Origin of the sequence: Pseudarthrobacter sp. C1 (genome assembly GCF_034720455.1) — a bacterium.
Classification (GTDB): Bacteria; Actinomycetota; Actinomycetes; order Actinomycetales; family Micrococcaceae; genus Arthrobacter.
This window is the reverse complement of the sequence record NZ_JAYESK010000005.1, coordinates 228,041-285,711: the sequence shown is the minus strand read 5'-3', so window position 1 is coordinate 285,711 and position 57,671 is coordinate 228,041. Positions and strand designations below refer to the sequence as shown.

The window sequence follows — 57,671 nt, the reverse complement described above, 5'->3', positions numbered from 1 at the left end:
GGCGCTCTTGGGAATGGAATCCATGGTGAGGGCCTGGTCCGAGGTGATGACCTTGCCGCCGATTTCCAGGCCCGGGAGGGTGCGGGAGTAGGAGCCGGTGGCCAGGACGATGTTCTTGCCCTTGTAGGCCGTGCCGTTAACCACCACCGTGTCGGTGCCCTGGAGCTTGCCTTCACCCTCGATGACGGTGATGCCCTTGGACTTGATGAGGCCCTGGAGGCCCTTGTACTTGCCGGCGATGATGCCGTCCTTGTACGCGTTGACGGCGTTGATGTCGATGCCGTCGAGGGTGACGTTCACGCCGTACTTTGCGGAGTCCCGGGCGTGGTCGGCCAGCTCCGCGGAGTGCAGGAGGGCCTTGGTGGGGATGCAGCCGTTGTGGAGGCAGGTGCCGCCCAGCTTGGCTTTCTCCACGAGGCCGACGGTGAGGCCAAGCTGTACTGCCCGGAGCGCGGCGGCGTATCCGCCGCTGCCGCCACCGAGTACCAGGATGTCGAATTCTTGCGCAGTTGCCTGATCGGCCACTTAGACGCTCCCTCGCGTGAACGATGACGCGGTCCTGCGCATCATCTGGTCTTGGAACCTGCACTGCTGTGATTATTCCAGCAGGCGAATTCTCTTGCATTTGTGACTACCGTGGTTCACCTTAGCGAACCACTTATCCATGCTCCACCCTGGCACCGCGATTGTGGAGCGCTTGTGTCGAGTGTCACGCGGCTTTGTGGCATAGGGATCACCGGTCCCGCAAAGCCGCGTGCCAGCCCGCTGCGGGCCGCCGGATGTCAGGCGGCAGCAGCCAGGACGTCCTCCACATAGGCCACCAGGGTCCGGACCGTGCAGCCCGTTCCCTGCTTGTGGGTGTAGCCATAGGGGCTCCCGTTGTTGAAGGACGGCCCGGCGATGTCGATATGGGCCCAGGGGATCTGCTCCCCGTCCTTGCCCTTACCCACGAATTCACGGAGGAAAACAGCTGCGGTCATCATGCCGCCATGGCGTTCGCCGATGTTCGCGAGGTCGGCGACCTGTGAGTCAAGGCTGGGACGCAGTTCCTCGGGAAGCGGCATCGGCCACACGAGCTCTCCGGCCCGGTCCGCTGCGGCCTTGAGCGGGCCGGTCACGCTGTCCGATCCCATGACACCCGCTGTCCGGTTTCCCAGGGCGATCAGCTGCGCCCCGGTGAGGGTTGCGACGTCGATGATGGCGTCCGGGTACTCGGCGCTGGCAGCGACGATGCCGTCGGCCATCACCAGCCTGCCCTCGGCATCGGTGTTCAGGACCTCAACGGTCTTTCCGCCGAACATCGTCAGGACATCGGCCGGACGTGAAGCGGCGCCGGAGGGCATGTTCTCGGCGATGCAGAGCCAGGCGGTTGCCTTCACCGGCAGGCCAAGTCCCGCCAGGGCCAGGACAGTGTTAAGGACGACGGCGGCGCCCGCCATGTCGCTCTTCATGTCACCCATGCCGAGGGCCGGCTTGATGGAGATTCCGCCAGTGTCAAAGGTGATGCCCTTGCCGACGAGCGCGATCTTTGACGTTGCCTTGGCGGGAGAGTATTCCACCTTGACCAGGCGCGGCTGGCGGGCGGAGCCCTTGCCCACGCCCATGATGCCGCCGAAGCCTTCCTTCTCGAGGCGCTTCTCGTCCCACACGGTGACCTTCACGGGCAGGCCCTTGGCCAGCTCCTTCGCGGCCTCGGCGAAGGACTCGGGGTAGAGGTGGCTGGGCGGCTGGTTCACCAGCGAACGGGTGGCGTTGACCGCCCTGCCGATCAGTGCAGCCCTTTTAAGGACAGGGGCAAGTTCCTTCTGGTCGGTCAGGTCAGTGAAAATGACCGCATTGCGGACAGGATCCTTCAGGCCTTCCCTGGAGGTGCGGAACTCGGTGAAGGAATAGGCCCCCAGGGCGGCACCTTCGGCCACGGCTGCGACGTCGGCGGCGGTCGCCGTCGGGAACGCCAAGGCAACCGTGGCGAAACCGGCGAGTTGGCGGATGGCGGAACCGGCCGCCCTGCGCAGTGCTTCCCCGGCCAGGGGCTGCGCAGCCGATACCTTGCCCACGCCGGCTAAAACCAGGACACCCGCGCCGGTCTCGGGGAGGCCCGGCAGGCGCACCAGCTGATCAGCCGCGCCCGTGACGCCGAGCGCCTTAAGGGAATCGGCCAGCGCCTCGGCGGACCTTGCCGTCAGCGGGTTCTCCAGGAGGACGGGACCGTCTGCACCCTGCCCCACGCCTATGACCACGGCGTCGCTGGGGCTCTTCTTCAGGTCCCGCGAGAGGGTACTAAGGTTGATTTCAGTATTCTTGACCACGGGGTCAGTCCTCGATTCTCGAAAGATGTTCGGGCAGGGGAGCATGTTCGGCGCTCTGCCATGGTTCCCCGGGTACGGCCGTTCGGAACGCAGCCCGGGAGTTGCAGGCCCGTCTGGCAGGCCAGTTCCGATCGTAGCCCGTGGCCGCAGCGCGCGGGGTATTTCGTGAGAGGTGCGCCACACCGGGCGCCGGAATGCGAGGCCGTCCCGGGGCGTTGTAAAAAAAGAATGTCCACCCGCACCTATGAAAGGAACATGCCGTGCTTGAACGGATTTCCGGCTCCCTGCTGGACCCCGGTGCGCTCTATGCGAGCAACATTGAGCTGTTCCACAGCCCCGGGCTCCGCGGGCTGAACCTGGTGATGGGCTTCACCGGATTCGCCGATGCCGGCCACGTGGTGAAGCAGATCAATGCGGAGCTGCTGGATTCCCTTGACGCCGAGCCGGTGGCGGTTTTCGACGCCGACCAGCTGATCGACTACCGCTCACGCAGGCCGCACCTGACCTTCGTGGAGGACCACCTCCAGGACTACCAGGAACCGAAGCTGGCCCTGTACCGCCTGGTGGACGGGCTCGGAAAGCCTTTCCTCCTGCTGGCAGGCTTCGAACCGGACCTGCAGTGGGAACGCTTTGCCCGCGCCGTGGTGGGCATCGTGGAGCAACTGGACGTCAACCTGGTTACCTGGATCCACTCCATTCCAATGCCGGTTCCGCACACCCGCCCGGTGGGCGTCACGGTGCACGGCAACCGGCCGGAGCTGATCGAGGGCATCTCGGTGTGGAAGCCCACCGTGGAGGTTCCCGCAGCTGTGGGCCACATCCTGGAACTCCGCCTGGTGGAGGCAGGACGCAATGTTGCCGGTTATGTCATCCACGTGCCCCACTACCTGGCCGAGGCCGAATACCCCACGGCAGCCGTCGCCGGCCTTGAATACCTGGGGGCGGCCACCTCGCTGATGCTGCCCTCGGACAGGCTCCGCGAAGCCGGCCGCGAGGTCAGCCGCCAGATTGCCGAACAGATTGACGCCTCCGAGGAAGTCCAGCAGGTGGTGTCGCGGCTGGAGACCCGCTACGACGAGAAGGCCGAGGGCACGGTCCGCCGATCGCTCCTCGCCGACGAGAATGACGAGCTGCCCAACGCCGACGTCCTGGGCGCCGCGGTGGAAGCGTACCTGGCGCGGGAGAACCCGGGGCAATAAAGGCCTGCAGCGTTGTCCCCGGGCATAATGAAGTGGTGACTGCACCCCGCGCCTGGCTTATCTGGACCATCGGAATCTTTGGGTACCTGGTAGCCGTGGCGCAGCGCACGTCCTTTGGCGTGGTGGGGCTGGAAGCCACTGAGCGGTTCCATGCCAGCGCGTCGGCGATCTCGTTCTTCACTGTCCTCCAGCTCCTTGTCTACGCCGGACTCCAGATCCCGGTTGGCCTGCTGGTGGACAGGTTCGGCTCGCGCGCCATGATCGCCGGCGGCGCCGCCCTGATGGGCCTGGGCCAGCTCCAACTCGCTTTTGCCGACACAATTCCCGGGGGAGTGGCCGGCCGCGTGCTGGTGGGCGCCGGGGACGCCATGACCTTCATCTCCGTGATCCGGCTGATTCCCCTGTGGTTCGCTCCAGCCCGGGTGCCCCTGGTGACCCAGCTGACGGGCATGTCCGGCCAGCTGGGCCAGCTGTTCAGCGTCATCCCGTTCGCCTTCGTCCTCCATCTCTCAGGCTGGACCACCGCGTTCCTGATGCTGGCAGGCCTGTCCGCGCTCGCCGTCGTCCTGGTCCTGCTGCTCCTGCAGGACGCCCCGCCGGGCACGGAACGGCCGCACGCGAAACAGGGCCTGCGGGCAACCGGCGCCTCCCTGGCCCGGGCCTGGCGCCAGCCGGGGACACGGCTGGGGTTGTGGAGCCACTTCACCATCCAGTTCAGCGGCACGGTGTTTGCCATGACCTGGGGCTACCCCTTCCTCATTTCCGGCCAGGGACTGGATGCCGGAACAGTTGCCGCCCTTATGGCGCTGTACGTCGCCGCCGCAATGGCGGTAGGGCCGTTCATCGGACGCTTCGTTTCAAGGCATCCGCTGCGGCGTTCCACCATGGTCCTGCTGATTGCCGGCGCTACAGCGGGGGCATGGGCTGCCGTCCTGCTGACTCCCGGACAGGCCCCCCTCTGGCTGCTGGCCGGCCTTGTCGTGGTGCTCGCCGTCGGCGGCCCCGGCTCGATGATCGGCTTCGACTTCGCACGGACGTTCAATCCGGCGCACCGGATCGGAACGGCGACGGGCATCGTCAACGTAGGCGGGTTCATCGCAGCCCTTGTCGCGATCTTCCTGATCGGGCTGCTGCTGGACGTCCTGTATGCCAGCGGTTTCTCCAACGGCGTCCTGTACGGGCTGGATCCGTTCCGTATTGCCCTGAGCGTCCAGTTCCTGCTGATCGGATCCGGTGCGGCTGCGATGCTGGTATGCCGGCGCAAGGTGCGGCGCCAAATGGCCGCGCAGGGCGTTATTGTTCCACCCCTGCGCAGCGCCCTTGCCCGCCAGCGGCGGGAAAACCTCGCGCGGCGCCGGCAGCCGACGCCTACGGACGGCGCCGACTAGTCCTGCACAGCGCAGGGTTCCCCACATAGCCGGACCAGGTCCTTACCCGGTGCAGGCGGTCCATGAAGGCTGGAGGCATGACACCTCCAGAACACCTGACAATCCGCAGCCCGGAAGACGTCCTGGGCTTCATTCCCCACTCGCTGGGCTACTGGCCGTCCGCAAGCCTGGTTGCCATGACATTGCAGGGCAAACGGCTGGGCGCCACGCTCCGTCTGGATCTGCCCGGCCCGGACGTCCTGGCGCAGCCCGCCGCCTTTGCCCGGACGGTCTGCACCTACCTTGAAGCGGACCGTAATGCCGACGGGTCGCTGCTGGCACTGTTCACCAACAATGGCTGGCTGGCAGGGCCGGACCGCTATGGCAGCCTGCTCGGGGGGCTGCAATGGGCGCTGGCCGGAGCAGGGATGCCGGTCCGGGATGCCTGGTATGTCGGCAGCGAGTATTGGCGGGACGCGTTGTGTGCTGATCCTGCGTGCTGCCCTTTTCCCGGACGTCCGGTGCAGGAGATCCGGGACAGCACCCTGAACGCAGAAATGGTGTACCGCGGAAGCAGCGTGGGCCCGGCGCCGCAGGAACAGGCGGCCGCGGTCCTGCCTGGTTCCAGCCTCCATTTTGCTGCTGTCCGGGAGGCCGAAGAGGCGTGGTTGGCACAACTGGACCTGCGCCGCGGAAGCAGGCCGCAGTTTGACGCTGTCCTGGAGGTCTGGGCGGCCCTGCTTAACCGTCCGCCGGGTGAACCGTGGCTGCCCGAGGCTGAACGCGACGGCTTCCTGCGGGCAACCCTGCTGGTACCGCGATGGCGGGACGCCGTCCTGATGATGGCTGCCGCCGGACGGGCGGCAGCGGAAGCCGGGGCCGCGCAGTTCGCCATATTTCGCGACGAATGCCGCCTTGAACCTGTAGCCCCGCCGGCAGGAGCCTCTGGCGCCGGCCCTGGCCGTGAAGCGGCCGCGCCCGGTGGAACTCCGAACAGCCGGGCGACGGAAACGGGTGTTCCCCGCTATGGCGATGTCCTGATGGGGATCCAGCCTACCGCCCCGGACTGGGAGAGGCTCGACGCCTTGGATCTCATTTTCCGGCAACTCGCACCGTCCGGAGGAAAGGCTGCGGCAGCATCGCTCACGGGAAGGGGCTGGATCGCGTGGTGCCGGGGCCGCGGCTCCTTCTCCGCGGCCTACCTCGCCCAGGCCCTGGATCTGGAACCCGGGTACCGGCTCGCGGAACTGCTGCTGGAACTGGTCCACAGGGGAACCGTCTGCGGCTGGGCGGCACGGAAGGAGGCCGCCTGGCAGAAATTTGGCCCCGACGCGGCGTGAGTGGCGGGCGAAGGGGTGGCGGGAGCGTGCAGCGGGCACGGGCCGGCGGGCTTGCCGGACGATGAGAACAGCGGAGAGGCCGTTAACCGGGAAAACATGAGACAATGGTTGCCGAGACCCGGTTGGGTCCGTGTATCGAGCGCCCAGGATTGTGCCCTTCGGGGAACATTACAGCGGCTCCGGCAGTTGTCTTAATAGACTCTGCCGGCCGTGGTAGCGCTTGGTTTTCACCACGGACTTGACAGGGTCATAGTGGTGTTGCCCGTATGGTGATTCCACAGACCACCGCTAGAAAGGTTTTCTGTGACCCCGTCTTCCACGAAGAAGGACCCCGCCGCCCAGGACGAACTGTCCGCCGAGGAGAAGCAGGCTGCGACCAACGCCAAGCGGGCAGCTACGCGGGCAGCCAACAAAGCATCTGCCGGTGAGGCCGCGGACGGCAAGCGCGAGCCCAAGAAGCGCGGGCCCAAGCCAGGCGCAAAGGCAGCTGCCGAGGCCGCCGGTAAGTCTGCGGCCGGTGGCGCGGACGATGTAGAAGAAGTCGACGAAGATCTCGACGACATCATCCTCGAAGGACCCGAGGTCATCGAGGACGACGCCGAGGCAGATCCCGCCAAGGGTGCCGCCGGCTCCGGCAAGGGCTTCGTCTACTCGGACGCCGATGACGACGACGCACCCGTGCAGCAGGTCATGTCCGCCGGAGCTACCGCCGACCCCGTCAAGGACTACCTGAAGCAGATCGGTAAGGTCGCGCTGCTCAACGCCGAGCAGGAAGTTGACCTGGCGCTCCGGATCGAAGCCGGACTGTTTGCCGAGGAAAAGATCAACGCTGACGACGGCTCCATGGATCCGAAGTACAAGCGGGAGCTTGAATTCATCATCCATGACGGCAAGCGCGCCAAGAACCACCTCCTGGAAGCGAACCTCCGCCTGGTGGTCTCGCTGGCCAAGCGCTACACCGGCCGCGGCATGCTGTTCCTGGACCTCATCCAGGAAGGCAACCTGGGCCTCATCCGTGCGGTGGAGAAGTTCGACTACACCAAGGGCTTCAAGTTCTCCACCTACGCCACCTGGTGGATCCGCCAGGCAATCACCCGCGCCATGGCCGACCAGGCACGCACCATCCGTATTCCGGTGCACATGGTCGAGGTCATCAACAAGCTGGCCCGCGTGCAGCGCCAGATGCTGCAGGACCTGGGCCGTGAACCCACGCCCGAAGAGCTGGCCCTCGAACTGGACATGACGCCCGAGAAGGTCGTTGAAGTCCAGAAGTACGGCCGCGAGCCCATTTCGCTGCACACGCCCCTGGGCGAGGACGGCGACTCCGAGTTCGGCGACCTGATCGAGGACTCCGAGGCCGTGGTTCCTGCGGACGCCGTGAGCTTCACGCTCCTGCAGGAGCAGCTGCACTCCGTCCTGGACACGCTGTCCGAACGTGAGGCCGGCGTTGTGGCCATGCGCTTCGGCCTGACTGATGGACAGCCGAAGACTTTAGACGAAATCGGAAAGGTCTACGGAGTCACGCGTGAGCGCATCCGCCAGATCGAATCGAAGACCATGTCCAAGCTCCGCCACCCGTCGCGGTCGCAGGTGCTCCGGGACTACCTGGACTAGGTCAGGACCGGTCAACACCGCGGCCCGCCGGCCGCCGCGCCCCAGGTGCGGCAGCCGGCGGGCCGCGTTGTTTCCGCCAGGTCGTGCACGACCGCTGCGCCGCGGGGCAGTGCCTTGAATCTTTACTGCTTAAAAGGATTGGGACCCCACCATGCGGCGGGGTCCCAACAGCTTCTGGAACCTAGTCGATTTCTACGACTGCCTTTTCGTGAAGCTTGCCCGTCTCGTCGTGCCAGTCGGAGCTCAACGGCTTGAGGGTCGCCTCCACTGCACGGGCGTGGTGGCCGCAGAACAGCAGTTCACCGCCGGAGGACTCCAATACAACCCGGACGTAAGCCTGAGCTCCGCAACGATCGCACCGGTCCAGTGCGTTGAGTGTGCGGTCTGCCACTGCTGTTGTCATGTCGGCCTCCTTAGTAGATCAGTACGTCTATATAACCAGCATTCGTAACAAAACCATCGCAAGGATGGGGCAAGTTCGCTGTGCGCGTATCCGCAAAGTTGGCTCAAGTTCGCCGCAGGGGCTGGCCGGCACAATCCCGCGTGGCGCGGTCCACACCCCCGGCCAGGTGTGGCAGCCGGTCTGCCGGTACCCGGCCGACTACCCTAGAGGAAGCGATCCACGCCTGCTGTTCCCGTCCCTGAAGGAGTTCATCACCAGTGGCACCAAGTTCTGATTACACTGCCCGGCACCTGTCTGTACTGGAGGGCCTCGAGGCTGTCCGCAAGCGCCCGGGCATGTACATCGGTTCCACCGACTCCCGCGGACTCATGCACTGCCTCTGGGAGATCATCGACAACTCCGTGGATGAGGCCCTGGCCGGCTTCGGCCACGACATCAAGATCATCCTCCACGCCGACAACTCCGTGGAGATCCACGATGACGGCCGCGGCATCCCCATCGACAAGGAACCCAAGACCGGCCTGACGGGCGTCGAAGTGGTTTTCACGAAACTGCACGCCGGCGGCAAGTTCGGCGGCGGCTCCTACACCGCCTCCGGCGGCCTGCACGGCGTCGGCGCGTCCGTGGTCAACGCACTGTCCTCCCGCCTCGACGTTGAGGTGGACCGCGGCGGCAAGACCTACAAGATGTCCTTCCGGCGCGGCGAGCCCGGGCGCTTCAAGGACGTCGGCTCCAAGGTCGACCCCGCCGCACCCTTCACCCCGTTCGTGGACGATTCCGTGCTGGACGTGGTGGGCAAAGCGAAGCGCGGGGTCACGGGCACCCGGATCCGGTACTGGGCCGACCGGCAGATCTTCACGCCGGACGCAAAGTTCTCCTATGACGAACTGGCCGCCCGCGCGCGCCAGACCTCCTTCCTGGTGCCCGGCCTCAAACTGACCGTGCGCGATGAGCGGAGGTTCCCGGGAACGCCCGGCGAGGCAGGAGTGCACGAAGAGGTCTTCCACCACGACGGCGGGATCTCCGAATTCGCGGAGTTCCTCGCCGCCGATCCCGCCGTCACTGACGTCTGGCGGCTGCACGGCTCCGGAAAGTTCAAGGAGACGGTTCCCGTCCTGGACGAGCGCGGGCACAGCCAGTTGGCCGAGGTGGAGCGGGACTGTGAGGTGGATGTCGCGCTGCGCTGGGGCATTGGCTACGACAGCACCGTCCGGAGCTTCGTTAACATCATCTCCACCCCCAAGGGCGGAACCCACCAGTCAGGCTTTGAGCAGGCCCTGGTCAAGACCTTCCGCAAAGCGGTGGAAACCAACGCCCGTAAGCTCAAGGCGGGCAACGACAAGATCGAAAAGGATGACATCTTCGCGGGCCTGACCGCCGTCCTGACCGTGCGGCTGGCGGAGCCGCAGTTCGAAGGCCAGACCAAGGAGATCCTGGGCACCTCGGCGGTGCGCGCCATCGTGTCAAAGGTGGTGGAGCGCGAGATCAGTGCCAAACTCGGCTCCGCGAACCGGAACGACAAGGCCCAGTCGGCCCTGCTGCTGGAAAAAATCGTCAACGAAATGAAGTCGCGGATCTCGGCACGCGTCCACAAGGAAACCCAGCGGCGCAAGAACGCCCTGGAAACTTCCTCGATGCCCACCAAGCTTGCCGACTGCCGTACGGACGACGTCGACCGCTCCGAACTTTTCATCGTGGAAGGCGATTCAGCGCTGGGAACCGCCAAACTGGCACGGTCCTCGGACTTCCAGGCCCTGCTGCCCATCCGCGGCAAGATCCTCAACGTGCAGAAGGCCTCGGTGGGGGACATGCTCTCCAACGCCGAATGCGCGGCCCTCATCCAGGTGGTGGGTGCGGGTTCCGGGCGCAGCTTCGATATCAGTGCCGCCCGCTACGGCAAAGTCATCCTGATGACGGACGCCGATGTTGACGGCGCGCACATCCGCACGCTGCTCCTGACGCTCTTCTTCCGCTACATGCGCCCGATGATCGAGAAGGGCAGGGTGTTCGCCGCCGTTCCGCCGCTGCACCGGGTGGAAGTGATCAACGCCGGCCAGAAGGCCAACGAGATGATCTACACCTACTCCGAGGCCGAGCTGCACGTGCTGCTGGCCAGGCTGGCCAAGGAAGGCAAGCGGTACAAGGAACCCATCCAGCGGTACAAGGGCCTGGGCGAGATGGATGCGGAGCAGCTGGCCGAGACCACCATGGACCCCCGGCACCGGATGCTCCGCAAAGTGGGGATCGCGGAACTGGAAGAGGCCGAGAAGACCTTTGACCTGCTGATGGGCTCGGACGTGTCGCCGCGCAAGGACTTTATTATCGCCGGCGCCGCCAGCCTGGACCGGGAGCGCATCGACGCCTGACGGGGCGGTGGAGCCGCCGGAGGTACGACGCCGCGGCTCAGCCCGGCAGCCCTGGTACCACCAGCAGGGCGGTGGGCAGCGCCAGCAGCAGTACGGATCCGGCCATCACCATGTTCCGGACCGGAGCCGGCAGCTCAGGCTGGGGTGAGAGCAGCCTGCTGACCCTGGTGGCCGTGGTGCGGGCCGGGTCCGGGCCGGGCGTGCCGGCGGCCGCCTCGAGCCCGGACAGCGCCAGGCTGGAAGCTGAGGGGCGGAGTTCCGCTCCTCCGGTGTTCCCGGCCGATCCGCTGGCCACGATGGCGATGGCCTTGATCAGCGTGGCCTTGCTCTCGGTTTTGAGCGCGACGTCGTCGGCCAGCATTTCGATCAGCGAATTCACCGACTCCTGGGCCAGGCGGGTGGTGGGCAGCCACGGCAGTGCTTGCCGCCACGCGGCAAAAGCCCACAGCAGCAGGTGGTGCCGTTGGTTCAGGTGGGCGTTCTCATGGATCAGTACCGCCCGGAGTTCAGCCGGTTCAAGGGCCGCCATCAGGCCATCCGAGAGGACCGTCACCGAGCGGGCGCCGCCGGGAAGGCAGTAGGCCACGGGGGAGTCATGGCTGATAACGAGCGTTCCCGTTCCTTCACCGGACGGTGAGGCCAGGAGGGCCAGCAGTTCGCGGTGCCGCCGGCGCTGGCGCTCGATCTTGTAGTAGGTCAGCAACAGTGTGAACACCAGGTGGGCGGTGAGCAGGGCGGCAGCGGACAGGGCGAAGATGTGCCAGAACCCCAAAGCCGTGGTGGGGGCATTGAAGAGCACCATTCCGGCCAGTGCCCGAAGCCCCGCAATCAGGTTGTCGCCGATCGGCTCCAGGCCGTAGACCAGCATGGCGCCGATCATCGACAGCCCGCCGGCCAGGGCGATCGCCTGCCACAGGATCATGGCAGTGAACGGCGAGCGGGCAGGCCACTTCGCCCGCGAGAGGAGGATAGGCACCGGCCACGCCAGGACTATCGCAAGGACCGCCAGCAGGTATGAGGCCCAGAACATGGTGCGTTACAGGTGGCCAAGCAGTTTGCGCAGCGTCTCGGCCTCGCCCTCGGAAACGGACCCAATGAAGCGTGCCAGCACGGCCTCGCGGTCCGGCGCCGACCCCAGCACTTCATGCATCAGCTCAGCGGTGTGGTCCGCACGGCTGGACACTGCCTGGTACCGGTGCGGGCGGGTGCCGCGTTCGCGCTCCACCAGGCCCTTCTTTTCCAGCCGGGACAGCACGGTAAGAACGGTGGTCACGGCAAGTTCCTTGCCTTCATGGGCTGCCGTGCCGTCCTGTCCGGCCGACGTCTGCGCCAGCCGGTCCCGCAGGGTATTAGCGGTGGCTGCTCCCTGGCCCGCCCAGAGCAGATCCATCACTGCCCGTTCCAGTTCACCAAGACTAGCCATTGCACTTTTCCTTTGTTCCCCGCGCCACCGCGTCGAAGCGGCGGTGGCTGCATGCTTTGCTTCAACTACAAGTTCTAATTTACCCGGTTTTCACAAGACTTTCTACGTTGGGTAGAACACTTCGCCTGCCCCCTCCCTTGCCTGCGGCTCCAGGGGAGTGGAAGCTGGTTTTTACACCGCTGCCGACGTTGTTCTACACTCGGTAGAAGTTCAGTTCTACAAAACGTAGAAGATCTGCATTTCGCTGACACGAGGGACCGCCTTGGACGCTATGGACGCGCTGGAAATCGCACGCTGGCAATTCGGCATCACCACCGTTTACCACTTCATGATGGTTCCGCTGACCATCGGCCTTGGCCTGGTCGTGGCCGTCATCCAGACCGCCTGGCACCGCACGGGCAACCCCGAATACCTACGGATGACCAAGTTCTGGGGCAAGCTGTTCCTCATCAACTTCATCATGGGCGTGGCCACCGGCATCGTCCAGGAGTTCCAGTTCGGCATGGCCTGGAGCGAATACAGCCGGTTCGTGGGCGATGTTTTCGGCGCGCCGCTGGCACTGGAGGCGCTCCTCGCCTTCTTCGTGGAATCCACGTTCCTGGGCTTGTGGATCTTCGGCTGGAAACAGCTCAAGCCGGGCATCCACCTGGCCTGCCTGTGGATTGCCGTCATCGGTTCCGTCTTCTCCGCCTACTTCATCATCGTGGCCAACAGCTGGATGCAGCACCCGGTGGGTGTGGAGATGATCGACGGCCGGCCCGTCATGACTGACGCCTGGGCCGTCTTCACCAACAACACCGCCCTCGTTGCAGTGCCCCACACGCTGTTCGGCGCACTGGCGGTGGCGGGCGGCTTCCTCCTCGGCATCGCCTGGTACCACCTGTGGCGGAGGCGGCGCGACGGCGTCGACACCGTGGGCGCCGACGGCAAGGTGGTCCCCGGCGAAGCAGCGGACATCCCCGGCCGTGACCTGAACGACCACAAGGTCTGGCTCCGGTCCCTGCGCATCGGCGCCGTGGTTGCCATGATTTCCTTCGCCGGCACAGCCCTCACCGGCGACCTCCAGGGCAAGCTGATGTTCGAGCAGCAGCCCATGAAGATGGCCGCGGCGGAAGCTGCCTGCCACGACGGCACCGGCTTCTCGGTCCTCAGCATCGGCAACATCGGCTCGCAGAACTGTGACGACATCGTGGCGCTGATCGAGGTTCCGGGCATCCTCTCCTACCTGGCCAAGGGGGACTTCACCACCGAAGTCCAGGGGGTCAACACCCTGCTGCCCGAATACCAGGAGAAGTACGGCACGAACCTGCCGGACAACCCGATCTACGGGGAACGCGCCGGGCAGGAGATCGACTACCTGCCGGTCATGGAGGTGACCTACTGGGGCTTCCGCATGATGATCGGCTTCGGCGGGCTTGCCGCCCTGGCAGGGCTGGTGGCGCTGTGGATCACCCGGAAGGGAACCGTTCCAGAGTCCCCGTGGCTCATGCGGCTGGCGGTCTTCGGCATCCTGGCCCCGTTCGGTGCCAATGCTGCCGGCTGGATCTTCACGGAAATGGGACGCCAGCCTTTTGTGGTGGCCCCCAATCCCGACCCCAGCGGCATCGACCAGGTGTTCATGTTCACCGCCGCCGCGGTTTCGCCGGGGGTGTCGGCGGGAGAGTTGCTGGCATCACTGGTAACGCTGACGGCGGTGTACGCGGTCCTGCTGGTGGTTGAGGTCAAGCTGCTGGTCAAGTACATCCGGGGCGGAGTAGTTTCCGCCATGCCGGAACTGGCGCACGCACCCGTGGACGAGAACGAGGACGCCACCCCGGGACCGGGCGGCCCAGGCGGCGGGAAACCCGCCGACGACGTCCTGGCCTTCGCCTACTAGCCCGTACCAAGCAGAGGAAACACAGAATGGAACTGCTCCCGACCATCTGGTTCATCGCCATCGCCGTGCTGTGGACCGGGTACCTCTTCCTTGAGGGCTTCGATCTCGGCGTCGGAATGCTCATGAAGCTTTTCGCCCGCAACAACACCGAACGCCGGGTACTGCTCAACACCATCGGCCCGGTCTGGGACGGCAACGAGGTCTGGCTCCTGACCGCCGGCGGCGCCACCTTCGCTGCCTTCCCGCTCTGGTATGCCTCCCTGTTTTCGGCCCTTTACCTGCCGCTCCTGGTGGTGCTCGTTGCCCTGATCTTCCGCGCGGTGGCCTTCGAATACCGCGGCAAGGTGGACACCGAAGAGTGGCGTGCCCGCTGGGACTGGGCCATCGCCCTCGGTTCCTTCTTCGCCGCTTTCGGAGTGGGCGCCGCGCTGGCCCTCACCACCACCGGGCTTCCCCTGAATGCGAACGGCGACCGTGAGGGCGGTCCGCTGGCCTGGTTCAGCGGCTACGCCGTGCTGGGCGGGCTCGCCGTAGCGGGTTTCTCACTGCTGCATGCGCTGGCCTTCCTGGCCCTGAAGACCGACGGCGACGTCCGGCACCGGGCCCGCCAGTGGTTCGTGCGGCTGCTGCCGGTGCTGTTGCTGCCCATCGCCGCGTGGGCCCTCAGCATCCAGTTCCTCGACGGCAAGCCGTGGACCTGGGCCCTGGTCATCCTCGCCGTTGCCGCGGCGGCCGCAGCCTGGGTCCTGGCCCGCAAGGCAGCCGAAGGCAAGGCCTTCCTGGCCCTGGGCGCCTTCCTGGTACTCGGAACCGCGTCCATCTTCGCCGCAGTATTCCCCGTGGTGCTGCCCTCCACCCTGGACAGCGCCTTTGACCTGACCATTTCAAACGCTTCCTCCTCGGATTACACTCTTGGCCTTATGAGTGTCGTGGCCGCCTTCGGCCTCCCCCTGGTCATCGCCTACCAGGCCTGGACCTACTGGGTCTTCCGGCGGCGTGTCAGCGCGGCGCATATCCCGGAGGCGCACAGCTTCCTGCCGGCCATCGCCGCCAGGGCCTTCACCACGAAGGGCTGACATGCGGCCAAGTTTCCCGCCCGGTCCCGCCACCCGCTCCGCCCTCTACCTCCTGGGACTGCTGGCTGCGCTCAAGGCGTTGTCCCTGGTGCTCATGGGCCAGGCGGTGGCATCAGCCCTCGCCGGAATGGTGGCGGGGGACCCTGGCTGGGCCGGCGAGATTCCCCTGGGACTGGCCGGCGCGGTCCTGCGGTCCCTGACGGTCTGGGGACAAGCCGTTGCATCCCGCCGGGCCGCCCTTGGCATCAAGGAGGAGCTCCGCGCGGGGCTCCTTGAACGGGCTCTGCGCAACGGCGTAAGGGAGACCGGACCGGCCGACGGCGGACTCGCCGTTTTGGCAACCCGCGGCCTGGACGCCCTGGACAACTACTACACCCAGTTCCTGCCCGCGCTGGTGAACTGCGCCACGATTCCGCTGCTGCTGGGAGCGCGGATCCTTTTCGCCGACTGGCTCAGCGCAGTGGTGATTGTCCTGACGGTGCCGCTCGTGCCGTTGTTCATGGTGCTGATCGGCCGGTATACCGAGGACAGCGTCCGCGAGGCGCAGGCCTCCCTCGCAAGGCTCTCCGCCCACATGCTGGAGCTCGCCAAAGGCCTGCCCGTCCTGGTGGGACTCGGCCGGGCCACGGCGCAGCGCAAGGCGCTGGAGGAGATCTCGGAGGAATACCGCGCCCGCACCATGGGAACCCTGCGCACGGCCTTCCTGTCGGCCCTGGCGCTGGAACTGATCGCAACCATCTCCGTCGCTGTGGTGGCGGTGTTCATCGGTGTCCGCCTGGTGCACGGCGACATGCCGCTCGAAGCAGGCCTGCTTGCCCTGATCCTGGCGCCGGACTGCTATCTTCCGCTGCGGGAACTGGGCACCGCCCACCACGCCAGCGACGACGGCCGGGTTGCCCTCGCCGCAGCCGCCGCTGTCACGGATGCTCCCGAGCCCCGCCCGCTTCCTGCAGCCAAGGCAGGAAGGCCCGGGGCGCCGGTCACCGTCATGGACCTTGCCGTGAGCTACGGCGGAAGGTCAGGGCCCGCCGTCGGCCCGCTCACCTTCTCGGCACCCCAAGGCAGGATCACCGCCCTGGACGGCGCCAGCGGTGCAGGAAAGAGCACGGTCCTCGGCGTCCTGGCCGGGACCATTGGCGACGGCGCCGGCACCACGGTAACCGGCACGGTCCAGGGCCTGGACCGGACCGCCCTGGCCTGGGTGCCGCAGCACCCCGCGATGCTCGCGGAAACCGTCCTGGATGAGGTGGTGCTCTACGTTTCCGGGGACATCCCTGGCGCCCGCGGCCATGCAGGCGCGGAAGCCGCCGCACGCGCCTGCCTGGACCGCGCTGCCGCCGGCCACCTGGCCCAACAGCACCCGGCGGAACTGAGCCCGGGCGAGCTGCGGAGGGTCGCCCTGGCCCGGGGGCTGGCGAAGATCGAGGCCGGAGCCACCGTCCTGCTGCTCGACGAGCCCACCGCGCACCTGGACGACGCCTCGGCGATGGCCGTCGAGGAGGCCATCAGGAAGCTCCGGGGCCGGGTGACGGTGATCCTGGTGGCACACAATGAACGCACCCGCAGCCTCGCGGACCACGTGGTGGCCGTGGGAGGGCCGGGCCGGACAGTCCCCGCCGCGGCGCACCCGGCGGATGCATTCCAGGCACAACCTGCTACCGCGGCCGGCTCCGCCGCCGGCGAAACGGCCGACGACTCAGCCGGCACGGCTGCCGGCGCCACAATCCCCGCCGCGCCCGAACCAGCAGACAGCCGCGCCACCGCCCGGCTGCTCGCAGTGCTCCTTGCGCCGGTGCGCGGCAAGTTCGCGGCCGCCGCGGTGGTGGGCACGCTGGCCGCAGTCTTCGCCGTGGCGCTGTCCGGCCTGTCCGGCTGGCTGATCATCCGGGCCAGCGGGCAGCCGCCCATCCTGTACCTGCTGACCGCCATCGTGGGGGTGCGGTTCTTCGGCATCGGGCGGGCGTTGCTCCGTTACTGGGAACGGCTCCTCCTGCATGATGCGGTGTTTGCCGCCCTCACCCGGCTCCGCGGACAGCTGTGGGAGTCGCTGAGCCGCAGGGCGCTCGCACTCCGCCGCCTGCTCCAGGGCGGCAACGTCCTGGGATCGGTGATTGACGACGTCGATACCGTCCGCGACCTCCTGCCCCGCGTTGTGCTGCCGCCCGTTACCGCCCTAGCCGTCTCCGCGCTGGCGCTGGCCACTACCGGCCTGCTGGTGCCGGCCGCGCTGCCGGCCGTCCTGGCCGCCGCCGCGGCCAGCCTGTTCATGGCGCCGGCCGTGGCATTGTGGGCTGACCGGAAATCTGCCAGCGCCGAACAGGTTCTGAGGTCCGGAGTGCTGCGGCGCATTTCCGCAGCCCTTGATGCCAGGGCCGAGCTGCACGCCAACGGCGTTGCCTTCGCTGTCCTTGCAGGACTGCGGGCGCAGGACCGCAATGCGACCCGGGCGTCCCGGCGCTCGGCCTGGGCGGACGGACTGGGCCACGCCATCACCACCGCTTCGTGCTGCGCCGCGGCTTTCGCTGCCGCCTTGCTGGCGGCTCCCGCGGTGTTCGAGGGCCGCCTCGAGCCCGCCACTGCGGCGGTGGTGGTGCTGCTGCTCCTCGCGCTCGTGGAACCTTACGCGGCGATGACGACGGCGGTACGCCAGTTCCCGGCGCTCCGGACGGTCATGCGGCGCGTCGCCGCCTCGGGCGCGCTGGACCGCGCCGCCCCCGATTCCGTGGGCAGCGCTGCGGACGGCCTGCAGGAGGTGCCGCCCCGGCACAACTGTGCTCCCGGCGTCGAACTCGAAAACCTTGCCGCGGCCTGGCCGGGCGGTGCGCCGGTGTTTGCCGGGCTGGACGCGGTTGCGGAACCGGGGCGTTGGCTGGCAGTCACCGGGCCCTCGGGCTCCGGAAAGTCCACCCTGCTCTCGGTCCTGCTGGGCTTCCTTCCGGCCGCCGCGGGGACTGCCCGGGTGACCGGCCGGGCCGCGTGGTGCCCGCAGGAGGCCCACCTCTTTGACTCGACCATCCGCGGCAACCTGCTGCTGGGCAAGCGTTCCTCCGGGGACCGGGCTGCCGGCGGCGACGCCGAACTTCGGGATGTGCTTGCGTCCGTTGGGCTGTCCGGCCTGGTGGAGGGGCTGCCGGCGGGCCTGGACACCCGGATCGGTCCCGGCGGTGCGTTCCTGAGCGGAGGGGAGCGCCAGCGCCTGGCGGTGGCCCGCACGCTGATGACGGGCGCGGAGGTGATCCTGTTGGACGAGCCGACGGCCCACCTGGATGCGGAATCGGCACAGGACATGCTGGCGGACCTGCGCGCGGGGCTGCGGAACCGCACTGTGGTGCTGGTGACCCACAACCCCGCTGACATCGCCCCCGGCGACGCCCGCCTGGTGCTGGCCGCCGGGTCAGGGAACACAGGACGCGCACCCGCGCCTGCGTATGCCCGGACCCGTGCCTCGACGGCGTATGCGCTTACCGCGGCAGAGGGGGATCAGCCGTCCACGTCGTGAAGGTGATGGACGACGTCGTGCAGGAAGTACTGGGCGAGGGTCAGGACGGTGAATTCAGAACCGTTGCTGCGCAGCCCTTTCCGTCCCCACTCAGCTTCGCGGACGCCGGCAAAGGACTCCGCCACCTGCTTGCCCTCTGCGGCCAGTTCAGCGCTCACCACGGCGGGATCGGCGTTGGCGTAGTCCTTGTCCAGCGCTGTCCGGTCCTGGTCCCAGTTCTCGAACCGGGCGTCGTCCGAATCCAGCATGAGGTTCAGCCTCTGGTCAAAGAGGCTGAAGACGTCCCGGACGTGGCAGGCGTACTCCAGCGCCGACCAGGTGTGCTCGTTCGGGCGCTCGGCGGCGTCCGGCCTGCGCAGGACGGCCCGCCAGCGGGGGAGCATGTTTTCGATGGTCCCGGGGACCGTTGACGGCGTGACCGTGGAAGCGTCAAAAGAGCATTCCGGGCAGGGACGGGTCAGGACCCAGGTCCAGTCCTTCTCATCAGGAACGATAGGCATGGAAGCAGTCTAGGCTGGATCAGGCAGTCTGGGCGGGATCAGGCCAGGCCATGGCGGGACCCACCACATCCACCGGCTGGGAGAGCGGGACTCCGGATCCGTCACGCCGGCCATGCTCCTGCGGCAGGGACCTGGCGACCCCGGCTGCCGAGGACGCCTTGGCCGGGCCGTGGCCTGCCCAGGCGAGCAGCAGCGTGTCCTCGCCCTTCAGGAAGCGGTGGGCCCGCACTCCGGCCGTCGCACGCCCCTTCACCGGATACTCGGAGAACGCGGTCACCTTGGCTGTGCCGGGGGCGGTGCCGGGAAGCGCGCCGGTGGTTCCCGCGATGGTCACCACAACGGCGGCCTCGTCCTTGGGCTGGATGGCGCCGAAGTACAGTACACGGTCCCCGGACGCCAGCTTGATGCCTGCCATGCCGCCGGCCGTACGGCCCTGCGGCCGCACGCTTGCGGCACCAAACTTCAGCAGCTGCGCCTGGCTGGTCAGGAACACCAGCTCGGCATCATCGGCTCCCGCAGGCACCACGTTGACCACAAAGTCCTTGTCCTTCAGGGAAATGACGTCCCAGTCTTCCCGGTTCAGCGGATAGTCCGGCTGCACCCGCTTCACCACTCCCTGGGCAGTGCCAATGGCCAGCACTTCGTCCAGCGGGACGAACGCCACCAGGGTCTCCCCCTTCAGGAGGGTCAGGAAATCCTTGGCGGGAACCCCGCCGGCGAGGTTCGGCAGGCCCGAGACCGGGGGCAGGACCGGCATGTCCATCACCTGGAGGCGCAGCATGCGCCCCTGTGAGGTGACCGCAGCGATTTCGCCCCGCGCCGAGGTCTTGACCACGGACGTGTATACATCGTGCTTGGCCCGGGGGCCGGCCTCCGCCAGCGGCTCCTGGTTGCTGGTGCGGGCCACCTGCCCGGACGCGGTCAGGATTGCCCAGCAGGGGTCGTCGGCGATTTCCAGGGCCAGCGGCGCGGCCTTGCCCTTCTTTCCCGCGGCCAGGGCGAGGTCGGCGGCAACGGTGGGGGCCACAGCCTCTGATTCCAGCAGGACAGTCCGCCGCGGCGTGCCGTGCTCTTCGGCGATGGCGCCCAGTTCGTCGGACACCAGCGTGCGCAGCCGTTCCTCTGAGCCCAGGATGGCCTCCAGCTCCGCGATCTCGCGGCGGAGCTCGTCCTGTTCCTTCTCGAGCTCGATCCGGGAGTACTTGGTCAGCTGGCGGAGGCGCAGTTCCAGGATGTAGTTCGCCTGGATTTCCGTGAGGTCGTAGATGGACATCAGCCGGGCCCGGGCGGCGGCGGCCTCATCCGAGGACCGGATGATCTGGATGACTTCGTCGATGTCCACAATGGCGATGAGGAGGCCCTCCACCAGGTGGAGGCGGTCCTTTTTCTTTCCCAGCCGGAAGACGGTCCGGCGGCGCACCACGTCGATCCGGTGGTTCACGTAGACGGTGAGCAGCTGCACCAGGCCCAGGGTCTGCGGCTGCCCGTCCACCAGGGTGACATTGTTGATGCCGAAGGAGTCCTCCATCGGCGAGTAGCGGTAGAGCTGCTGGAGGACGGCGTTGGGGTTGAAGCCGTTCTTCAGTTCGATGACCAGCCGCAGGCCGTGCTTCCGGTCCGTCAGGTCGACGATGTCGCTGATGCCGGTCAGCTTCTTGGCATTGACGGCGTCCTTGATCTTCTCGATGACCTTCTCCGGGCCCACCATGTAGGGGAGCTCGGTGACCACCAGGCCGGTCCGCCGCGCGGAAAGCTGCTCGATCTCCACCTTGGCCCGGGTCTTGAAGGACCCTCGCCCGGTGGCGTAGGCGTCGCGGATGCCGTCCAGGCCCACGATGCGCCCGCCGCTGGGCAGGTCCGGGCCGGGCACGAAGCGCATGATGTCATCCAGCGTCGCGTCCGGGTTGGCAATCAGGTGCCGCGCGGCCGCGATGACCTCCACGAGGTTGTGCGGGGCCATGTTGGTGGCCATGCCGACGGCGATGCCGGTGGCACCGTTGACCAGCAGGTTGGGGAACGCTGCCGGCAGGACGTCCGGCTGGGTCAGCTGGTTGTCGTAGTTGGGGACAAAGTCCACCACGTCTTCATCGAGGTGGTCGGTGAGGGTGAGGGCGGCGGCGGCCAGCCGTGCCTCCGTATACCGCGGAGCCGCAGGGCCGTCGTCGAGCGAGCCGAAGTTGCCGTGCCCGTCAATGAGGGGCAGCCGCAGCGAGAAGTCCTGCGCCATGCGCACCATGGCGTCGTAGATGGCGGTATCGCCGTGCGGGTGCAGCTTTCCCATGACCTCGCCCACCACGCGGGCGCTCTTCACGTGGCCGCGGTCGGGGCGCAGGCCCATATCGCTCATCATGTAGAGGATGCGGCGCTGCACCGGCTTGAGCCCGTCGCGGGCGTCGGGAAGGGCCCGCGAGTAAATCACCGAATACGCGTACTCCAGGAAGGACCCCTCCATTTCGGAGGTGACATCGATGTCCACGATGTTCTCCGTGTAGGGGGTGCTGTCTTCCACGGTGGGGGCTGGGCTTTGGCGGCGGGCCATGGGTGGGTAAATCCTTCTGGAGTGCTGTGCAAACGGTTTATTGTGCGCGAGCGGCGGTGCTGCGGGAGTTTTTGGCTAGGCTAAGCCTATGGTGGATCAGCCCGTGGACGGCGAATATCCGGAACATTGGGAAGCCGATGTCGTCCTGCGCGACGGCGGAACCGCGCATCTGCGGCCAATCCATCCCTCGGATGCGGACGCCGTCCAGGCATTCCACATGGGACAGTCGCAGAATTCAATCTACATGCGCTTCTTCGCGTTCAAGGCCAGGCTCTCCAGCAAGGAGCTCAAGCGGTTCACCGAGGTGGATTACCGGGACCGGGTGGCGTTCGTCATCACCATCGGCGGTGAAATCGTCGGCATCGGCCGGTATGACCGGCTCGACGACCCCGCCGAGGCGGAAGTGGCGTTCAACATCGCGGACGCCCACCAGGGGAGGGGCATTGGTTCCATCCTGCTGGAACACCTTGCCGCCGCCGCCCACGAAAACGGCATCCGCCGCTTCAGCGCCGAAGTGCTGCCGGAGAACCGCAAGATGCTGATGGTCTTTTCCGATGCCGGGTATGACGTCAAACGGCATTTTGACGACGGCGTCGTGAGCCTGGAGTTCAACATCGACCCCACCGAGAGGTCCCGGGCGGTGATGGAATCCCGTGAGCACCGCGCAGAGGCGAGGAGCGTCCGCGACCTGCTGACGCCGTCGTCCGTTGCCGTCATCGGTGCCAGCCGAAAATGGGGGACCGTGGGGTACCAGCTGCTGGAGCACATCATCGAGGGCGGCTTCCGCGGCAGCGTGTACGCCATCAACCCCGAGGCGCTGGAACTGGCGGGCATGATGTCCTTCGGCAGGCTCTCCGAAGTCCCCGAGCCCGTCCAGCTTGCGGTGGTGGCCGTCCCCTACGAGGAAGTCGCCGCCGTCGTGGCCGACTGCGCCGCGGCCGGGGTGAAGGGACTGGTGGTTGCTTCGGCAGGCTTCGCGGACGACGGCGAACGCGGCCTCGCGAGGCAGCGGGACCTCGTGCGGCAGGCCCGGGCCAACGGCATGCGGGTGATAGGACCGGCGTCCCTGGGAATTGTGAACACCCACCCCGACGTGTCGTTGAACGCTTCCATGGCGCCCGCGATGCCGCTGCGGGGCAGCCTGGGGCTGTTCTCCCAGTCGGCCGCCATCGGCGTCTCGCTCTATGCCGCCTCCAGCAGGCGCCGGCTGGGCCTGTCCACCTTCCTCTCCGCCGGCAACCGCGCCGATGTTTCCGGCAACGACATGATGCAGTACTGGGAGGACGACGCCGACACCTCGGCAGTCGGCCTGTACCTGGAATCCATCGGCAACCCGCGCAAGTTCTCCCGGCTGGCCCGCCGGCTGGCGCGCATCAAGCCGGTGATCGTGGCCAAGTCCGACGCCATGGGGCTGCGCCTGCCGCCCGGGCACGCCGTCCGCACCACCCAGGCGCCGGCGGGCGCCTTGGACGCCATGCTGCGCCAGTCCGGCGTCATCCGGGTGGAAACCATAGAGCAGCTGGTGGATGTTGCCCAGGTCGTCTCCGGCCAGCCGCTCCCGGCCGGGCCCGGCCTTGCCATCTTCAGCAACTCCCAGGCGCTGGGCAAGGTGGTGGCAGACAGTGCCGCCTCGCACGGCCTGGGCATTGGCCAGGTAGTGGCCGGGGTGGACCTCGACGCCGGCCAGTCGGTGGCCCTTCCCGCCCTGCGTTCGGCCCTGCTCGCGGCGCTGGAGTCGGACGCCGTCCACGCAGCCGTCGCTGCCCTGCTTCCGGCCCGCGGGCTCACCGTGGACAGCATCGCCGAGGTGCTGGCCGAATGCTCCGTGAAGTCCGGAAAGCCCGTGGTGGCCGCGTTCACGGGGATCCTGGATCCCTCTGTCTACGTTGAGGGGATGGTGGGGGCCGGGGAGCGCGCCGTGCCCTGCTTTTCCAACCCCGGCGCCGCCGTGGCAGCGCTCGCGGCCGTGGTGCGGTATGCCGAGTGGGTCTCCCGCGACCATGGACACTTCGTTGAACCCGAAGGCTGCGATCCCCAGGCCGCCCGGGCAGAACTCGAGGCCCACCTCCGCGACGTAAAAGGCGAGCAGCTCAAACGGCTGGACCCGGCGGCCACGCGTTCCCTCCTGGGCCACTACGGCATCACCGTACTGCCCTCTGCCGGTTTTGACAGCCCCGACGAGGCGGTGGAGGCCGCGGAGGCCCTCGGCTGGCCGGTAGCGCTGAAAACCACCGACCCCTCGCTGCGCCACCGGCTGGACCTCGGGGGAGTGCGGCTGGACATCCAGGACGCCGAGTCCCTGCGCCTGAACGTGCTGCAGATGCGCCGCATCCTGTCCCGTTACGGCGACCCCGCCCTGGAGGTGCAGACCATGGCGCCCGTTGGCCAGGCCTGCACGTTCCGGGCCATCGAAGACCCGCTCCTGGGGCCGGTCATCTCCTTCGGCCTGGCGGGCGACGCCGTCAACCTGCTGGACGACTGGGCCCACCGGGTGCCGCCCCTGTCCGCGGCGGACGTGCACGATTTCATCCGCGGACCGCGGGCGGCCCGGAAGCTGTTCGGCTACCAGGGCCTGCCCGCAGTGGACGTCGCCGCACTCGAGGACCTTGCCGGCAGGCTCGCGTGGCTGAAGGACAGCCACCCCGAGATCGCGCTGCTGGAATTCAATCCGGTGCTTTGCGGCGCCTCCGGGGCGGTTATCCTGGCGGCGGACGTCCGGATCGGCAACGCGGCCCAGCGCACGGACAGCGCCCGCCGGGCCATGCTCGGCTGACGCGGTTAGCAATGTGACCGGCCCATCTGTGAAAATGGGGGAATGAGCTCACAGCCTCCCGCGTCGGCGCCCGAAACGCCCGGCAATGAAAACCAGGCAGTCCGCCACAGCTCACATAACCACGGTGCCCAGGGCCAAAGCCTGGACGGCGCACTGCAGAAGGCCGGTTTCTACCCGCGCCTTGTTGCCGACGTGGTGGACGACGCCCTGGACGGCCGCGACTGTGTTGCCCACCTGGTGCACCTGGAAACCCACTTTGACCGGGCCGAGGTCCGGCGCCACATCACCGTTCTGGTGCTGACCGCGGACATGCTGGTAATTACCCACGTGGACGACCAGCAGCTGGACGAGGCCGGTGAACAGATCGTGGCCCAGATCTCCACGGAATCCGTCCCCGTGGCGCAGATCCGCTCCGTGGTGCTCAGCTACATGTACGCCCAGCCGCAGAACTATAAGCCATCGGATCCCGTGCGCGAGGTGACGCTGTCCATCGCCTGGTCCGGCGGCCAGCGGCTGGACATGGGCCCTGCCAGCTGCGGGGATCCCCAGTGCGAAGCCGACCACGGCTACAGCGGCACCATTGCGCAGGAAGACATCGTCCTCCGGATCAGCGCTGAGGCTGACGGGCTGCAGGCAGTCCAGGACGCCAAGTTGTTTGCCCGCGCGCTGCGCGCGGTCAACACGGGCTCCGCCGCCCCGGTGCCGCACATCCAGTCCCTCCCTCCGCGTCCGCGTCCGGGCGTGTTCGGCAACCGGCTGAGCCGCGGGCACCAGCAGCGCTGAGATGCCGGAAGAACGCCGCCTGACCATCCCCGCCGCAGTTACCCCGTCGCATGCCGCTCCAGTCCAGGCCGGCCGGACGGCCGACCTTCCGCCCGCCCCCGCCTACGGCCGGCGCTCCGTCGCGGATGTGCTGACCAGTGCCGCGGCCAGCCTGGGCCTCGATGGCTTCACCAATACGCTTGGCCTTCCTGCCGCGTCGCGTGTCTGCGTCGTGGTGGCCGACGGCCTGGGCCGGAACCTCCTGAAGCAGAAGTCCGCGCACACACCCTTCCTCAGGTCGGTCATCCAGGCCGGTCAGGGGGAAGTTCCCGTGTGGCTGGATTCGGCATTCCCCTCAACGACGGCCGCCGCTCTGGCATGTTTCGGTACCGGGCTGCCCCCCGGCCAGCACGGCATGGTGGGCTACGACGTGCTTGACCCGGAGCAGGACAAAGTGGTCAACATGCTCGGCAACTGGGACGCCGGGGTGGACCCCCTCGCCTGGCAGCCGTTCCCCACCGTGCTGGAACGGGCTGCAGGCCAGGCCGCCGTCACCACGGTCAGCCTTCCCCAGTTCGGCGATTCGCCCATGACCAGGGCTGCCCTGCGCGGCGGGACCTTCGTGGCCGGCACCACTTCCCACGCCCGGACTGAGGCCGCCGCCGAAGCCCTCGCCGTCCCCGGCCCGGCCCTGTTGTACTTCTACCTCAACGAGCTGGACAAGGCCGGGCACCGCTACGGCTGCCAGTCCGAATCCTGGGAGCACCAGCTTGAGGAGCTGGATGCCACCATGAAGCGGTTGAATGCCTCCCTGCCTGCCGGCACCACCATCCTGCTGACCGCGGACCACGGCATGCTGGATGTGCCGGAACAACAGCGCATCGACTTTTCAGCCGACCCGGCGCTGGTGGAAGGCGTCCGGCACACCGCCGGCGAACCGCGCATGGTGCACCTCTACCTGGAAACCGGAGCGGACGGCACAGGGCCCGACGCCGGCACACGCGAAAGGCTTCTCGCAGCCTGGCGCACCCGCTTCGGTACCCGCATCTGGGCCTTCACCAGGGAGGACGCCATTGCGGCGGGGCTCTTCGGCCCGGTTCGGCCCGCCGTCGAGGGCAGGATCGGCGACGTGATGATTGCAGCCCGCGATGAGCTGGCACTGTATGACACAAGGCGCGTCCGCCCCACGGCGATGGAAGTCGTGGGCCAGCACGGATCCCTGACCAAGGCTGAGCGGGAGGTCCCGCTGCTGTGCTTCACGGCAGGCGGCAGGAGCGTCCGCCGTGGCTGAACTCGTCTTCTTTTCGGGCACCATGGACTGCGGCAAATCCACCCTCGCGCTGCAGATGGATCACAACCACCGTGCCCGGGGCCGGGGCGGTGTGCGCTTCAGCCGCAACGACCGTGCCGGCGCATCCCGCATCTCCAGCCGGCTCGGCCTCGAAACCGACGCAGTGGAGGTGGCGGACGGCACGGACTTCTGGGAGGAAGTCATGCTGCGGCGCACCCAGGGCCAGCGCGTGGACTACCTGATTTGCGATGAGGCGCAGTTCTATACGCCGGAGCAGGTGGAACAGCTGGCGAAGGTCGTGGACGAGATCGACGTCGACGTTTTTGCCTTCGGTATTACCGCCGACTTCCGCACCAGGCTCTTCCCCGGCTCGCAGCGGCTGATCGAATTGGCGGACCGGGTGCAGGTTTTACAGGTGGAGGCACTGTGCTGGTGCGGCCGCCGGGCTACGCACAATGCAAGGACGGTGGACGGCGTCATGGTCACCGAAGGCGCCCAGGTAGTGGTGGGTGACGTCGACATGGCCGTTGACGGATCAGCGGCTCCGGCCGCAGGCCGCATTCCCGTGGTGGGCTACGAAACCCTCTGCCGGCGCCACTTCATGCGGCGGGTCACGGCCCATGGTGCCAACCTCATGGCTGAGCAGGACCAGCTGCTGCCGTTCGAGGTGGATGCGTGCCTGTGGCGCGGCACCGGCGGAACCGGGGCAGGCGCCTAAGCGTCCGGTGTCCAGCCGGCCGGCGCGCAGGCCGTGTACCTAGTCTCCGCGGGTCCCGAAGACTATCTCGTCCCAGGACGGAACGCTGGAGCGCTTGGGCCTCGAGGGCTGCCTTTCCGGTGCGCCCGTTTCCGGGAGCTGGCCGGTGGCAGGGGAGCTATCGTCAGTGCGCGGTGCCGGCCGGCGCGGGTTGCCGCCCAGCAGTTCGTCCAGTCCTGCTCCGCTGCCTGAGGCGCCGGTGCCGCGTGCCGCGTCAGGTTCCGCTGAACCGGAGGGGCGCTGGGGGGAGGCCACGATTGTTATCTCCCGGGTGTCTGTACTGACACCGTTGTGCAGCCGGAGGTTGTCTTCCACCGGGTCCGCGTGCGGGGGGATGAGGCTCAGCCGGGAAAGCATCGACGGGCGGGCATCCCGGCGCCGGATGAAGGAATCACCCTGGGCAGCCGGGGCACTGCCGGCGTCTTCCTCCGGCTCCGCCTCCTGTTCGTCTGCTTCCGGCGTGACCTCGGAGGGCCGGGGATGGGCAGCCGGCACGCCGTGCGTGAGGAGCAGGGCCAGGGCGTCGTCGGAATCCTCATCCACGCCAAGCCGCTGGCCCCGGCGTGAGCGCAGCATGTCCAGGAGGCCGTCGGATTCCTTTTCCTTGCCCGGCGCGTGGCCGGCATTGCCTGCCTGGCTTCCGGGAACGGCGTCGGCATCGGTCTCAAAGTCAAAGGGCCGGTCGGAAACGGCCGACAGCCGGCGGGCAGGAACGGGCCCGTCCAGGGGCTCCAGTTCGCTCAGTTGCTGGGCCCAGCGGTTGGCGTTCTGCAGCGACTTCCGTGCCGGGCTGAAGGTCCACAGTGCCGGGGGCTCCTCGCCTATGCCCGGAGTGGTGCCGTTCTTGGCTTCGAAAGTGGCCGAGACAGTCCAGGTCCCATCCTGGCGACGCCAGGAATCCCACTCCACCGTGGCCGGGTCGATGTCATGGGCGGCGAGCCGGTGCCCCACCATGTCATTCAGCGTGGCAGGGTTGTCGCCGAACGCGGACCGGTAGACGTCATGGCCGGGGGAAGGCGAGGCCACTTCCACTTTGCGGGCCTGCTGGGCCACGTACTCCCGTTCAGCAAGGACCGGCCCCTCATACCGTTCAACCTTGGCCAGCGGAAGCCCGGAAAGCTCGGCGACGTCGGCCGCAGTGGCACCGGCGCGTATCCGCGCCTGGATGTCCCGCGGGGACATCGGAACAGCTGGCCGCTCGGCCCGCGGCTTAACCGCAGGCCGGCTGGCCGTTCTCAGCGCTTCGTCGATCGGCAGCTGGAACATCTCGCCGCCGGCCCCGCTCAACAGGAGGTGAGTCCCGTCGTCGTGTACGCCTACAAGCCGTAGATCCTGCATACAAATCCTCCACCCTGGCATTACTATCACTCGAAACTTTGCCACCCGGGGGACGGGTTTTCCGTCAAGGGGCAGGGCGCGCCGCGATTTTCCGGGACAACGCTCGCAAATCCTCCGCCAGGCCCGGCCTTCACCGGGCACCAACCCGGCGCATCCCGCGTTATGAAGGGTGTTGTCCCAGACAATCGCACAGGAAGAAGGCCAGGGCCACGATGTCCACCGATTACGATGCGCCGCGCAAGTCCGAGGAAGACGCCACCGCGGACTCGCTGGAAGAGCTGAAGACGCGCCGGTCTGACAAACCGGTTGCGGTGGTGGATGAGGACGAAAGCGAGCTTGCCGCCGGCTTTGAACTGCCGGGCGCGGACCTCTCCGGCGAGGAGCTGGTGGTCCAGGTGGTTCCGGCCCAGGCTGACGAATTCACCTGCTCCTCGTGCTTCCTGGTACGGCACCGCTCCCAGATCGCCAGGGAGAAGGACGGCCGGTTCTACTGCAGGGACTGTGAGGGCTGAAGGGCTGCCGCCAGTTTGTCCGGGCGGCGGGTGGACGCCAGCCAGTACGGCGTCGGATCCGAGGGATCGGTGATGCCGATCTTGACGACGGGATCGATCCAGCCCCGGATGCAAAGGTAGGCCAGGCCGTTCAGCCGGGTGCCGCGTTCCGCCGTCGCTTCTTCACCGCGGAAGGGCTGGGCGGCACCCACGAAGCGGCGTTCAATGGTGGCCCGCCCCACGGTCAGGGTGTTTTCCGTGACCAGGATGGTGGGGGTGGAAAGGATCAGGAGGATGGCGATAATCGTGAAGAGAACCACCGCAGCCGTGTAGCCCGCAGCCGCGCTAATAGGTGCAAACACCAGGATTCCTGCACCTGAGATGCCCGCTGCGATGATCCAGATCCAGGCATTGGGCCACAGCTTTTCCCGGTAGACCACTGCGGCTTCGGATGATGGTGTGCCGGGAACGGGCGCGGCGGAACTGGATTCGGGCATGACGCAAGCTTTCCATCTTTCCCTGGCTATTTCATCCCGGCCGCTTCTGTCCCGGCGCCGGCGGCGCCTTCCCCGCAGCACAGTGCCTGCCCCCGGCAGGTGCCTGCGCCTAGGTGCGCGCGGCGGGCGCGGGTTAGAGTGAGTGACTGTGACTGATCATTCCGCAGCCGTAGACACCTTCACCGCAGAACCTGCCGGCCTGGCGCCGTCGGCCACAGCCCCCACACTGCAGGTCCAGCTGAAGATGCTGGATCCAGGCCTCGAGGCGCCCTCCTACGCGCACCCGGGCGACGCCGGCGCTGACCTTCGTGCCAGGGAGGACGTTGTCCTGCAGCCGGGGGAGCGCAAGCTGGTTCCCACGGGAGTGGCAATTGCCCTCCCTGACGGCTTCGTCGCCCTGATCCATCCGCGGTCGGGGCTTGCCACCAAACACGGGCTGACCATTGTCAACGCCCCCGGAACGGTGGATGCCGGATACCGGGGGGAAATAGCCGTCACCCTGCTGAACACCGACGCGAGCCAGTCCATTGAGCTGCACCGCGGCGATAGAATTGCGCAAATGGTTATCCAGCGTGTGGAGCACGCGCAGTTCATCCCCGTCAATGAATTGAGCGGGTCCGTGCGCGGTACGGGAGGCTTCGGATCCACCGGCGGTTTCAACCCGCCGGGGGCCTAAAGAACGATTTCCGTTCCCGCAGTCTTGCTGCCGGGCGCGTACAGCAGGACGGCGGGACCCCAACGGGCCGGACCGGCACATTTCACAACTAAGGAGACACCCCCATGGTCTTTGGGCTCGGCAGGAAAGCCAAGAAGGAACAGACAGCCGAACCGGACGACTCCCTGACCGCCGCGGAGGCTTCGGCCGACGCGGCGACCGCCACGGGCATCCGGGCAAACGGCCCGCTTGATGAATCCGAAATCACCAGCCGCGACGGCTACGTGGATCTGGGCGCGCTGCTGATCACGCCCAGCGAGGGTCTCCAGCTGCGCCTCGAGGTCGAGGAAGCCACCCAGCGCGTCGTGGCGGTCACGCTGGACCTCAACGGCTCCAGCCTGCAGCTGCAGGCTTTCGCCGCTCCCAAGACCGAGGGCCTGTGGGACGAGATCCGCGAGCAGATCGGCCAGTCCGTGGGTGCGCAGGGTGGCCAGGTGGAAGAGATCGACGGCAGCTTTGGAACCGAACTCGTGGCCAAGTTGCCTGCGGGGCTGCCTGACGGCAGCCAGGGTTACCGCGTGGCCCGCTTTGTGGGCGTTGATGGTCCGCGCTGGTTCCTTCGCGGAGTCCTGGGCGGACCGGCGGCCCTTGAACGTGAAGCGGCCGAGCCGCTGGAGGCGCTGTTCCGGCAGGTTGTGGTGATCCGCGGGGGCAGCCCCATGCCGCCCCGTGACCTGCTGCAGCTGCGCCTGCCCAAGGACACGGCCACAACGCCTCCTCCGCCTGCCCCCGCTCTTGGGGAACCGGAACGTGGTCCGGAAACCACACAGATTGGCTGACGCGGCCCCCGGGGACGGGCTCCAGCCCCGCCCTGACGTTCTCTCCCTGGACGAGCTTCCGGACAAGGGCCGCGTCGTCTGCCAGGGACGCATTGAATCGGTGACGTACCTCCCGGCGGACCAGGCACCTGCGTTCACCGCCATTGTTTCCGACGCCGAGCCGGGCCGGGCCGAACCAGGCAGGAGAGTCTCCGGCCAGGCCGGCCAGTCCAAGGCACATGGCAGGCTCCGGGTTGTATGGCTGGGGCGCCGCCGCGTGCCGGGCATCGAAGCCGGCGCCCGGCTCCGGCTTGAAGGAATGCTTTCCCGCAGCCAAGGCCTGCCCACCATGTTCAACCCACGCTACGAAATACTGTCCCGCCAGGAGAACGAATGACCGAGCCCCAGCCCGACCCGTCCTCCGGGCCCCCAAACCACGGCACCCCTGAGCGTGATGGAAGGCAGGGACCGGCCCGGGAGCCGTCACCGGTGGCCGGCCTTGCGGCGGAGTACGCGGCCAAGGCCGGGCTGCACCGGACACACGACGGCCGGGTGGACGTCCTGCGCAGCGCCGGCGGTGTCCAGGGCATTGCCGAAAGCATCGTGCCCGGGCTTATGTTCCTGGTGGCCTTCACCGCCACCAGGGAGCTGACGCTGTCCCTGGTGGCGGCACTGGCTTCCGCCGCGGTGTTCACCGTGGTCCGGCTGGTCCAGCGGCGCCCGCTCACCCAGGCGCTGGCCGGTGTGGTGGGCGTAGGCATCTCGGCCTGGCTCGCAAACAGCACCGGCAAGGCGGAGGACTTCTACCTCCCCGGTTTCTTCACCAACGCCGGCTACATCCTGGCGATGGTGCTGTCCATCTTCCTCAAATGGCCGGTGGCCGGCCTGCTCTTCGGATTCATCCGGAACGAGGGCCTTGACTGGCGCAAGGACGCGGTCCGGGTCAGGGCCTACCAGCTTGGCACCTGGATCATCGTTGCGGTCCTGGCGCTTCGGCTCGTGGTGCAGGTTCCGCTCTACCTCATGGGTCCGGACGGGCTTGCGGCGCTGGCCACCACCCGGCTGATCATGGGCGCGCCCCTGTACATCCTGGGTGTCTGGATTGCCTGGCTGGTGACCCGGCCGGCCGCCGTCGACGCCGGCACGGACTCCAACGGGGAGGACGCGGGCCTGAAAGCCTGACGCATCGACGGCCGGATCGTCCTAGCCGTCGAAGCCGTCGTCCTCGGGCGCCTGCTGGGCGGTCCTGGCGCCGGCCGGCAGCGGAGCGTCCGCCTCGCCGGCCGTATCAAGGGCGTCAGGCGCCAACAGGGCGCGCAGGTGGTCCTCAGCTGCAATGGTGGTGACGAAGAACAACTCGTCTCCGCCGTCGATCACGTCGTCCCGGCTCGGCGTGATGGGTGCATGATCACGCAGGATGGCCACGAGGGTTGAATCCTCCGGCCACCGGATGTCGCCGACCGTTTGGCCGATCACGTGCGAGTCGTGCGGCACGGTGAACTCCACGAGGGAAGAAACGCCGGTCTGAAGGGTGAGCAGCCGGACCAGGTCGCCGATCTCCACGGCTTCCTCGACGAGGGCGGTCATGAGCTGCGGAGTGTTGACGGCGACGTCAACGCCCCAGGAATCGTTGAACATCCAGTCGTTCTTGGGGTTGTTCACCCGCCCCACGGTGCGGCCCACCCCGAATTCGGTCTTGGCAAGCAGGGAAACCACCAGGTTGACCTTGTCATCGCCGGTGGCTGACACCACCACGTCTGCGTCTTCCACTTTGGCTCCCTGCAGCGTGCTCAGCTCACAGGCGTCGCCCACCAGCCAGTGTGCGCCGCGGAGGCCGCTGCGTCCAATGACCTCCGGCTTGAGGTCGATCAGGAGGATCTCATGCTTGTGCGCCAGCAGTTCCCTGGCGATGGACGAGCCGACGCTGCCGGCACCCACAATCACGACTTTCACTGGTACTCCTTGGCGGGTGCTTTGGCGAGGATATGGGCTACCTGGGCGCTGCGGTCAACCTGCAGCATCGCGTGCACGGTATCGCCGTCCTGGTAGGCGGTGGCAGCGTCCGGCAGGAGTCCCTCACCAAAACGGGTCAGGTAGGCCACCCGGATAGCGGCGGCTTTCTCAATGGTGCTCACCCGTTGTCCGATCCAGCTGGCGTCGAGATCGAGTTCGGCGAGCACCAACCGTCCGGACGGCTCCCGGAAATCGCCTGCGAGGTGCTGTTCGGGCAGGATACGCCGCAGTACCTGGTCCGCGCTCCAGCGCACGGCCGCAACTGTGGGAATCCCAAGGCGCTGGTAAATCTCGGCACGGCCGGGATCATAGATGCGGGCCACAACGTGGGGGACGTGGAACGTTTCCCTGGCCACCCGGGTGGCCAGGATGTTGGAGTTGTCGCCGCTGGAAACGGCGGCGAACGCGTACGCTTCAGCCACGCCGGCCTGTTTCAGGGTGTCCCGGTCGAAGCCGACGCCCGTGACTTTGCGTCCGGTGAATCCTTGCCGGAGCCTGCGGAAGGCGCGGTCGTCCTGGTCGATGATGGCCACGGAATGCCCGGCGTCCTCCAGCGTGTGCGCCAGCGTTGCCCCTACCCGGCCACATCCCATGATCACGAAATGCGCCACGGTCTCTCCTCTGTATTCCTGTCAAGGTCCTGCTGCTAGAACTCTACCGCCAGCGTGCCGGCTCCCGTTGTCCCCGGTCCGTCATGACATCGTCCGGGAATCAGACTAGCTTTGTGGGGTGTTGACAATATTGAACGCCGTCAAGCGTGTGCTGGTGGGCCGGCCATTTCGAAATGACCGGCTGGCCCATACGCTGCTTCCCAAGCGGATCGCACTTCCGGTCTTCGCCTCCGACGCACTTTCCTCCGTAGCCTATGCCCCGGACGAGATCCTGCTGACGCTGGCGCTGGCGGGCGTCAGTGCGGTGGCGTTCTCGCCGTGGGTGGGCGTGGCGGTGATGGTGGTCCTGCTGACGGTGGTGGCCTCCTACCGGCAGAACGTGCACGCCTATCCTTCCGGCGGCGGCGACTACGAGATCGCCGGTGAGAACCTGGGCAGGTACGCAGGCCTCACCGTGGCCTCTGCGCTGCTGGTTGACTACGTCCTGACCGTGGCGGTGTCCATCTCCTCCGCCGCCACGTACCTCACCACCGCCGTCCCGTCGCTGCACGGCAATCAGGCCGCCATAGCCACTGTCGGCGTCGTCATCCTTGCCCTGGTGAACCTGCGCGGAATCAAAGAGGCCGGCACCCTCTTCGCCATCCCCACCTACATTTTTATGGCATCCATCCTGGGCATGACGGCGGTGGGACTGTTCCAGGCGGCAACCGGGCAGCTGGGCCAGGCGCCCTCCGCTGCCTTCACGATCGTCCCGGCCCCCGGTTTCGACGAGGGCCTTGTGGGCCTCGCCGGCGCCTTCCTGCTGCTGCGGGCCTTTTCCTCGGGCGCCGCGGCGCTCACCGGCGTCGAAGCCATCAGCAACGGAGTGCCCAACTTCCGCCCGCCGAAGAGCAAGAACGCCGCCACCACCCTGCTGCTGCTGGGCGTCATCGGCGCCACCATGCTGGCGGGCATCATCTACCTGGCCAACGCCACCAAGGTGCACATCGTCCTGGACCCGGCCACCGAGTTCCTGCTAAACGGCAACCCCCTGCCGGAGGGGTACATCCAGAACCCTGCCATCAGCCAGATCGCCCAGACCATCTTCGGCCCGGGATCCATACCGTTCTACATCGTGGTGGCGGCCACCGGCGTGATCCTGGTGTTTGCCGCCAACACCGCCTTCAACGGCTTTCCGGTGCTGGGCTCCATCCTCGCCCAGGACGGCTACCTGCCGCGGCAGCTGCGCACCAGGGGTGACAGGCTGGCCTTCAGCAATGGCGTTCTGGCCCTCGCCGCAGGCGCGCTGGTACTGATCATCGCCTTCAACGCGGACGTCACCAAGCTCATACAGCTCTACATCGTGGGTGTCTTCATCTCATTCACCGCCAGCCAGCTGGGGATGATCCGGCACTGGGGGCGGCAGCTCAAGCTGGCCAAGGACAAGGCAGTCCGGCGCCGGATGGCCAAGTCCCGCGTCATCAACAGCATCGGCTTCGGCATGACGGCCACGGTCCTGGTCATCGTGCTGGTCACCAAATTCGAGCAGGGCGCCTGGATTGCCCTGCTCGCCATGGTCATCCTGTTCCTCATCATGTGGAGCATCAGGGCGCACTACGACAACGTGGCCAGGGAACTGGCCGTGGACGAGGACTCTTCGCCGCGCGCCCTTCCCACCAGGGTGCACGCCGTCCTGCTGGTGTCCCATGTGCGCAAGCCCGTGCTGCGGGCGCTGGCGTACGCCAGGGCCTCCCGGCCGTCCCGGCTTGATGCGGTGACAGTGGACATCGATGCCGAAGAAACCGCGCAGACCGTGGCTGACTGGGAAAAGCTCGAGATTCCGGTGCCGCTGACCGTGCTGGCCAGTCCGTACCGGGAGACGGTCACGCCCATCATGGAGTACGTCAAACACATGCGGAAGGATTCCCCCCGCGACCTGATCGTGGTCTACATCCCCGAATACGTTGTGGGCAAGTGGTGGGAGCAATTGGTCCACAACCAGACGGCCCTGCGCATCAAGACCCGGCTGCACTTTGAACCCGGCGTCATGGTGGCGAGCGTCCCCTGGCAGTTGAAATCATCCGAAGAAGCGAAAAACCTGCAGGACGTCCAATAATGGCAAACACCGAAACACAGCCGCCCCTGACCGGAGAAGCAGGCAGGGAAGTAGTGCTCGACGTCGGCCCGGTGGCCCACGGCGGCCACTGCGTTGCCAGGCACGAGGGCCGGGTGATTTTCGTCAGGCACGGCATTCCGGGGGAAAAGGTGCGGGTGCGGCTGACGGATGCGGAGGAAAAGGCCAAATTCTGGCGGGCGGACGTCGTCGAGGTCCTTGAAGCCTCTCCGGACCGCGCGGACCACTTCTGGCACCTGGCCGACTCAGCGCGGGCCTGGAGCCACGGACACCCCCCGGTGGGCGGAGCCGAGTTCGGCCACATCACCCTTGCCCGCCAGCGCAGCCTCAAAGCGGAAGTGCTTGCCGAACAGCTCAGGCGGCTCGCCGGCGTCGACCAGCTGCCCGCGGGCGCCGGGAGCGTGGAAGCCGTGGGCGGAACGGCCGACGGCGGGGACGGCCTTGGGTGGCGCACGCGCGCGGGCTTTTCGGTCACCCCCGGCGGCAAGCTGGGCATGCACGCACACCGTTCCACGCACATCGTTCCGGTCCGGGAGATGCCGCTCGCTTCGGAGGCAATCAACAACCTGCGCCTCTGGGACATCGATTTGCAGGGCATCGAGCGCGTGGAAGTGGCAGCCCCGGCCAACGGTTCCCGTCCGCTGGTGCTGCTGGCGCCAGGTCCGGGAACCAAGCCCAAGCGGCTTAGCGCCATCGCAGCCCAGTTGCCCGGCGAGGTGTCCGTAGCCACTTTCGACCCCGCTACCGAGGCCGTGCAGCAGCTTCGCGGCCGCACGTGGGTGCAGGAATCAGCGGCCGGGCACGACTACCGGGTCACCGGCGCAGGGTTCTGGCAGATCCACCGCGACGCGCCCGGGACCCTTGTGGGGGCTGTCACAGAATTCCTCCGCGGCGGGGGCTTCCTCCACCCCGGGGCCGTTGTTGCCGACCTCTACGCGGGGGCCGGGCTCTTCACCGCAGTCCTGGCTGACGCAGTGGGGGAGACAGGGTCCGTCCTGTCCGTGGAAGGTGCCGCCGGAACCAGCCGGGATGCACGGAAGAGCCTGCACGGGGCGCCCCAGGTGGAGATCGTCCAGGGCAGGGTGGAGCGCGTGCTCCGCCAAAAACCGCGGAGTTTTGACGCCCTGGTCCTGGACCCGCCACGGGCGGGGGCAGGGAAGGCAGTGGTGAGCCAGCTTGTTGAGGCCAGCCCCCGCGCCATTGCCTACGTGTCCTGTGATCCGGCGTCGTTCGCCCGGGACGTGGGGTACTTCCGCCAGGCGGGATGGGGGCTGTCAGGCCTCCGGGCCTTCGATCTCTACCCCCATACCCACCACCTGGAGACTGTGGCGCTGCTGGCGCCCCTTCCGTGATGCCACTGCCGTTTTCGACTACGATGGCCGTAGTAGTCCCACGTCGCGCTCCGTAATCACGGCCGGCCGTGTGCAATTTTCGGGCCCGAAACTAATTAGGGCTTCCTAACTAGCAGGCGGTCAACCGCGCGACAAAGATGAAACTGTTGCGAGAGGAGTCCTGCGATGAGCACTGTGGACAGCTTCGGTTCAAAAGGCAAACTTAATGTAGCCGGAACCGAATACGAAATTTTCCGGTTGAACTCCGTTGAAGGTGCAGAAAACCTTCCGTTCAGCCTCAAGGTATTGCTTGAAAACCTGTTGAGGACCGAGGACGGCGCGAACATCACTGCCGATCACGTCCGCGCCTTGGCAGGCTGGGATCCCAACGCCCAGCCCGATACAGAAATCCAGTTCACGCCTGCACGCGTGATCATGCAGGACTTCACCGGCGTCCCCTGCGTGGTGGACCTGGCGACAATGCGTGAAGCGGTCAAGGAACTGGGCGGCGACCCCAAGCGGGTGAACCCCCTGGCGCCCGCCGAGATGGTCATTGACCACTCGGTCCAGATCGATGCCTTCGGCAACTCCGGCGCACTGGAGCGCAACATGGAGATCGAATACCAGCGCAACGGGGAGCGTTACCAGTTCCTGCGCTGGGGCCAGACCGCATTCGACGACTTCAAGGTGGTTCCCCCGGGAACCGGCATCGTCCACCAGGTCAACATCGAATACCTGGCACGCACCGTCATGACCCGCGAAGTGGACGGCGCGCTCCGTGCGTACCCGGATACCTGCGTGGGCACCGACTCGCACACCACCATGGTCAACGGCCTGGGCGTGCTCGGCTGGGGCGTCGGCGGCATCGAAGCCGAGGCCGCCATGCTGGGCCAGCCCGTCTCCATGCTGATCCCGCGTGTTGTGGGCTTCAAGCTGAGCGGATCCATCCCGGCGGGCGCCACGGCTACCGACGTGGTGCTGACCATCACCGAGATGCTCCGCAAGCACGGCGTGGTGGGCAAGTTCGTGGAGTTCTACGGCGAAGGCGTGGCCGCTGTGCCGCTGGCCAACCGCGCCACCATCGGCAACATGAGCCCCGAGTTCGGTTCCACCGCGGCCATGTTCCCGATCGACGACGTCACCCTGGACTACCTGCGCCTTACCGGCCGCTCGGAGCAGAACGTTGCCCTCGTGGAGGCTTACGCGAAGGAACAGGGCCTCTGGCACGATCCTTCCCGCGACATCAAGTTCTCCGAGTACCTGGAACTGGACCTGTCCACGGTTGTTCCGTCCATCGCAGGCCCCAAGCGCCCGCAGGACCGCATCGAACTGACCGAGGCCAAGGACGAGTTCCGCCACGACCTCAAGAACTACGTTTCCCACGATGCCAACGCCGGTACCCTGGACGAATCGCTGGAGGAGTCCTTCCCGGCCTCCGATTCGCCCTCCTTCACGGCCGGCGCCACGCACATCTCCGACACCGACCGGGAGCCCCCGAAGTACTCGGCAGGCCACGGGGCAGCGGGCCGCATCTCCCAGCCTGTACCGGTCAAGACGGCTGACGGCCGCGAGTTCGAGCTGGACCACGGTGCAGTCACCATCGCCTCCATCACGTCCTGCACCAACACGTCCAACCCGTCGGTCATGCTGGCCGCCGCGGTACTGGCGCGCAACGCCGTGGACAAGGGCCTGACCTCCAAGCCGTGGGTCAAGACCTCCGTCGCCCCCGGCTCGAAGGTTGTCACCGACTACTACGAGAAGTCCGGCCTGACGCCCTACCTGGAGAAGCTCGGCTTCTACATCGTGGGCTACGGCTGTGCCACCTGCATCGGCAACTCCGGCCCGCTGGAAGCTGAAGTGTCGGAAGCCATCCAGGCCAACGACCTCGCCGTTGCTGCTGTCCTCTCGGGCAACCGCAACTTCGAAGGCCGCATCAACCCGGACGTCAAGATGAACTACCTGGCCTCCCCGCCGCTGGTCATCGCCTACGCCCTGGCCGGTTCCATGGACTTCGACTTCGAAACCGACGCCCTGGGCAAGGACCAGGCCGGCAACGACGTCTTCCTCAGGGACATCTGGCCCAACCCGGTTGAGGTCCAGCAGGTCATCGATTCCTCGATCGACAAGGACATGTTCGCCAGGGGCTACGAAGGCGTCTTCGAAGGCGACCACCGCTGGAAGGCGCTCGACACTCCCGCCGGCGATACCTTCGCCTGGGATCCGAGCTCCACTTACGTCCGGAAGCCCCCGTACTTCGAGGGCATGCAGGCGAAGCCGGAGCCGGTCAAGGACATCACGGGCGCCCGCGTGCTCCTGAAGCTGGGCGATTCGGTCACCACCGACCACATCTCCCCTGCCGGATCGTTCAAGTCCGACACCCCTGCCGGCCAGTACCTGCTGGCCAACGGCGTGGAGCGCAAGGACTTCAACTCCTACGGTTCCCGCCGCGGCAACCACGAGGTGATGATCCGCGGAACGTTCGCAAACATCCGCATCAAGAACCAGATCCTGGACGGCGTCGAGGGTGGCTTCACCCGCGACTTCACCCAGGAGGGCGGCCCGCAGGCCTACGTCTATGACGCCGCGCAGAACTACCAGGCGGCCGGCACCCCGCTGGTGGTCCTGGCCGGCAAGGAATACGGTTCCGGTTCCTCCCGCGACTGGGCTGCAAAGGGTACCGCCCTGCTGGGCGTCAAGGCCGTCATCGCCGAGAGCTACGAGCGCATCCACCGCTCCAACCTCATCGGCATGGGCGTCCTGCCGCTGCAGTTCCCGGCCGGCGAGTCCGCTGCGACCCTGGGCCTTTCCGGTACGGAGACGTTCTCGGTTGAGGGCGTCACCGCCCTGAACGAGGGCACCACGCCGAAGACCCTCAAGGTCACCGCAACTGCCGAGGACGGCACCTCGACGTCGTTCGACGCCGTCCTGCGCATCGATACCCCGGGTGAAGCGGACTACTACCGCAACGGCGGCATCCTGCAGTACGTGCTGCGCCAGATCTCCGCCAACTAGCGGGTTCCGCCAGCAGGCACCACCTCCCGAAGCCCCGGCCGGTCACCGACCAGCCGGGGCTTCGGCTTTGCATTTGAGCCGACGCGTTAGAGTTAAACGGCACGTCTACCATCCGAAGGAGGGGTCATTGGGAATCTTGGACACCATCCGGAATCCGCAGGACCTGAACGAGTTGTCCGAAGAACAGCTAAAAGAGTTGGCTTCGGAGATCAGGGAGTTCCTGATCACGAACGTCTCCCAGACAGGCGGCCACCTCGGACCAAACCTCGGCGTGGTGGAACTGACGCTGGCCGTGCACCGCATCTTCGATTCGCCGCGTGACAGCATCGTTTTTGACACCGGCCACCAGTCGTACGTCCACAAGCTCCTAACGGGGCGCCAGGACTTCAGCACCCTGCGCCAGGAGGGCGGCCTCTCCGGCTACCCGTCCCGCGCGGAGTCCGCACATGACATCGTGGAGAGCTCGCACGCCTCCTCCTCGCTGTCCTGGGCCGACGGCATCTCGCGCGCCCGGCAGCTGACCGGCGAAGGCGACCGGCACGTCGTCGCCGTCGTGGGCGACGGTGCCCTGACCGGCGGCATGGCCTGGGAAGCCATCAACAACATCGCCGCGGACAAGAAGCGCCGCGTTGTCATTGTGGTCAATGACAACGGCAGGTCCTATGCTCCCACCGTGGGCGGCTTCGCGGACTACCTGGCCTCGCTGCGCCCCACCATTGACTCCTTCCGCGCCACCCCCGCCTACGAACGGGCGCTGGACTGGTGGAAGAAGAAGCTGCAGAGCGGTGGACCCGTGGGCCAGTTCACCTACAAGAGCCTGCACGCCATGAAGAAGGGCATCAAGGACTGGTGGGCGCCGCAGGGGATGTTCGAGGACCTGGGCATGAAGTACATCGGCCCGGTGGACGGCCACAACCTCCAGGCGATGGAGCACGCCCTCGCCACGGCCAGGCACTACGCCGGCCCGGTGATTGTCCATGCCATGACCGAAAAGGGCCACGGCTACGCCCCGGCACGCGCCCACGAGGCTGACCAGTTCCACGCCGTCGGCATCATCGACCCCGAAACCGGCGAGCCCACCGGAACTGCCGGGGCACAGTCCTGGACGTCTGTATTTGCCGACGAGATCGCCGCCATCGCGGATGAGCGGAAGGACGTCGTGGGCATTACCGGCGCGATGCTCATCCCCGTGGGGCTGCACAAGTTCGCTGCCCGGCACCCGGACCGGGTGATCGACGTCGGAATCGCCGAACAGCATGCCCTCACCTCCGCCGCCGGCATGGCGTTCGGCGGCCTGCATCCGGTGGTCGCCGTCTACGCCACCTTCCTCAACCGCGCCTTCGACCAGCTCCTGATGGACGTTGCCCTTCACAAGGCAGGCGTCACGATCGTCCTGGACCGCGCCGGGGTCACCGGGCCGGACGGCGCCAGCCACCACGGCATGTGGGACATGGCCATGGTCCAGATCGTTCCCGGCCTCCACCTGGCCGCGCCTCGCGACTCCACCAGGCTGCGCGAGGAACTCCGCGAGGCAGTGGCGGTCAGCGACGCCCCCACGGTGGTCCGCTTCTCCAAAGGCTCCGTTGGCGCCGAAGTGGAAGCGCTGGAACGCCTCAGCGACGGCGTGGACGTGCTGGCCCGCAGGCCTAGCGGCTCAACCGAGAACGATGTCCTGATCATCAGTGTGGGCGCCATGTCCGAACTCGCGCTGGATGTGGCCAACCGGCTTGGCGCGCAAGGCATCAGCACCACGGTGGTGGACCCGCGCTGGGTCCTGCCCGTGCCGCGCTCCATTGTTGCACTGGCGTCCCACCACCGCCTGGTCATCTGCATCGAGGACGGCGTCCGTGCCGGCGGCGTCGGCTCACGGATCCGCCAGGAAATGCGCGCATCAGGCGTGGACACCGCCCTGAACGAGGTGGGCCTGCCGGTCGAATTCCTGGACCACGGCACCCGCGGGCAGATCCTCGAACGCGTGGGCCTGACGGCCCAGCAGATCACGCACGACGTCGTCGCGCAGGTTCTCGGGACAAAGGTCCCGTTTGCCCGTCCGTTGCCCGGCCAGCAGCACCCCACCACCGGCAGCCTTCCGATTCTGTGAGGGAAGAAGACGCACTGAAGTACCCGGGTGCAGTGGGGGAGTCCGGGCGGCCCATGCACACCACCACCACCCGGGTTCCCGCCGGGCTGAAGCCTGGCCAGCTGGTAGTGGCCAGGAACAGGAAATGGAACGGCAAGGCGCACTGGGTGGTGCCGGGGCGCTACCTGGGCGAAGACGAACACGGGTGGTGGATCTTCCAGGGAACCAATGAGTTCTGCTCCAGGCCCGGTGCGGCGTTCTACACCAAATCCGACGCCGTGCTGCTGGTTCCGCGCTCCGGCGACTGGGTTGCCACGTTCTACGATGACGTACACCCGAACCAGGTCCGGGTGTACGTGGACTTGGCTGTGGGCCACGAGTGGACAGTCATCCGGCCCGCCGTCACCGAGTTCCATGTGATTGACATGGACCTGGATGTCATCCGCACCGAAGACCGCGGCGTGTTCATCGATGACCAGGACGAGTTCGCCGAGCACAGTATCTCCATGCATTACCCGGACCGGCTGGTGGCGGACATCCAGAATGCCGCAGACCAGCTTTACCATGCCGTCAAGGCGCAACAGGCTCCGTTCGACGGCACTGACGTCGCATGGTTCACAGAGGGACGAAAATGAGCGGAATTGTCAGGGTCTACAAGCGCGACGACGAGGGCACCCTCCACTTCCGGGAGGCCTGGTATGACGGGGACTACAGCCAGTTCGTCATGAACTACGGCGCGGTGGGGCACCAGAGCAAAACGGAAGAGACCGACGTACCCGATGCGGAGGCAGCCGAGGGGCTCCTGGACGCCTTCGCGGCCCAGTGCGCCGAGGACGGCTACGCCGAAATCCCCGACGAGGAGCAGTTCTGGGTGGTAGCCCAGTTCGCACTCAAAACCAGGGAAGGCACGGACCGGGACCGCTACCTCGAAGAGAAGGCAACGGACGCCCTCATCAGCCACCTCGCCTGGCGTGGACTGGGAACCGTGGAGCGTTCCGGGTTCACGGATTACAAGCTGAACATCTTCTGCCTTTGCCCCGACGTGAACAAGGCCGTCAACGCCATCAAGGTCTGCACCCGCGGCGAGGACCTGGACTTCACCAAGCTGAGCATCGGGGCCGCCCCGTACAACGAGCCCGAGCACTTCAAGCTCAAGCACTCAGCCAAGCCCGCCACCGGCTTCAGCCTTTAGGAGCATCCCGTGACCGCGTACCGCCGCGTCGGCAAATCCGGCCTGACCGTCTCCACCGTGGGCCTGGGCTGCAACAACCTTGGCCGCGCCAACACCGTCACCGAATCCCAGGAAGCCACGGACGCCGTCGTCCACGCCGCACTCGACGCCGGAATCACCCTGTTCGACGTCGCAGACACCTATGGCCGGGAACCCGGCCTCAGCGAAACGATGCTGGGCAGGGCCCTCGGCAGCCGGCGCCCCGACGTCGTCCTTGCCACCAAGTTCGGCATGGACATGAAAGGCGCCAGCGGGCCGGACTTCGGCGCCCGAGGCTCCCGCCGCTACATCATCCAGGCGGTGGAGGCGTCGCTGCGGCGGCTGGGCACCGACTGGATCGACCTCTACCAGTTCCACACTCCGGATCCGCTGACCCCCATTGACGAAACCCTGTCCGCGCTGGACACGCTCGTCACCAGCGGCAAGGTCCGCTACCTCGGGCACTCCAACCGCGCCGGCTGGCAGATCGCCCAGGCCGAGTACGTCGCCCGCGAACTCGGCGGCGCGCGGTTCATCTCCACCCAGAACCACTACAACCTCCTGGACCGCCGGGCCGAACTCGAGGTGACCCCGGCCGCCGAGGAGTTCGGACTGGGCGTCCTGCCCTACTTCCCCCTCGCCAACGGCCTGCTGACCGGCAAGTACTCGCCCGGCCATGCCCCGGAGGGCTCCAGGCTCAGCCACACCCGCACGCACCTCGTCCACGACGCCGACTGGGACCAGCTGGACAGGTTCAGCCGCTTCGCCGGGGACCGCGGCCTGAACGAAGTCCAGGTTGCGTTCTCCTGGCTGGCCGCCCAGCCCTCGGTGGCCAGCGTCATCGCCGGGGCCACCCGGCCTGAGCAGGTGCGCCAGAACGCGGAAGCAGCGGACTGGGTTCCTTCTGACAAGGACCTTGCCGAGCTGGACGATATCTTCCCCGCAGCGCCCAAGGTGGCGCTCTTCTAGGAAACGACATGACCGCCTTCCTGCTGGATGTGGACACCGGCATCGACGACGCCCTGGCACTCGCGTACCTTGCCGCCCTCCCGGACACCGAGTTTGTCTCGGTCACGGCCACCCCCGGAAATGTGGACGCGGACCAGGTGGCCCGCAACACCCTGGCACTGCTGGAACTCTGCGGACGCCCCGGTGTGGAAGTGGCGGTCGGCGCGCGCGGACCACTGGCCATACCGTTGCTGACCACCCCGGAAACGCACGGCCCGCAGGGCATCGGGTACGCGGTCCTGCCGGAACCGGCCGGCGCTGTGTCGGCGCGCCACGCCGTCGATCTGTGGGTTGACCACGCACGCAACCGGCCGGGGGAGCTCACGGCCCTGATCACCGCGCCCCTGACCAACTTCGCGCTGGCCCTGCGGCAGGAACCCAGGCTGCCCGAGCTGCTGGCAAAGGTTGTGATCATGGGCGGAAGCTTCTACCACCAGGGCAACACCACGCCCACGGCGGAGTGGAACACGCACGTGGATCCCCACGCGGCCAAGGAAGTCTATGCCGCCTTCCGCGGGCAGCCGCCGGAGAAACTGCCGGTGGTCTGCTCGCTGGACACCACTGAGCGGATCGAGCTGCACCCGGCGCACGTCCAGCAGCTGGCCGAGGCGGCCGGCGCGACAGTTCCCGAGCTGGTGCTGCCCGGCCAGCCCGAAGGACAGCGCAGCACCTCGGACAACAAGCTCATCAGGCACCTGTCCGATGCCCTGCGGTTCTACTTCGAATTCCACCGCCACTATGACCAGGGATACCTGGCCCATGTCCACGACTTCTTTGCCGCTGGCGTGGCCGCGGGCACCCTGGAGTTCCAGGCACTGCCCGCCACCGTCGACGTCGAGACCGGGTCTCCGCTCCTGATGGGCACCACCGTGGCGGACTTCCGGGGACTGTGGGGCATTCCGCCCAATGCCAGGGTGGTGACGGCGAACCAGCCCGAAGCCGCCTTCCGGGAACTGGTGTCCGCCGTCGGGAGCATGGCCCGGCGCCTGGGCTGAGCGCCCCCGAAACCTCGCTGGGCCGCGCAAAACTGCCGCGGTAGAATGGTTCGCGTCCGGCCCGGCCACACGCCGCCGGCTGCTGCCGAGGTGACATAGGCGGCGCTCCGCCCGGCCCGGGAACTCCGGGCCACCCGCGCCCCGCACCCTGAAGGAACCTCCATGTCATCGCACTCCCTGACGTTGCCGTCCCCGGCGCCCGCCGCTGCCCGCAGGCGCCGGCTGCTGGAAATCCTCGGCGCCCTGGCCATCGCCGGCACCTACGTCTACCTGGTGCTGAACCAGCCTGCAGACATCACCGGGGGACCAGGCAGCGCGTCCGCCCTGATCGCCCTTTCCGGCTTCCTCGTCGGCGCCGTGCTGCTGATTGTCGCCGTCCTGCCCACGCTGCCGGCCTCCACCGTGGTGCTGATCCCCGTGGCGCTGGTGCTGAACATTGTGCTGGGCCAGTTCGTAGGCAGCACCCTGGTCCCGTTCTACCTTGACACCATCGGCACGGTCCTCATCGCGGTGCTGGCCGGCCCGGCGGCGGGCGCGGCGACCGGTGCACTGAGCAGCATTGTCTGGTCCTTCTTCAACCCCACCGTGCTGCCGTTCGCCGCCGGGGCCGCACTGATCGGCTGCCTTGCCGGCCTCGCCGCCCGCCATGGAATGTTCCGCCGCTTCTACCTCGCCCCCGTGGCAGGGTTCGTCACCGGCATCATCGGCGGCGTGGTGTCCGCGCCGGTGGCGGCCTTCGTCTTTGGCGGCACGTCCGGCGTGGCCACCGGTGCCATCGTCAGTGCCTTCCGCGCCATGGGCGACACCCTCCTGGCCGCCATCACCAAACAGGCGCTCATCTCCGACCCCATGGACAAAGCGATTGTGTTCACCGTGGTGGCCATCCTGGCGTACGCGCTTCCGCGCCGCGCACGGCTGCAGTTCCCGTTCATCCGCCGGCACCGCGTGCTGGCCGGGAAGATGCCGGAACAGGGTTCCTGACCAGTCTGATGCGCCTCCACCCGCTGACCTCGCTGGCAGCCGCCGGCAGTACGGCGGCCATTACGACGGCGGCAGCCAGTTTGCCGCTGTCCCTCGCCGTCGTGGCGGCGGCCGCCGTCGTGTCGGCCCGCGCGGGTACGGCGCGCAGGATGCTCCCGGCCGCCGCTGCTGTCCTGCTCCCGCTGGGGCTGTCCCTGCTGGTCCTGCATGGGCTGTTCTTTCCCGAGGGCCGGACCGTCCTGGTGCAGTGGGGGCCGGCCCGCGTCACCGCGGAGGGGCTTTCCTTTGCCGTGGAACGGGCGGCACAGCTGGGAGCGGTAATCCTTGCGCTCCTGGTGTTCTCCTTCAGTGTCAGCGTTCCGGACCTGGTGGCGGCGTTGTCCGCACGCGGCGTCCAGGGCCGGTTCGCTTTCGTGCTGGCGTCCACCCTCACCCTGCTGCCGGCCATCACCTCCAGGGCGGAGGGGATCCGGCAGGCCCAGGAATCCCGCGGCCTGGTGATCCGGCGCGGACTCCTGCACCGCGTGGCGGCCTTCCGCCGCCAGGCGGTCCCGCTGGTCCTGTCCCTGGTCGAGGACGCCGGAACCCGTGCAGCGGCGCTGGAGTCCCGCGGCTTCAGCAACCCGGGACCCCGGACCAGCTACCGCGTTGTACCGGATTCCCGACTCCAGCGCGTGTTCCGGGTTGTCCTGCTGGTGGCCTCCGCTGCGGCTGTCGGTGCCCGGCTCTGGTTTGCCGCGGAGGGGACCTAGGACATGGCTGGCGGCCGGAACGCCCTTGAAACCGCCGGACCGATACTCTCGGCCGGCATCAGGACCTTCACTTTCCATGACGACGCCGCCCCGGTCCTGCACGGGGTGGAGCTCGCCTTCGTCCCCGGAACGTTCACCGCTGTGCTTGGACCGTCGGGAAGCGGTAAATCCACCCTGGGCCGGGTGCTGGCCGGCTGGCTTCCGCCCGGAAGCGGGGGAACCCTCCATGGCTTCCTGGAGCTCGCGGGTACCCGCCTGCAGTTCGGCGGCGGCGGGGATCCACGCATCAATCCCGCGGAATGGGGACGCCAGGTCGGGTTTGTTCCCCAGGATCCAGCCGCCGTCCTGTCCACGGTGCGGGCCACGGTGGCCGAAGAACTCGCGTTCGGCCTCGAGAACAGGGCGGTGGAGCGCACCGCCATGAAGTCCACGGTGGAACGTACCGCCGCGCTCCTGGGACTCACGGACCTCCTGGACCATCACCCCGCCCGGCTTTCCGGCGGCCAGCTGCGCCGGCTTGCCATTGGCTGCGCCATCGTCACGGAACCTCGGGTGCTGATCATGGACGAGCCCTTCGCTTCGCTGGACAGCGCCGGCACCGCCGGACTGGCACAGCTGGTGCGGGACCTCGTCAGGCGCGGCACCGCCGTCGTGATCCTCAGCCAGGTGGTCGATACGCCGCTCCTTGACGCCGGGACGTGGCATGTTGTGGTGGACGGCAGGGTAACGGCCAGCGGCACCCCTGCCGAACTGCATCCGGGCTCCGGCCTGCTGCCGTCGGGCATCCGGCGCCCCGGCAGCCTGCCGGAAGGAAAGGATGCGGCACGGCCCCGCGGAGCAGCGCGCCCGGCCGTGCCAGCCAGTGTGCCGCCTGGCACGGCACCAACCGTCCCGGTGCTGGAACTCCGCGGCGTCTCCTTCGACTACCCGGATGGCGGGAGGAAGACCCCTCGCCGCACGCGGCCGGGAGGCGGTCCCGGCCCCGCCAGGCAACCGCGGGTGCTGCGGGACGTCAACCTGGCGGTCAACCCCGGGGAGATCGTGGCAGTGACCGGCCCCAATGGTGCAGGGAAATCAACGCTGCTGCGCCACCTCAACGGACTGCTGCGGCCCGCCTCCGGGCAGGTCCTCGTCCGTGGCTCGGACATAGCCGGGACGCCGGCCGGCGTGGTGGCCCGATCAGTGGGCCTGCTGTTCCAGCAACCCCGGGACCAGCTGTTCGAGCGGACCGTACTCCGTGAGGTGCGCTTCGGCCTGGACAGCCTCTTCCGGCCCGGTGAGGCGGCCGGCCGGGCCCTCGAGGCGCTGGCCGCCGTCGGCCTGGCAGGGGCTGCCGGTGAGCACCCCGCCGAACTGCCCGCGTCCAGCCAGCGCCTCCTTGCCCTGGCCACGGTCCTTGCCCGCAAACCCGCGGTCCTGGCCCTGGACGAACCCACCGTGGCGCTCGACGGCGACGGCCTGGCCCTGCTGGACGCTGCGGTGCGTTCCGCGGCAGGGGAGGGCGCCGCCGTCGTGCTGGTCACGCATGACCTCGCCTATGCCCGGTCAATGGCACACCGCGGTGTGGAGCTCGACGGCGGCCTGCTGGCCGGGTGATCCGGCCGGCTGATCAGGCCGGGCGGGACGCCGCTCCCGGCGGCAGGAAGCGCCTGCCGTTGACGCGTTCGGAGGCACCCACCCGGTCAAGGTACGGGGTGATGCCGCCGAGGAACATGGGCCATCCGGCGCCCAGGATCATGCAGAGGTCAATGTCCTCCGGCCCTGCAACCACGCCTTCTGCGAGCATGAGGCCGATTTCCTCCGCGAGGGCGTCCTGGGTGCGCCGCAGCACCTGCTCCGCCGTGGAAGGGGAGGTGCCGAAGGACATCAGCGCCAGCGTGGACTGCGGGATCTCCTTCGAGCCGTCCGGGCCGGCCGCCCAGAGGCCCTTCACGCCGTTGTCGATGAGCTTTTGCAGGTTGGCGGATACCGTGAAGCGTTCGCCGAAGGCGGCGTGGAGCGATTCCTGCACGTGCTGGGCCACGGGAAGCCCCACCATGGCGCCCAGTGTGAAGGGCGTCATCGGCAGGCCCATGGGCCGCAGGGCGTTGTCGGCCACTTCAGCCGGGGTGCCTTCGTCAAAGGCGGCCGTCACTTCACCCATCAGCCGCAGCAGGATCCGGTTGACCACGAACGCCGCGGCATCCTTGACCAGCACGGCAGTCTTTTTGAGGCCCTTGGCCAGCTCAAACGCGGTGGCGAGGACGGCGTCGTCGGTCCGCGGGGCACGGACGATTTCCAGCAGCGGCATGACGGCCACGGGGTTGAAGAAATGGAAGCCCACCACGCGCTCCGGGTGCTTCAGGTCTTCCGCCATGGCCGTGACGGACAAGGAAGAGGTGTTGGTTGCCAGGATGCAGTCCGGGGTAACGATCTCTTCCAGTTCCGCGAAGACCTGTTTCTTGACGTTGAGTTCTTCGAAGACCGCTTCGATCACAAAGTCGGCGTCCGCGAAAACCTCCTTGGACACCGAGCCCGTGACCAGTGCCTTCGTCCGGTTGGCGGCGTCCTGGCTGATGCGTGCCTTGCCCAGCAGCTTGTCCACCTCAGCATGGACATAACCCACGCCCTTGTCCACCCTGGCCTGGTCGATGTCCGTCATCACCACGGGGACCTTGAGCTGGCGGGCGAACAGCAGGGCCAGCTGGCTGGCCATCAGGCCGGCGCCAACAACTCCCACTTTTGTGACCGGGCGGGCCAGCTTGCGGTCCGGGGCCCCGGCCGGCCGCTTGGAGCGCTTCTGGACCAGGTCAAGGAACGCGTAGACGGTGGCGCGGAATTCATCGGTCTGCATGAGTCCGGCCAGCGTTTCGCATTCAAGCGCGGCGGATTCGGCCTGGGTCATGGTGCGGTTCGCCTCGAGGAGGTCCAGGACCTTTTCGGGGGCGGGCGCTGCATTGGAGGTCTTGGCCTCCACGAAGGCCCGCCCGGCCGCGACCGCACCGGCCCACCTGGCGGCAGTTTCGGGTTCGGAAGGGTCGACGGCGTTGGCTCGTTCCGGGATGACGTCGCCGGAGATGACTCCCGCCGCCCAGGCCAGGGACTGCTCCAGGAAATCGGCCGGTTCGAAGATGGCGTCGGCCATGCCGAGGCTGAATGCCTGGGGGCCGGTCAGCGTCCGGTTGTTGCTGAGCGGGTTTTCGATCATCACCTTCACGGCGTTTTCCGGCCCGATGAGGCGGGGCAGGATGTAGACACCGCCCCAGCCCGGGACCAGTCCGAGGAAGGCTTCCGGCAATGCCAGTGCCCCGGCTCCGGTGGACACGGTGCGGTAGGTGGACTGCAGCGCGATTTCGAGGCCGCCGCCCAGGGCTGCGCCGTTGATGAAGGCGAAGCTGGGGACTCCAAGGTTGGCCAGGGTTGCGTAAACGTCGTGGCCCAGCTGCGCCATCCACAGCCCGTGCTCGCGTTCTTCGAGGTTCTTGACGGCGGAAAGGTCGGCGCCGGCCACGAGGTAGTAGGGCTTGCCCGTTACTCCGACGCCGACGATCTCACCGCGGCCGGCGCGCTCGCGAAGGCCCTCCAGCACCGTGCCGAGCTCCACCAGGGTGTTGGGTCCCAGCGTGGTGGGCTTGGCGTGGTCCAGGCCGTTGTCCAGGGTGATGAGCGCGAACGTGCCGGGGCTGGGCTTGCCCGCCGGAGCGGGCAGTTCGATGTCCTGGACGTAGGAGTGCGTGACGGTCTCGTTCGGGAACATTTCTGCAAGCTTGGTGAAATCTGCGGCGCTCATGCGGCTCCTTCGGAAGCGGTTTCGGTGGCGGCGGAGCCCCCGGGCCGGGCTCCGCTGTTGTCTGTGTATTCCGGGTGATGCGGGTTTTCCCAGATCACGGTGGCTCCCATGCCGAGGCCGACGCACATGGTGGTGATGCCGTACCGGACGGAGTGGTCCTCCTCGAACTGCCGGGCGAGCTGGGTCATCAGCCGAACACCGGACGAGGCCAGGGGGTGGCCCACGGCGATGGCGCCGCCGTAGCGGTTGACCCGGGGGTCGTCGTCGGGAATGCCGAAATGGTCCAGGAAGCTGAGCACCTGCACGGCAAAAGCTTCGTTGATTTCAAAGAGGCCGATGTCCGCGATGGTGAGCCCCGCATTCTTCAGCGCCTTCTCGGTGGCCGGCACGGGCCCGATGCCCATGACCTCTGGTTCAACACCCGCGTACGCGTAGCTGACCAGCCGCATTTTGACCGCCAGTCCCAGCTCGGCGGCAGCCTCGGCGGACGCCAGGACTGCTGCGGTGGCGCCGTCGTTCAGGCCTGCGGCGTTTCCGGCGGTGACGCGGCCGTGGGCCCGGAACGGGGTGCGGAGGCCGGCGAGGTCGGCCAGGGAGGTGCCTGGCCGCGGCGGTTCGTCCGCGGTGTTCAGTGTCCAGCCCTGGCCGGGCTTCAGGGCCGCAACGGGAACCAGGTCCGGCTGGATGCGGCCGTTGCGGCGGGCATTCTCGAACTTGGCCTGCGAGGCGACGGCGTAGGCATCTGTTCGTTCCTTGGTGATCGCCGGGAAGCGGTCGTGCAGGTTCTCGGCCGTGTTCCCCATGTTGAGCGCGGCCGGGTCCACCAGCCGCTCTGACATGAACCGCGGATTCGGGTCGGCGCCTGAGCCCATGGGGTGGTTGCCCATGTGTTCCACGCCCCCGGCCACCACAACGTCGTACGCCCCGAAGCTGATCCCTCCGGCCACGGCGGTCACCGCGGTCATGGCTCCGGCGCACATGCGGTCAACGGCAAAGCCGGGAACCGTCCTGGGCAGTCCGGCAAGCAGGGCAGCCGTCCGGCCAAGGGTGAGGCCCTGGTCTCCGGTCTGGGTGGTTGCCGCAATGGCCACTTCATCGATCCGCGCGGGCGGCAGGGACGGATTCCGCCGCAGCAGCTCGCGGATGCACTTAACTATCAGGTCGTCAGCCCGGGTGCCGGCGTAGATGCCCTTGTCCCCGGCCCTGCCGAATGGTGTGCGGAGGCCGTCCACAAAGACGACGTCCCGGACAGTGCGCATGGATGCGCCGCTTCCCTGGTGGCTCACGTATAACTCCTCATCGAGACGTAGGCGCCGGTGCATGCCTTTGCTGGCAATGGCCCGGCGGCAATATGTTCGATGTTACTCGTGAGTAACTTAGCCCGCAAGGTCCCCGGATTGAATGGACCCCCTCTCACTTAATGCCCATTTTTGGCCAACGCTCTCTCACTCTCTTCAAGAAAGTGAGAGAGCGTCGGCGGTTTTCACGCATCAAGTGAGAGAGCGTCTGGGGAATCGGTTTGGGAGCCGGTGGCGGTGCAGACGGCTGCGCCTACTTGCCCGCTGCGGTGGCGTCCGCCTTGGCTTCCTTGGCTTCCTTGGCGGGCAGCGGCTGCGGGTGCAGGAACGCTTCAACGATGAGAGGTGTTGACAGTTCCACCTGCCACTCACGTGCGCCCAGGGCGCGGAGTTCGGTGGCGACTGCTGCTTCGGTGATCTCCGCCGGCGGCCGCCAGGCCACGCGCCGCAGGTAATCCGGGGTGAGCAGGTTCTCCAGCGGGAGGCTCAGCGACTCTGCCTTCGCCTGCAGCAGCGGCCGGGCGGTGGCCAGGCGGGCGGCCGCCTCCGGGTCCCGGTCCACCCAGACACGGGGCGGAGGCGGCGCGTTGGTGGGCAGGTGCAGCGGCGGGAGTTCTTCGAGATCCCGGGCAGCTGCGATGCAGCGCAGCCAGCGGGGCGCTTCACGTTGAGCCGCCCGGCCGTGGAAGCCCTTGGTGCCCAGCAGCTGCGGCACGGTGGTCGGCATGGCTTTGGCCGCCGCCACCAGGGCGGAGTCGGGAATCAGCCGTCCCGGTGCTACATCCCGTTTCTGTGCCAGGGAGTCGCGCTCCAGCCACAGCTCACGTACCGCTGCCAGCTGCCGGCGGTCCCTGATCTGGTGCAGGCCGGAGGTCTTCCGCCACGGGTCCACGCGGGCTGGAGGCAATCCGGCGGCCAGGATCGCCGCAAATTCCTGCTCGGCGTATTCCAGCTTTCCGTCGGCCTGGAGGAGCTCGATGAGTTCCTCCCGCAGTTCCGTGAGGACTTCGACGTCCAGTGCGGCATACCGCAGCCAGGGTTCAGGCAGGGGCCGGGTGGACCAGTCCGCTGCCGAGTGCTCCTTGGCGAGTCCGAAGCCGAGCAGCTGTTCGATGACGGCGGCCAGGCCCACGCGGGGCAGCCCGGCCAGCCGGGCGGCAAGTTCAGTGTCGAAGAGCTTGTCCGGCCACATGCCCAGCTCTGAGAGGCAGGGCAGGTCCTGGCTGGCGGCGTGCAGGATCCATTCGACGCCGCGGAGGGCATCGTTGATGATGTCCAGGTTCTCGAAGGGTTCGGGGTCGATCAGCCAGGTCCCGGCGCCCTCGCGCCGGATCTGGACCAGGAAAGCGCGCTGCCCGTAACGGAAGCCGGAAGCCCTCTCGGCGTCCACCCCTGCCGGTCCGGTTCCGGCGGCGATGGCCGCAGCGCAGCGCTCCAGGCCGGACTGCGTCTGGATGACCAGCGGAACGCCCTCCCGGGGAGCAGCCAGCTCAACGATTTCGGGGACGGGGCTGTCAAAGCCTTCCACCGTGATGTGGGGTGCGGCATCAGCGGCCGGGACGCCGGCCGTGGTGTTTTCCGGAATGTTAGGGGTCATGATGCCTCCAGTTTACCGGCCGGCCGGTAAACGCCTGCCTGCCGGGCCGGTGCCTTGCCCGGCCATCCCGTCCGCGGCCCTGCGCCATCGGTCCGCCTTCGGTCCGCCACTGACAAACGGTCTCAGTTCCGGCGGCGCAGCGTCAGCGGCGTCACGCCGTCCGGCAGGGGCGGCAGGCCGGCGAAGGTGCAGACCATGTCGGACCAGGCCTCAAGATGGGCCTGGACGTCGGACGTGGCGGGCGTCCAGGACGCGCGCAGTTCGATGTCGATGGATCCGGGCCTTTCGGACAGGGTGCCGAAACTCTCCGAGAGGACCCTGGTGGCAGTGCCGCCGGCGGCCCGGTACGCCGCCTTGTGGTTCTCCAGTGCCTCCACCAGCCAGGTCCAGGCGACTGTTCCGAGCATTTCGTCGTTGCCCATCTCGGGTTCCAGCTCCGCACGGATATAGGTGACAATGCGGAATTCCCCGTCCCAGACCTCGGAGCCTTGGGGGTCGTGGAGGAGGATGAACCGCCCCGTCGCCAGTTCCAGCCCGTCCTCGTCTTCCGTCCCGGACGCCGCAGCGAGTGCCATGGCGGCGGGGCCGTGAAGCGGGGTGCCGGGAGCACCGGAGCCGGGGGCAAAAACTTCTGCGCCCAGGGCCACGGCAAAGGGCGCCAGCCGGGCCGGCGCCGGGATCTCCGCCAGGCGCAGTTCCCGGCGGCACTGGGCTTTCCTGAGGGTTCCCAAAGCGTGGAGAAACTCCGGGGGAACCTGGTCAAGTGCGTTCACCTTCGCAGGTTACGCAACTGGGCGGGGCAGGGCGGTTAGGCTCGCCGCCGGCTTCCGGCGCGGACCGTCAGTTCCCGCCATTGTGCAGTTCCCGGCGGAGTGCGGCAACGAAGGCATCCACATCCTCTTCGGTGGTATCGAAGGAACACATCCAGCGCACCTCGCGCGTGGCTTCATTCCAGTCATAGAAGCGGAACGACGCGCGCAGCCTGTCGGCCACGCCTTCGGGGAGGACGGCAAAGACGCCGTTGGATTCGGTCTCCTGGGTGGGCCGGACGCCGTCGATGGTGTCGACGGCGGCGCGGAGCCGGGCGGCCATGGCGTTGGCGTGGGCGGCGGACCGCAACCACAGGTCACCTTCCAGGAGCGCGATGAACTGCGCCGACAGGAAGCGCATCTTGGAGGCCAGCTGCATGTCCATCTTGCGCAGGTAGAGGAGCCCGTGGGCTGCTTCCGGATTCAGTGCCACCACCACTTCGCCGAACAGCAGGCCGTTCTTGGTGCCGCCAAAGGACAGGATGTCCACCCCGGCGTCGCGCGTGAAGTCCCGCAGCGGAACCTGGAGGTGGGCTGCGGCGTTGGCCAGCCGGGCACCGTCCATGTGCAGCTTCATCCCCTTGGCATGGGCATGCCCGGCAATGGCCCGGACTTCCTCCGGCGTGTAGCAGGTGCCAAGTTCCGTTGTCTGGGTGATGGACACGGCCAGCGGCTGGGCGCGGTGCTCGTCCCCCCAGCCCCAGGCCTCCCGGTCAATCAGTTCGGGCGTGAGCTTGCCGTCCGGCGTGGGGACGTGCAGCAGCTTGATGCCGCCGATGCGTTCCGGCGCGCCGTTCTCGTCCATGTTGATGTGGGCGGTAGAGGCGCAGACCACGGCGCCCCAGCGGGGGAGCAGCGACTGCAGTGAAAGGACGTTCGCGCCGGTGCCGTTGAAGACGGGAAAGCACTCGATGCCTGGGCCGAAGTGGCCCTCCATCAGTTGCTGCAGCCGGGCGGTGTAGTCGTCCTCGCCGTAGGAGACCTGGTGGCCGTCGTTGGCGGCCGCCAGTGCCGCCAGCACCTCGGGATGGACGCCAGAGTAGTTGTCCGAGGCGAAACCCCGCACGTTCGGATCATGGAGGCGGATACCGGCGGCGGTTTCAGCGGTTGTTGTCATGGCTTTGCTCACGCTTTCAGTGTAGGTAAAGTCCGGGCCGGGGACAGTGACGCCGCCAGCTGCAGCCGCCGGCCGTTCAGTTCGGCGGCCGGGGCATCAAAGAGTCCGACGACGGCGCGCGCCAGGTCCTCGACGTCGGTGGCGCCCGCGAAGGATCGTTCGGGGTGGCGGCGGCGCAGTTCCTCATCGACCAGCGCCTTGACCACCAGCACGACGGCGGCTGCCGCGCTGCCGCCGTTCCTGCCGGTGGCGCGCCTGAAGCCATCAGCGATGGCAAGGGTCCAGGCTTCGGCCGCTGCCTTCGCGGCGGCGTAACTGGCTGTTGCCGCTGTGGGCTCGGCGGCGGTGGTGGAGGACACCATGGCGAACCGCCCGCACGCGGAGGCGGCGACGTCGTCGTAGAAAACCCGTGAGACGTTGCGGAGCGTGGTAATTGCTCCGCACTCAAGGAAGTCCCAGTCCTCGTCGGTCTGGTCCGCGATCCCCTGTGCGCCCCGCCAGCCGCCCACCAGGTGGATCACAGCATCCATCGGCCCGGCCGCGGCGGTGACATCAGCCCGCAGCTGCCGCACCTCCTCCAGGCGTGCGAGGTCGCACACGAAGGGGGCAACGCCGTCGCCCGCCCGTCCTGCCGCGGACCTGATCCGCTCCGGGTCCGAGCCCACGGTGAACACGCGGTGCCCGGCCTCGCGCAGTGCCCGGGCCACGGCGACGCCGGACGCGCCGCTGCCGCCCGAAACCAGGACGTTCAGCGGCGGTTTTGCCGGCTCCATAGCAGCTGTCACAGTGCGGATGCTCCAGTGATGCCGGCAGTGGATTCAATGATCGGGCGCATCTTCTTTTCCAGTGCTTCGTAGAACATGGACAGCGGGAATTCGTCATCGAGCACCTGGTCGGTGAGGCCGCGCGGCGGCCCCGCCAAGGGCAGCGCTTCCGGCCCCTTGGCCCAAACAGATGCCGGGTGGGGCGTGACGGTGGCGGAGATCAGCTGGTATGCAGCCAGCCAGTGGGCGGTTTTGGGGCGGTCGATGGAGCGCCAGTACAGGTCGTCGATGCGGGCGCCGAGGGCGATGACAGCATTGGCTACTTCATCCCAGTCGATGGTCAGCCGGGTGTCCGTCCAGTGCAGGACGCGCTGCTGGTGCAGCCACGCGAACAGCAGCTGGCCGCCCAGGCCGTCGTAGTTCCGGACGCGGCTGCCGGTGATCGCGAACCGGAAGATGCGGTCAAAGATGATGGCGTACTGCACCAGTTTGGCGTGGCGCCGGGCTTCCGGATCGGCGTCCTCGTCTTTTTCTATCCGCACGGATTCGCGGAACGCGGTCAGGTCGCAGCGCAGTTCTTCAAGGGAGTACAGGAAGAAGGGCATCCGCTGCTTGATCATGAACGGATCGAACGGCAGGTCGCCGCGCATGTGCGTCCGGTCGTGGATCAGGTCCCACATGACAAACGTGGCCTCGGTCAGGTCCTGGTCGGCGAGCATCTCCGCTGCCCCTTCCGGCAGTTCCAGGCAGGTGGTCTCGGCTGCGGCCTTGAGGACGCGGCGGAACCTGGCCGCCTCCCGGTCTGCGAAGATGGCCCCCCAGGTGAAGGTGGGGGTCTTGCTGACAGCGACGGTCTCAGGGAACAGCACGGCGGAATTGGTGTCATAGCCGGCGGTGAAGTCCACGAAGCGGATGGGAACGAACAGCTTGTTCGAGTAGTCTCCCGCCTCAAGGCCGGCAATGAACTCCGGCCAGATCACTTCGACCAGGACTGCCTCCACCAGACGGTTGCTGCTGCCGTTTTGGGTGTACATGGGGAAGACAACCAGGTGCTGCAGGCCGTCCCGGCGCTGTTTTTGGGGCTGGAATGCCAGGAGGGAGGAAAGGAAGTCGGGGGTGGCGAACCCGGCCTGGGCCCACCGCGAGAAGTCGGTGCAGGCAGCTTCCAGGTACGCCGCATCATGCGGGAAGGCTGGGCTGAGGGCACGAAGCGCATCGATGATCTCATTTACCAGGGCAGCAGCTGCTGCGTGGTGTGCGGGATCCGGAATGGAGCCGTCCTGGACCTGGAAGGCCTGGATGGCGGTGGCGGCTGCCT

46 protein-coding genes (2 of these 46 running past the window's edge) are annotated in these 57,671 nt (G+C 67.4%); 28 read left to right on the top strand and 18 right to left on the bottom strand.

Features of this window, described 5'->3' with window-relative positions:
- Together lpdA and U7114_RS11050 are read right to left on the bottom strand one after the other, a co-directional pair.
- Window positions 1–525, bottom strand: partial view of a dihydrolipoyl dehydrogenase gene (gene lpdA, locus U7114_RS11055; RefSeq protein ID WP_321215945.1) — the beginning only. It extends 858 nt beyond the left edge of the window; only the first 525 of its 1,383 coding nucleotides appear in the window; it begins with the start codon at window positions 523–525; the stop codon falls past the left edge of the window.
- 257 nt (window positions 526–782) lie between these two features.
- Window positions 783–2,309 (bottom strand): leucyl aminopeptidase, encoded by a 1,527-nt coding sequence (locus U7114_RS11050; protein ID WP_323057377.1) that lies wholly within the window; start codon window positions 2,307–2,309, stop codon window positions 783–785.
- Between the two features lie 260 nt (window positions 2,310–2,569).
- On the opposite strand from U7114_RS11050, the gene U7114_RS11045 reads away from it, so the two are divergent.
- The 4 genes from U7114_RS11045 to U7114_RS11030 all read left to right on the top strand — a co-directional run bounded on the left by U7114_RS11045 (window position 2,570) and on the right by U7114_RS11030 (window position 7,829).
- Window positions 2,570–3,508 (top strand): PAC2 family protein, encoded by a 939-nt coding sequence (locus U7114_RS11045; protein ID WP_321215947.1) that lies wholly within the window; start codon window positions 2,570–2,572, stop codon window positions 3,506–3,508.
- A gap of 35 nt (window positions 3,509–3,543) precedes the next feature.
- The gene (locus U7114_RS11040; protein WP_323057376.1) at window positions 3,544–4,896 is read left to right on the top strand and encodes an MFS transporter; all 1,353 of its coding nucleotides are present in this window, start codon (window positions 3,544–3,546) and stop codon (window positions 4,894–4,896) included.
- 77 nt (window positions 4,897–4,973) lie between these two features.
- Entirely contained in the window at window positions 4,974–6,215 is a 1,242-nt protein-coding gene (locus tag U7114_RS11035; protein WP_323057375.1) for a DUF4192 domain-containing protein, read from the top strand.
- Between the two features lie 303 nt (window positions 6,216–6,518).
- The gene (locus tag U7114_RS11030; RefSeq protein WP_321215950.1) at window positions 6,519–7,829 is read left to right on the top strand and encodes an RNA polymerase sigma factor; all 1,311 of its coding nucleotides are present in this window, start codon (window positions 6,519–6,521) and stop codon (window positions 7,827–7,829) included.
- A 181-nt stretch (window positions 7,830–8,010) separates the two neighbouring features.
- Here U7114_RS11030 and U7114_RS11025 read toward each other — a convergent pair whose 3' ends face one another.
- Window positions 8,011–8,232, bottom strand: coding sequence for a hypothetical protein (locus tag U7114_RS11025; RefSeq protein ID WP_139028897.1), 222 nt, complete (start codon window positions 8,230–8,232; stop codon window positions 8,011–8,013).
- A 257-nt stretch (window positions 8,233–8,489) separates the two neighbouring features.
- On the opposite strand from U7114_RS11025, the gene U7114_RS11020 reads away from it, so the two are divergent.
- Window positions 8,490–10,598: a DNA gyrase/topoisomerase IV subunit B gene (locus tag U7114_RS11020; RefSeq protein ID WP_323057373.1), complete on the top strand. Its 2,109-nt coding sequence runs from the start codon at window positions 8,490–8,492 to the stop codon at window positions 10,596–10,598.
- Between the two features lie 37 nt (window positions 10,599–10,635).
- Here U7114_RS11020 and U7114_RS11015 read toward each other — a convergent pair whose 3' ends face one another.
- Window positions 10,636–11,628: a M56 family metallopeptidase gene (locus tag U7114_RS11015; RefSeq protein ID WP_157238482.1), complete on the bottom strand. Its 993-nt coding sequence runs from the start codon at window positions 11,626–11,628 to the stop codon at window positions 10,636–10,638.
- 6 nt (window positions 11,629–11,634) lie between these two features.
- On the bottom strand, window positions 11,635–12,021 hold the full coding sequence (locus tag U7114_RS11010) for a BlaI/MecI/CopY family transcriptional regulator (RefSeq protein ID WP_157238481.1): 387 nt from the start codon (window positions 12,019–12,021) through the stop codon (window positions 11,635–11,637).
- Between the two features lie 271 nt (window positions 12,022–12,292).
- Between U7114_RS11010 and U7114_RS11005 the strand changes: the two genes are divergently transcribed.
- From U7114_RS11005 to cydD, 3 genes are read left to right on the top strand one after another with little or no spacing between them, the layout of a single operon-like run.
- Window positions 12,293–13,897, top strand: coding sequence for a cytochrome ubiquinol oxidase subunit I (locus U7114_RS11005; protein ID WP_323057418.1), 1,605 nt, complete (start codon window positions 12,293–12,295; stop codon window positions 13,895–13,897).
- Window positions 13,898–13,923: 26 nt separating this feature from the next.
- Complete coding sequence (gene cydB, locus U7114_RS11000; protein ID WP_323057371.1) at window positions 13,924–14,973, top strand: cytochrome d ubiquinol oxidase subunit II; 1,050 nt, start codon at window positions 13,924–13,926, stop codon at window positions 14,971–14,973.
- Between the two features lies 1 nt (window position 14,974).
- Window positions 14,975–18,472: a thiol reductant ABC exporter subunit CydD gene (cydD, locus tag U7114_RS10995; protein WP_323057370.1), complete on the top strand. Its 3,498-nt coding sequence runs from the start codon at window positions 14,975–14,977 to the stop codon at window positions 18,470–18,472.
- Here the strand turns inward: cydD and U7114_RS10990 are convergent.
- Window positions 18,454–18,972: a DinB family protein gene (locus tag U7114_RS10990; protein WP_104997551.1), complete on the bottom strand. Its 519-nt coding sequence runs from the start codon at window positions 18,970–18,972 to the stop codon at window positions 18,454–18,456. The genes cydD and U7114_RS10990 overlap by 19 nt on opposite strands.
- A 19-nt stretch (window positions 18,973–18,991) precedes the next feature.
- Window positions 18,992–21,511 (bottom strand): DNA topoisomerase IV subunit A, encoded by a 2,520-nt coding sequence (locus U7114_RS10985; RefSeq protein WP_321215955.1) that lies wholly within the window; start codon window positions 21,509–21,511, stop codon window positions 18,992–18,994.
- Between the two features lie 88 nt (window positions 21,512–21,599).
- Here U7114_RS10985 and U7114_RS10980 point away from each other — a divergent pair, with 88 nt between their 5' ends.
- The 4 genes from U7114_RS10980 to U7114_RS10965 are packed head-to-tail and all read left to right on the top strand — an operon-like array spanning window position 21,600 to window position 27,055.
- A complete protein-coding gene (locus U7114_RS10980; RefSeq protein WP_323057368.1) occupies window positions 21,600–24,284 on the top strand; it encodes a GNAT family N-acetyltransferase in 2,685 nt (894 codons plus the stop codon).
- A gap of 42 nt (window positions 24,285–24,326) precedes the next feature.
- A complete protein-coding gene (locus U7114_RS10975) occupies window positions 24,327–25,067 on the top strand; it encodes a DUF5998 family protein (protein WP_157238476.1) in 741 nt (246 codons plus the stop codon).
- A gap of 1 nt (window position 25,068) precedes the next feature.
- The gene (locus tag U7114_RS10970) at window positions 25,069–26,337 is read left to right on the top strand and encodes an alkaline phosphatase family protein (RefSeq protein ID WP_323057367.1); all 1,269 of its coding nucleotides are present in this window, start codon (window positions 25,069–25,071) and stop codon (window positions 26,335–26,337) included.
- On the top strand, window positions 26,330–27,055 hold the full coding sequence (locus U7114_RS10965; RefSeq protein WP_321215958.1) for a thymidine kinase: 726 nt from the start codon (window positions 26,330–26,332) through the stop codon (window positions 27,053–27,055). Before U7114_RS10970 ends, U7114_RS10965 begins: the two co-directional genes overlap by 8 nt.
- Window positions 27,056–27,094: 39 nt before the next feature.
- On the opposite strand, the gene sepH is transcribed toward U7114_RS10965, so the two are convergent.
- Window positions 27,095–28,432 carry a septation protein SepH gene (gene sepH, locus U7114_RS10960; RefSeq protein ID WP_323057365.1) on the bottom strand — a complete coding sequence of 446 codons (1,338 nt, stop codon included), beginning with the start codon at window positions 28,430–28,432 and terminating at the stop codon, window positions 27,095–27,097.
- 212 nt (window positions 28,433–28,644) lie between these two features.
- On the opposite strand from sepH, the gene U7114_RS10955 reads away from it, so the two are divergent.
- On the top strand, window positions 28,645–28,944 hold the full coding sequence (locus U7114_RS10955; protein WP_157238474.1) for a DUF4193 domain-containing protein: 300 nt from the start codon (window positions 28,645–28,647) through the stop codon (window positions 28,942–28,944).
- Here U7114_RS10955 and U7114_RS10950 read toward each other — a convergent pair.
- Window positions 28,920–29,420 carry a DUF3093 domain-containing protein gene (locus U7114_RS10950; protein ID WP_157238473.1) on the bottom strand — a complete coding sequence of 167 codons (501 nt, stop codon included), beginning with the start codon at window positions 29,418–29,420 and terminating at the stop codon, window positions 28,920–28,922. The genes U7114_RS10955 and U7114_RS10950 overlap by 25 nt on opposite strands.
- Before the next feature lie 148 nt (window positions 29,421–29,568).
- Here U7114_RS10950 and dut point away from each other — a divergent pair, with 148 nt between their 5' ends.
- The 4 genes from dut to U7114_RS10930 all read left to right on the top strand — a co-directional run bounded on the left by dut (window position 29,569) and on the right by U7114_RS10930 (window position 32,075).
- On the top strand, window positions 29,569–30,096 hold the full coding sequence (dut, locus tag U7114_RS10945) for a dUTP diphosphatase (RefSeq protein WP_370460321.1): 528 nt from the start codon (window positions 29,569–29,571) through the stop codon (window positions 30,094–30,096).
- A gap of 104 nt (window positions 30,097–30,200) precedes the next feature.
- Window positions 30,201–30,914, top strand: a complete 714-nt coding sequence (locus U7114_RS10940) for a DUF3710 domain-containing protein (RefSeq protein ID WP_157238472.1) — start codon at window positions 30,201–30,203, stop codon at window positions 30,912–30,914.
- Window positions 30,907–31,290, top strand: a complete 384-nt coding sequence (locus U7114_RS10935; protein ID WP_231754784.1) for a hypothetical protein — start codon at window positions 30,907–30,909, stop codon at window positions 31,288–31,290. Before U7114_RS10940 ends, U7114_RS10935 begins: the two co-directional genes overlap by 8 nt.
- Window positions 31,287–32,075 carry a DUF3159 domain-containing protein gene (locus tag U7114_RS10930; protein WP_323057364.1) on the top strand — a complete coding sequence of 263 codons (789 nt, stop codon included), beginning with the start codon at window positions 31,287–31,289 and terminating at the stop codon, window positions 32,073–32,075. The genes U7114_RS10935 and U7114_RS10930 overlap by 4 nt, the downstream gene beginning before the upstream one ends.
- Window positions 32,076–32,096: 21 nt before the next feature.
- Here the strand turns inward: U7114_RS10930 and U7114_RS10925 are convergent, their stop codons facing one another.
- Together U7114_RS10925 and U7114_RS10920 are read right to left on the bottom strand one after the other, a co-directional pair.
- Window positions 32,097–32,846 carry a potassium channel family protein gene (locus U7114_RS10925; RefSeq protein ID WP_321215960.1) on the bottom strand — a complete coding sequence of 250 codons (750 nt, stop codon included), beginning with the start codon at window positions 32,844–32,846 and terminating at the stop codon, window positions 32,097–32,099.
- A complete protein-coding gene (locus tag U7114_RS10920) occupies window positions 32,843–33,517 on the bottom strand; it encodes a potassium channel family protein (RefSeq protein ID WP_104997563.1) in 675 nt (224 codons plus the stop codon). The genes U7114_RS10925 and U7114_RS10920 overlap by 4 nt, the downstream gene beginning before the upstream one ends.
- A gap of 118 nt (window positions 33,518–33,635) precedes the next feature.
- On the opposite strand from U7114_RS10920, the gene U7114_RS10915 reads away from it, so the two are divergent.
- From U7114_RS10915 to U7114_RS10865, 11 genes are all read left to right on the top strand, one after another.
- A complete protein-coding gene (locus U7114_RS10915; RefSeq protein WP_321215962.1) occupies window positions 33,636–35,612 on the top strand; it encodes an APC family permease in 1,977 nt (658 codons plus the stop codon).
- The gene (locus U7114_RS10910; RefSeq protein WP_323057363.1) at window positions 35,612–36,982 is read left to right on the top strand and encodes a class I SAM-dependent RNA methyltransferase; all 1,371 of its coding nucleotides are present in this window, start codon (window positions 35,612–35,614) and stop codon (window positions 36,980–36,982) included. Before U7114_RS10915 ends, U7114_RS10910 begins: the two co-directional genes overlap by 1 nt.
- A 165-nt stretch (window positions 36,983–37,147) precedes the next feature.
- Window positions 37,148–39,973 carry an aconitate hydratase gene (locus tag U7114_RS10905; protein ID WP_323057362.1) on the top strand — a complete coding sequence of 942 codons (2,826 nt, stop codon included), beginning with the start codon at window positions 37,148–37,150 and terminating at the stop codon, window positions 39,971–39,973.
- Window positions 39,974–40,100: 127 nt separating this feature from the next.
- A complete protein-coding gene (gene dxs, locus U7114_RS10900) occupies window positions 40,101–42,074 on the top strand; it encodes a 1-deoxy-D-xylulose-5-phosphate synthase (protein ID WP_321215964.1) in 1,974 nt (657 codons plus the stop codon).
- The gene (locus tag U7114_RS10895) at window positions 42,071–42,688 is read left to right on the top strand and encodes a DUF402 domain-containing protein (RefSeq protein ID WP_321215965.1); all 618 of its coding nucleotides are present in this window, start codon (window positions 42,071–42,073) and stop codon (window positions 42,686–42,688) included. Before dxs ends, U7114_RS10895 begins: the two co-directional genes overlap by 4 nt.
- On the top strand, window positions 42,685–43,245 hold the full coding sequence (locus U7114_RS10890; RefSeq protein WP_157238467.1) for a hypothetical protein: 561 nt from the start codon (window positions 42,685–42,687) through the stop codon (window positions 43,243–43,245). The genes U7114_RS10895 and U7114_RS10890 overlap by 4 nt, the downstream gene beginning before the upstream one ends.
- 9 nt (window positions 43,246–43,254) lie before the next feature.
- On the top strand, window positions 43,255–44,232 hold the full coding sequence (locus U7114_RS10885) for an aldo/keto reductase (protein ID WP_321215966.1): 978 nt from the start codon (window positions 43,255–43,257) through the stop codon (window positions 44,230–44,232).
- An 8-nt stretch (window positions 44,233–44,240) separates the two neighbouring features.
- On the top strand, window positions 44,241–45,266 hold the full coding sequence (locus U7114_RS10880; RefSeq protein ID WP_157238466.1) for a nucleoside hydrolase: 1,026 nt from the start codon (window positions 44,241–44,243) through the stop codon (window positions 45,264–45,266).
- A 162-nt stretch (window positions 45,267–45,428) separates the two neighbouring features.
- A complete protein-coding gene (locus U7114_RS10875; RefSeq protein ID WP_157238465.1) occupies window positions 45,429–46,247 on the top strand; it encodes an ECF transporter S component in 819 nt (272 codons plus the stop codon).
- Between the two features lie 8 nt (window positions 46,248–46,255).
- Entirely contained in the window at window positions 46,256–46,999 is a 744-nt protein-coding gene (locus tag U7114_RS10870) for an energy-coupling factor transporter transmembrane component T (protein WP_323057360.1), read from the top strand.
- A gap of 3 nt (window positions 47,000–47,002) precedes the next feature.
- On the top strand, window positions 47,003–48,595 hold the full coding sequence (locus U7114_RS10865) for an ABC transporter ATP-binding protein (protein ID WP_323057359.1): 1,593 nt from the start codon (window positions 47,003–47,005) through the stop codon (window positions 48,593–48,595).
- A gap of 13 nt (window positions 48,596–48,608) precedes the next feature.
- Here the strand turns inward: U7114_RS10865 and U7114_RS10860 are convergent, their stop codons facing one another.
- The 7 genes from U7114_RS10860 to U7114_RS10830 form a co-directional block, all read right to left on the bottom strand.
- Complete coding sequence (locus U7114_RS10860; protein WP_323057358.1) at window positions 48,609–50,768, bottom strand: 3-hydroxyacyl-CoA dehydrogenase NAD-binding domain-containing protein; 2,160 nt, start codon at window positions 50,766–50,768, stop codon at window positions 48,609–48,611.
- Window positions 50,765–52,054 (bottom strand): acetyl-CoA C-acyltransferase, encoded by a 1,290-nt coding sequence (locus tag U7114_RS10855; RefSeq protein WP_323057356.1) that lies wholly within the window; start codon window positions 52,052–52,054, stop codon window positions 50,765–50,767. Before U7114_RS10855 ends, U7114_RS10860 begins: the two co-directional genes overlap by 4 nt.
- A gap of 265 nt (window positions 52,055–52,319) precedes the next feature.
- A complete protein-coding gene (locus U7114_RS10850; RefSeq protein ID WP_323057354.1) occupies window positions 52,320–53,663 on the bottom strand; it encodes an HRDC domain-containing protein in 1,344 nt (447 codons plus the stop codon).
- A 122-nt stretch (window positions 53,664–53,785) separates the two neighbouring features.
- Window positions 53,786–54,436, bottom strand: coding sequence for a DUF3000 domain-containing protein (locus U7114_RS10845; RefSeq protein WP_323057353.1), 651 nt, complete (start codon window positions 54,434–54,436; stop codon window positions 53,786–53,788).
- Window positions 54,437–54,503: 67 nt separating this feature from the next.
- Window positions 54,504–55,589, bottom strand: a complete 1,086-nt coding sequence (locus U7114_RS10840) for a threonine aldolase family protein (protein ID WP_157242516.1) — start codon at window positions 55,587–55,589, stop codon at window positions 54,504–54,506.
- An 8-nt stretch (window positions 55,590–55,597) separates the two neighbouring features.
- Window positions 55,598–56,362, bottom strand: coding sequence for an SDR family NAD(P)-dependent oxidoreductase (locus U7114_RS10835; RefSeq protein WP_323057417.1), 765 nt, complete (start codon window positions 56,360–56,362; stop codon window positions 55,598–55,600).
- Between the two features lie 8 nt (window positions 56,363–56,370).
- Window positions 56,371–57,671: the 3' portion of a DUF6421 family protein gene (locus U7114_RS10830; protein WP_323057352.1), read on the bottom strand. 67 nt of this gene lie beyond the right edge of the window; only the last 1,301 of its 1,368 coding nucleotides appear in the window; its start codon lies beyond the right edge, outside the window — the gene reads right to left on this strand; it ends in the stop codon at window positions 56,371–56,373.

Excerpts from the sequence above, each read along its gene's own strand:
- U7114_RS11035 (WP_323057375.1), top strand. The coding sequence starts at position 4,974 with ATGACACCTCCAGAACACCTGACAATCCGCAGCCCGGAAGACGTCCTG.
- U7114_RS11025 (WP_139028897.1), bottom strand. The coding sequence starts at position 8,232 with ATGACAACAGCAGTGGCAGACCGCACACTCAACGCACTGGACCGGTGC.
- U7114_RS11015 (WP_157238482.1), bottom strand. The coding sequence starts at position 11,628 with ATGTTCTGGGCCTCATACCTGCTGGCGGTCCTTGCGATAGTCCTGGCG.
- U7114_RS11010 (WP_157238481.1), bottom strand. The coding sequence starts at position 12,021 with ATGGCTAGTCTTGGTGAACTGGAACGGGCAGTGATGGATCTGCTCTGG.
- U7114_RS11005 (WP_323057418.1), top strand. The coding sequence starts at position 12,293 with ATGGACGCGCTGGAAATCGCACGCTGGCAATTCGGCATCACCACCGTT.
- cydB (WP_323057371.1), top strand. The coding sequence starts at position 13,924 with ATGGAACTGCTCCCGACCATCTGGTTCATCGCCATCGCCGTGCTGTGG.
- cydD (WP_323057370.1), top strand. The coding sequence starts at position 14,975 with ATGCGGCCAAGTTTCCCGCCCGGTCCCGCCACCCGCTCCGCCCTCTAC.
- U7114_RS10990 (WP_104997551.1), bottom strand. The coding sequence starts at position 18,972 with ATGCCTATCGTTCCTGATGAGAAGGACTGGACCTGGGTCCTGACCCGT.
- U7114_RS10985 (WP_321215955.1), bottom strand. The coding sequence starts at position 21,511 with ATGGCCCGCCGCCAAAGCCCAGCCCCCACCGTGGAAGACAGCACCCCC.
- U7114_RS10980 (WP_323057368.1), top strand. The coding sequence starts at position 21,600 with ATGGTGGATCAGCCCGTGGACGGCGAATATCCGGAACATTGGGAAGCC.
- U7114_RS10975 (WP_157238476.1), top strand. The coding sequence starts at position 24,327 with ATGAGCTCACAGCCTCCCGCGTCGGCGCCCGAAACGCCCGGCAATGAA.
- U7114_RS10970 (WP_323057367.1), top strand. The coding sequence starts at position 25,069 with ATGCCGGAAGAACGCCGCCTGACCATCCCCGCCGCAGTTACCCCGTCG.
- sepH (WP_323057365.1), bottom strand. The coding sequence starts at position 28,432 with ATGCAGGATCTACGGCTTGTAGGCGTACACGACGACGGGACTCACCTC.
- U7114_RS10955 (WP_157238474.1), top strand. The coding sequence starts at position 28,645 with ATGTCCACCGATTACGATGCGCCGCGCAAGTCCGAGGAAGACGCCACC.
- U7114_RS10950 (WP_157238473.1), bottom strand. The coding sequence starts at position 29,420 with ATGCCCGAATCCAGTTCCGCCGCGCCCGTTCCCGGCACACCATCATCC.
- U7114_RS10940 (WP_157238472.1), top strand. The coding sequence starts at position 30,201 with ATGGTCTTTGGGCTCGGCAGGAAAGCCAAGAAGGAACAGACAGCCGAA.
- U7114_RS10930 (WP_323057364.1), top strand. The coding sequence starts at position 31,287 with ATGACCGAGCCCCAGCCCGACCCGTCCTCCGGGCCCCCAAACCACGGC.
- U7114_RS10910 (WP_323057363.1), top strand. The coding sequence starts at position 35,612 with ATGGCAAACACCGAAACACAGCCGCCCCTGACCGGAGAAGCAGGCAGG.
- U7114_RS10905 (WP_323057362.1), top strand. The coding sequence starts at position 37,148 with ATGAGCACTGTGGACAGCTTCGGTTCAAAAGGCAAACTTAATGTAGCC.
- U7114_RS10890 (WP_157238467.1), top strand. The coding sequence starts at position 42,685 with ATGAGCGGAATTGTCAGGGTCTACAAGCGCGACGACGAGGGCACCCTC.
- U7114_RS10880 (WP_157238466.1), top strand. The coding sequence starts at position 44,241 with ATGACCGCCTTCCTGCTGGATGTGGACACCGGCATCGACGACGCCCTG.
- U7114_RS10875 (WP_157238465.1), top strand. The coding sequence starts at position 45,429 with ATGTCATCGCACTCCCTGACGTTGCCGTCCCCGGCGCCCGCCGCTGCC.
- U7114_RS10870 (WP_323057360.1), top strand. The coding sequence starts at position 46,256 with ATGCGCCTCCACCCGCTGACCTCGCTGGCAGCCGCCGGCAGTACGGCG.
- U7114_RS10865 (WP_323057359.1), top strand. The coding sequence starts at position 47,003 with ATGGCTGGCGGCCGGAACGCCCTTGAAACCGCCGGACCGATACTCTCG.
- U7114_RS10860 (WP_323057358.1), bottom strand. The coding sequence starts at position 50,768 with ATGAGCGCCGCAGATTTCACCAAGCTTGCAGAAATGTTCCCGAACGAG.
- U7114_RS10850 (WP_323057354.1), bottom strand. The coding sequence starts at position 53,663 with ATGACCCCTAACATTCCGGAAAACACCACGGCCGGCGTCCCGGCCGCT.
- U7114_RS10840 (WP_157242516.1), bottom strand. The coding sequence starts at position 55,589 with ATGACAACAACCGCTGAAACCGCCGCCGGTATCCGCCTCCATGATCCG.
- U7114_RS10835 (WP_323057417.1), bottom strand. The coding sequence starts at position 56,362 with ATGGAGCCGGCAAAACCGCCGCTGAACGTCCTGGTTTCGGGCGGCAGC.